This window comes from Cytobacillus sp. GQ23 (genome assembly GCF_059758675.1).
In genome coordinates, this window is record NZ_JCAXER010000032.1 from 1 (window position 1) to 56,464 (window position 56,464).

The window sequence follows — 56,464 nt, forward strand, 5'->3', positions numbered from 1 at the left end:
AGAAACCCCTTCACAGAAGAGGTTTCTGAATCTTTAAATTCTTTTACTCCGTGCTCCAGCACTTATTTTTTTCCAGCGTTTACGTTCTTCTGATTGTGCGCGTTTATCCTGCTTTCTATCCAGATAGGCGAGTTCCTTAAGAAGCTTCTTATAGCTGTTAAGACGTGCCCCTGATATGCCGCCTTCTTCTATTTGCCTGCGCACGGCACATCCCGGCTCATTTTCATGTGTACAGTCCCTGAATCTGCAATTTTCTGCCGCTTGTTCAATGTCTGTAAAGCTTTCTGAAAGTCCGCTTTCGCTTTCCCACAGCTGAAGCTCTCTCATTCCTGGAGTATCAATTAGAATAGCACCATCTGGAAGAAGGATGAGTTCCCTGTGAGTAGTTGTATGCTTTCCTTTGTCATCACTAATTCGGATATCCTGTACCTTTTGCTTTTCCTCGCCAAGAAGGTAATTTGTCAGTGTGGACTTCCCAACACCTGAAGAGCCTAGCAATGCGATTGTTCTTCCAGGCTCTAAAAACGGTTTAAGCAGGTCTATTCCCTTCTCTTCCATCACACTGACTGTGATCACAGGAACACCCATGGCAACGGTGGCCACTTCCGCAAGCTTTTCCTCCAGATTCTCACATAGGTCAGCTTTGGTAAGAACAATGACAGGAGCTGCCCCGCTTTCCCATGTTAAAAGCAAATAACGTTCTATTCTCCTTAAGTTTAGATCCTCATTAAGAGAATTAACCAGGAAAATAGTGTCTACATTTGCAGCTACAATTTGCTCTTCCGTATTCAACCCTGCTGTCTTTCTTGAAAACTTGCTTTTTCTAGGAAGGACAGCATGAATTGTCCCCCGCTGTTCATTTGCTCTTTCTTTGATGACAACCCAATCACCTACAGCAGGATAATCCTCCCTTGAAGAGGCATCGAAAGAAAATTTCCCTGATACTTCACAGAGGATTTCTCCGTTATCTGTCCATACACGATACATTCTTTTATGCTCTAATGCCACCCGGCCTATCTGATATTCTTTATTTTCATACGCTGAAAAAGCTTCTTTAAAAAAGGCATTAAACCCAAGTTTATTAATTTTCAATGTTTGTTCCTCCATGCTTTTTGAAATTTTTTTTACATACAAAAAACCATAGGCAATCAGCCCATGGTTTGATCATGCAAAGTTCAATAAGCAGAAAAAAAAACAAACTGGTCCGCTCGATTAAACGAATTCCATTTGGGCTGTGCCTGAATTATTTACAATGAGCGTATTAGCATAAAGTTCTCTTGTCATAGCACATCACCCGCTTTCGTTTATTTGTTTATATTATATGGAATATTGCACCAGAAGTAAAGCCCTATTATTCTCAATGTGTCATTCGACCGGAGATGAGCATAAGTTATTTAAGCTGTTTAGGAGGAAAAGTTATGCCTATTGGGAGAGACCATCATTGGTACTTACTAAAAGCGGCAAAGTATGACCCAATGGCACAGTATTTTAAATACATTGATCCAGTACAGCATATTGCTTATTACCAAAAATATTTACTTTGCCTTAATCAGGCTTTTCAAATGATGCGTACAAATAACCAGGTGCCTTCTGCTGCTCGTAACGGAAAGCAGGCTAAAATACGGCTATTCCACGGTTCGCCTGATGCTGGCCCGAAACAAAAAAGGAACCCCTCCAAAGCTGTGAAGGGTTCCCTTTTTCTCAATTCACGGGCACAAGAAGGGTAAAACGAATATCATCCTGCTTTAAATTGAACTCATCCACTTTTACTTTCACATCACTCTTCAGTTTCATTTCCTGCAGTGACACATAAATTCTTTCTTTCTTAGGCTGAATGGTAACACCTTCCGGAAGTTTGTAGCGGTCTTTTACCAGCTTCAGAACATGTGAAACAGGAAGATTCAGCTGCCCGACAGATATAGACTTTTGCTGGAGTACAACATCCCCATTCTCCAAAGCCTCAGGTTCAAATGACAGTTTCATCTGCAAATCCTGGCTGAAGAAAGGGATTGTGCCATATAAATCCACTTCATCATTTAGAAGGACCTTGTAATCTATTGCTCCTGTCAGTCCTTCTTTTTCAAGATAGTGGTTAATGACTCTATTCAAATCCTCTTTATTTGCTTTTATATTAAAAGGAACGTAATTATCACTATTCAGGGTAACTGCTGTGTAGTCTTCATCATCTGCCGGCATACTGATAATAATAAACAGCGCAGCCAAAACAAGTGCATTAATGGCCAGCAGACCAATAAATAGCTTTTTCCATTTTCTATCTTTCAATCAGCTTCTCTCCATTTCTTTCGGCTTTCCTTTTATATGGAATATCTTTCAGCACTTCCTCTGTAAGGATTTGATGGACCCGGCCAGCTATTAATTCATATCCTTTATCATTTGGATGAAAATAGTCAGTATATAAAAGGTTATCATCGGTATTTTCAAATATATCAGCTATTTCAACAAAATAAGTCCCTGGATAATTTTTCAGAATATCCTGGCTTGTGTCATTCCAATCTCCAAGGATGGAATTAATTTCCGTTATTTCTGAAAACCATTTTAAAAAGGGATTATATAATCCTATTAAAATTATTTTACTATCTGGGTTTACCTCTTTTATTGACTCTAAAACCTCAGTGAGATTTTGTTTATAGATTTTTTTTTCCTTGGCAAAGGCCCTCAGCTTCAGGTTTGAAAAATTATCACGGACCACTTTCATAACGTCATTGCCGCCAATGGTTATAATCACCGCGTCTGCATTCTTCACAACATCTTTTACTTCATCTGTCTCCAGCTTTTTCAATAATTGATCGGAACGATTGCCTTTAACACCGAAATTATAAAAAACAGCGTCTTGAACACTTTTGTCTTTTTCCAGTGACATTTCAAGATAAGGTACGTAACCTCCACGTTCAGTACTGTCTCCAACCCCCTGTGTTAAAGAGTCCCCTACTGCAGCAACAGTAAGGTTTCGGGGAAAGAAATCCACAGGTATTTCTTTTTTAACTGCCAGGCGGGATTCTTTTTCAGAATGAATTAAATCATTATGGTTAACAGAACTGCAGGAGGCGAGAAGCAGCATAATCAAAAAGATGAAGGTGAATTTTTTTATCATACTATCACCTGCCCATTTTTCTCATTCATATTATAACATGTAGCTTAAATATAAAAAGAATCAGCATTTTCCCTGCAGCAGCATGGAAAAAGAAAAATAGACCTCGTACAAGGTCTATTGCAATGCTTTAATATCATTAATAATTTCATCTAAAGGAATTTCATTAAGGCCAGTATAATATTTCATTACTTTTCCATTCTGGTCTACAAGATAAAAATCTGTTCCATGGATAACCTGATCACCTGTTTGCGGCTTTTTCACAATGGCTTTAAAGTACTCCATAGCATATTTTTCAATTTCTTCCTGTTCATACCCGGTTAGAAAATGCCAATTGCTGAAATCCGCATTGTATGTAGATGCAAATTCCTTTAAAACTTCAGGTGTGTCAACTTTTGGGTCCACACTGAATGAAACAAATTCAATATTTTTAATGCCTTCCTTCTCAGCTAAATCCTGAAGCTTTTTCATATTAGCTGTCATGGGCATACATACATCTTCGCAATTGGTAAAAATAAAGTCCGCTACCCAAACCTTGCCTTTAAGATCCTTCAAACCAAATTCTTTATTGTCCTGATTTGTATACGTGAAATCGGCCAGTTCCCAATTTAACGCATCTTTTATGCCGCTCTGCCCGCATGCGGAAAGGACAATAAGCATAATAGCAGAAACCATTATAGCAAAGACTCTTTTTCTCATAAATTCACCTGCTTTTATTAGTTACGATGCTAATTGTAGCAAATATTCATGAAAGAAGAAAGAAGTACATATGACAAACTTGTGAAAAGGAAACTCTCATTCTATTAAAGGGAATTCGTACAGATACAAAGTCCTAAGAAGGGGCTGTTTTATGATTTGTCATAATCTCATAAAATGTTCTGATGAAATTTGAATAATTAAATTGCACAGCTATTCGATGGATCGGGTATTTCATCTTGTCTTCGGAAAGGAAATTTCTAAAGTCTCCGATGCTCTGGCCAAAAGCCTCCCCTTTAGCAGTAATGATCTTCACGGGCACATCCTGATATTGTACGTCAGCCCCATCAAGCAAAGCCCACAATGTAACGAGATCGTGCAAGGGACTTCCGCTTATGCCGGGGTAGGCTTGCTTATAAAAATTGTAATAATAGTCAACCATAGGCTTAAGGATTAATCCTACTTTATTTTGCACTTTCTGATAATAGGCATCTAGAGTGTCGATAAGTGCAGGAGTAACAATTGCAGACATCGTTACATCCAAAGGAAAGACATGAATTTTCTTAGGTGCATTGGCAAACACTACATTAGCTGCATACGGGTCGCCATAAAAATTTGCCTCAGCCACTGGTGTCACATTGCCTGGAGCATTGAATGCCCCTCCCATAATATAGAAGTCACTAACTTTATTCATTAGTGAAGGATATAGGATAAATGCTGCTGCCAATGAGGAAAGTCTCCCAACATTTACTATTAAAATATCATTTTCAAACTTCTCGATCAGTTTCTTAAATTCATCAAAGTTTTCAAACATGTCATTGGAATTCTCCAGGGCTGGAATAATCGGCCCCAGCCCTTCTACCCCGTGGACATCCGGATAAAACACCGGAACATCCCCGGTTAAAGGCAATACGGCTCCGCTGAATATAGGAGGATCTTCTCCGGTTAATTCACTAAGGTAAGCTGCATTTCGGACGGCATCTTCCCTGGAAACATTCCCATAATCAGCAACAATCCCTACGATATTGATATCCTCTGAGAAAAAAGCAAATATAACTGCAACAAAATCGTCAATTCCAAAGTCACTAAAAAGCAATACATTTTTTCTCTTCAAACTTACACCCCCATAATTCATTTTATTCCGGGGATAATTGAGAATGGCAAATATTTTCAATTAGTCTAGAAGTTTTAATTTAATTATTGCCAGCTGCGGATGCCAAAAAATTAACTCCGCAAAAAAACGCATAGCTCGGTTAGCTATGCGTCCTTTTTTATTTATCTTCCAGATGATACATAAACCCAATTGCACCTGGTCCTGTATGTGTACTAATAATTGGAGTTGTGTCTTCTACTTCAATCTCTGCACTTATATCCAGCTCTTCGATCATTGTTCTCAGTTTAGAAGCCAGCTCAAGGCCTTCTGCATGCACCAGGCCTATCCCCTTAATGGTTTTCCCTTTTATATCCCCGGCAAATTGCCTGGCCAGATACTTGGCAACCTGAGTATGGCTTCTTACTTTAGCAACAGGTGTGTAAACCCCGCCTTCGAGCGATGCAATAGGTTTAATATTCAGCAAAGATCCAATCATGGCTTTGCCTTTGCCGATTCTCCCGCCTTTAACGAGATTTTCCAAAGTATCTACTACAACAAACAATTTAGTGTTAGCACGAACCGTTTCCAGGCGGTTGACAATTTCCTGAACAGCTTTTCCTTCCCTGGCCATTTTTGCTGCCTCTATTACCTGGAAAGCCAGTGCTTTGGAGATATACCTTGAATCTACTACTGTAACATTTGCATGTGACATAGCTGCCGCACTTTCAGCTGATTGGACAGTTCCGCTCATTCCTCCGGTCATATGGATGGAAAGAATTTCATAGCCCTGGTCGCCAAATTTGTCATACACCTCTGCGAAGACTCCCGCTGGAGGCTGTGAGCTTTTTGGCAGTTCGTCAGATTCTTTCATCTTTTTCATGAATTCAGCCGGAGTAATATTTACCCGATCCAAATATGTATCTCCTTCAATGTGAATGGATAGAGGAACAACTTCAATATCGAATTCTTCAATCAATTCTCCTGATAGATCCGCAGTTGAATCAGTAACAATTTTTATCTTAGCCATTATGCCTTCACTTCCCTGCATTTACAATTAGTTCATATTATACATTTTAGCAAAATACAAATAAAGCAATAAATATAAAGGTTTCTTGGTTCTCCTCAAGCAGACAAAAAAATACCGGCTTACTGCCGGCATCAATGTTGTTAAGCGTTATTTTTCAATTCAGGAGCCTTAAAAATCTCTTCATAGACCGGCCATTTCAGGACTCTTTTTAAATATTCCCTAAAGGAATGATTCTTTAAAGTCCTTTTATTGGCGTTAGTGGCCGCAATAAAGGTTTTCAAACGGACTTGGATCATAAAATAATAAGGGCTATCTTTTGCCAACACAGGAATTTCAGTAATTTTTACCTTCTGTCCAACATCATTTTTGAACTCTAGGCTTTTAAATAGCAAAATATCAATCCTCTTTTTCACCCGTTTGTTTATATTATACCCCAATTAAAGCTCGAAATGTGTCTGATTCTGCTATCTCATTAATTTTTTTATGATGCTATTTCGTTTGGTTCTCTTCTAAATGATTGTTATTTTTGTTTGAGTATTCTGCCCGTTGATTTCTGCTCCAGGCATTTGCTTTCCGAGGGGAGGAATGTAGCCTCCGCTACAATCAACTCGGTAAATATTAAGAAGAGGCCTCTCCTGAACTCTCCTGCTTTTTCAGCTTTCTTTTATAGACAATTTTTGATAAGTTGATGCTTATCTCATAAAGCAGCAGCAAAGGAATGGTTACAAGAATATCAGACATAAAGTCTGGTGGTGATATAATGACCGAAATTACAACAAGAACAAAATAAGCATACTTCCTGATTTTTGTAAGGACATACGGATTAAGGATCCCAAGCGAAGTCAGGAACATGATGACGACAGGGAGCTCAAATAAAACTCCAAAAGGCAAAGTCATATTCATGACAAAGCGAAAATATTTATCCGCAGTAAAATTGGCCTCAAACATTTCTCCCCCAAGCTCCACAAGAAAGCTTAATACGGTTGGAAAAATGACAAAATATCCAAAGCAAAGGCCTGTAATAAACAGAATAAACAATGCAGGGACATAAGAAAGAGAAATCTTCCGCTCAGCAGCTGTCAGGGCAGGCTTGACAAACAGCCAAATCTGTATTGCCAAAACAGGTATCGTCCCTGCAACAGCAATAACTGTAGCAAGCATAAAATAAACCCAGATAATATCACTTGGGCCCAGAACGATCAATTTAACGTCCAGGTCTCTTACCAGCCACTTATATATATCCTCCACAAACACGAAACCTGCAATAAAAAAAAGGATGAATGCTGATGCCGTAATGATGAGTCTTTTTCTTAATTCATCCAGATGTTCGACTAAATTTAATTCTTTTTCTTCCATACAAATCTCCTGGTCATTTTATAAAAAGCCGGGCTTTGGCCCAGCCAGTTTTTTATAGCCAAAACAAAAAGGTGCAAGAGTATATCCTTACACCTTATTTAACCGTTTTTTTCTTAGTATCCTGTTCAAGTTCATCCATCACGTCACTTGTCAGGTCTCTGGTAGATTTTTTAAATTCTCTTAGTGTTTCACCAAAAGCCCGGCCAATTTCCGGCAATTTTTTTGGACCAAATATGATTAACGCCAAAACAAGGATTAAAATTAATCCTGGAACACCGATATTTGAAAGCATATTCACATCTCCTTTAAATTACTTCCCTTTGGAATCTAATACGATTATAGTACTTTTTAAAGGAAATGTCACAGATATCATAAAAATTCATATTTCAGTCACATATCTTTAATATGGATCTGCCAGTCATCCTGGAATTATACAAGCAGATGAAAAAGGTTGCTGTCTTTGTTTATCTCTTTGTAAGAAAATCCCTTTTTATTCATTCTCACAATAAGGTCGCTGTAGTCCTCCCTATGCTTCAGCTCAATTCCTACTAGGGCCGGACCATTTTCTTTATTATTTTTTTTCGTATATTCAAAACGTGTAATATCGTCCGTCGGGCCAAGCACTTCGTCAAGGAACTCTCTTAATGCCCCAGCCCTTTGTGGAAAATTCACTATGAAATGGTAAAGCAGTCCTTCATAAAGCAGGGAACGTTCTTTAATTTCCTGCATGCGTCCTATATCATTATTGCCGCCGCTGATCACACAAACAACATTCTTTCCTTTAATTTGATCCCTGCACATATCCAATGCAGCAATCGGCAAGGCTCCGGCAGGCTCTGCCACAATCGCATGCTCGTTATATAGTTCAAGGATTGTCGTGCATACCTTCCCTTCAGGAACCATGAAAATATCATCAATAAGCTCATTGCAGATGTCAAAGGTTTTTTCACCTACACATTTTACTGCCGCCCCATCTACAAACTTATCAATTTCCCCAAGGGGTGCCACTGTTTGTACCCTGATGGCTTCGCTCATAGAGGGTGCTCCTTCAGGTTCAACTCCAATCATCTGCGTTCCCGGCGAGATGCTTTTTATGTAAGTGCTGAGTCCGGCCATCAATCCGCCTCCGCCAATGCTTGCAATAACAAAATCCACTTGTTCTTCACAATCGTTAAGCATCTCAACTGCTACTGTTCCCTGTCCTGCAATCACCATTTCATCATCAAATGGATGAATGAAAGCCCTTCCCTCTTCCGTTGCACACTTATGAGCTTCGTGATAGGAATCATCAAAAGTGTCACCTACAAGGATGATCTCCACTGAATCTCTCCCAAAAAGCTCTACCTGACTCACCTTCTGTCTCGGTGTAGTCGCCGGCATGAAGATCTTCCCCTGAACTCCAAGGTGTCTGCATGCATAGGCAACTCCCTGTGCATGATTCCCTGCACTTGCACAGACAACCCCATTTTCAAGCTCCGCTTCAGTTAATGATTTCACTTTATAGTAGGCGCCTCTTAATTTAAATGAGCGGACATGCTGAAGGTCTTCTCTTTTTAAATAAACATTGCACTCATACTTCTCTGACAGGCGTTCATTTTTCTGTAAAGGTGTATGGGCAACAATATCCTTTAGCTGCTGGTATGCAATCAAAATATCTTCCAACTGCACCCATTTTTTTGTCATTACTTTCTGTTCCATTTTGCCACCCTCTTCTTTACAAGTTATTAATTTGTACATTATACCATGACAAATCATGATTTCAATCCGGTTTTTATAAAATTTACATTTTTCCAATTATTTTATGGATAGAAACGGATCAATCTGACATATAATAAGCAAACGTTATTTTTATAACTCAAAGGGGTGCAAGAATGGAGTTTTCTTTATGCAGTCTGGATAGCGCTTTGCCTGTGGAGGTTACAGTGGATGAAGATAACGGAAGGTATATGATTCGGAAGAGCGATACGAGTGGAGAGTACTTCAACAGTGCAGATGAATTAATAGAGTGGGTGAAAGCTAACTTTACCGCAGAAGAGTTTTGTGATCCCGGAGAATATCACGGAATGATTCAGAAGCTCACAGATTATTTAGTGGATCCGAATTTTTAACTTACCAGCTAAAAAGGCCCTGACTAAACGGGGCCTTCTTCTTATGAAGCGATTTTTCTGTCCGAAAGACTGCTGCAGATTATTGCTCTTACTTCCTGTGCGAGGAACCTTGCATCCATCTCTTTAACGAGCTTGGCATTCACAGGCCTGCACACTCTGATTTCTATTTTAGCCGGCTTTATTACTCTGCCATTCTTTTCAAAGGCATCTGCTGTCCCTTTAATGGATATTGGCACAATTGGAACACCTGCATCCTGTGCAAGCCTGAATCCGCCTAATTTAAAAGGCGCTACCTGTCCTCCCCTGCTTCTCGTTCCTTCCGGAAAAATCAGGAGTGTATGCCCCTTTTTTAAAAGCATCGTAGCATTCTTTAAAGAATTGATGGCACTGGTGCGATTGCTGCGATCAATAAAGACACAGTTCATGACTTTCATCCATGAAGAAATGATGGGTGCTTTCCTCACTTCAACTTTCGATATAAAACCAAAAGGTTTATTAATAGTTGCCAGAAGGGCTGGAATATCAAAATCCCCTTCATGGTTGCAAACAATGACGACCGGCCCTTCCGGAATGAACTCCTGCCCTGTAATTTTCACTTGGGAGCCTGATATTTTCAATACTGTCCTAGACCACTTTTGTGGCACATTATGGATGATTCGGTCGCGTTCCTCAACAGGGTATGTTGAATTCAGGTTTCTCATCCGTGATAGTGCAGGAAGGCTATAAAGTAAATATCCTCCCGTATAAAGAAAAAAGGTTATTAATCGAAGCATACATACCTCCGGGTGTTGGGATGGTTTACATTATATAATATAATAATCATTTCCCTCTTACTATATGTCAGCAGTTTAATTGGTCAAAAAAGCAGCCCGCAAGTGCGGACTGCTTTAAAGGTTATTTTCTTTTATAGATAAGGAATTCAAAATCATACGGATTTTTCTCATCCCTTGTACCCTTCTCCCTTGAAAGGAGTTCCCATTCTGACATATCCAATTCAGGAAAGTAGGTATCCCCTTGAAACTGGTCATAAATCATAGTCAGATATAGACGATCAGCTGCAGGAAGAATGGCTTTAAAAATCTCTGCACCGCCAATGACAAAAATTTCATCTTCCTTCTCACCGCTGTACTTCAACAGTTCTTCAATTGTATTAACTACAGTGCATCCTTCGCAGGAGAAGGACGTATTCCGGGTTATAACAATATTTTCTCTTCCGGGCAGAGGTCTCCCGATTGAATCCCAAGTTTTGCGTCCCATGGCGATCGGATGCCCCATTGTAGTTCTCTTGAAAAATTTTAAATCCTCCGGCAAATGCCAGGGAAGTTTATTGTCCCTGCCGATCACACGATTCTCATCCATTGCCCACATTAAAGAAATCATACACTCACAACTCCTTTAATATGAGGGTGCGGATCATAGTCTTCAAGCTGGAAATCATCAAACTTAAAGCTGAAAATATCTTTCACCTCAGGATTAATCTTCATTTTTGGAAGCTTTCGGGGCTCACGGCTCAGCTGAAGGTTTACCTGTTCAAGATGATTCTGGTAAATATGAACATCACCGAAAGTATGGACAAATTCACCAGGCTCCAGATCGCATACCTTCGCAACCATCATAGTCAATAAAGCATAGGAAGCAATATTAAACGGCACGCCGAGAAAGACATCTGCAGATCTCTGATAGAGCTGGCAGGATAACTTTCCATCTGCAGCGTAAAACTGGAACATGCAGTGGCAAGGCGGTAAAGCCATCTTTTCAATTTCCCCGACATTCCACGCATTTACAATCAGACGGCGGGAATCAGGATTTGTCTTTATTTGTTCAATCAAGCTGGAAATCTGATCAACTGTGTTTCCATCAGCACCAGTCCAGGATCTCCACTGATGTCCATAAACAGGCCCGAGATTCCCTTCTTCGTCTGCCCACTCATTCCATATCCGAACACCATTTTCCTGAAGGTATTTTACATTGGTATCTCCATTTAAAAACCATAAGAGCTCATGGATAATAGATTTCAGATGCAATTTCTTAGTAGTAACAAGCGGGAAGCCCTCCTGCAAGTTAAAGCGCATCTGATACCCGAACGTACTTATTGTACCTGTGCCTGTACGGTCCTCTTTTTTAGTGCCATTTTCCAGAACATGCCTGCAAAGATCCAAATATTGTTTCATTTCAACCCAACCTTTTTTAAATACTCATTGCTATTGTACACAATTTCCGTTCATTTCACAGGTAAAATCAGTTTAAATCTTTTATAAAATCATAGGTTTTCGGAGCATTTTCTCTTAATAACTCCCTTGATTCCCCTTCTGCAAAGTACATGGCAAAAGCCTCAGCGAAATATTCTTCAGGGAAGGAAAGAAGATAATTCTGGCCCGGGAACAATTTTGCTTTTTCAGCTTTCCATACAGAAAGAAACTTCTGATTAAATCGAATGCCATTGTAAACATAACGATCCACAGAATGGGCAAGTTCATGAAGCTCCAGATTAACGGATCCATGACCTTTTCCTCTCTCACTGAAGCCTATTTTCACAAGGACTGTTTTTGACCCGCCAATCCCAGGGACATCATCCCAGGTGGTATTCCCCGTATAGCCGCGGGGGATTACCCCTTCGAGATGCTGGGCTGTAGGATTATCCGTAAGTTTTCCGACGAATAATTTCACCCTGATATCTTCATCCTCAATTTTGGAGAGCAGGGATGCGGGCAGATGATCCACCCTGGAAATCATTTCTGCAGCCTCTTTCTCATCAAAAGGTTCAAGAGGCACAATGAAGATCTCACCAAGCTGGCGCGGAGATTTCAAACTGAGAAACTCTTTAAGCTGGGAGGAGTGAGGGTAATCCTTTAATTTCATGCCGCCCATGGCAGCCTGAGAATTCCCAAGCAGCGCAAGGGAAACGATCATTATTGTTAATGTAAGTGCCATTTTGCGCATGTTAAAAGCCCCTTCTGCTAATCTATGTTGTATAATTTGCGGGCAATAGAGCTATTTGAAGTTTATAAGCTGCGGAACTGCCTGAATGGAGAAAAAATCTTTAACCGTTCTGATAATCTATTAAAATTATAACATATGAAGGGAGGTTTAGAAGGAAACAAATGATGGGAAAATTAAATGAAAATTCAAAAAGGACCCGAGTTGGTTCGGGTCCCTGCCAAGCTTAATCTTTATTAAGAATATGAACGTACAACGTCTGACAGGCCTGGTGAAGCTGTTCCAGTGCCTATTGCAGCGAACTTCCAATCGCTTCCATGTCGATAAATCTCTCCAACTATTAAGCTGGTACTGCCGCTGTAGTTGTCTGTCAGATTGTAATGAATCAGTTCCTGATTGTTGCCGGAGTTTACCACTCTGATGAATGCATTTTGGATCATACCGAAATGCTGTTTTCTTTTAACGCTGTCATAAATGTTTACAACAAATACCATTTTGTGAATGTGTGCAGGCACTCTGCTTAAATCAATCAGCACCTGCTCGTCGTCTCCATCTCCCGCACCTGTCAGATTGTCCCCAGTATGCTGGACACTTCCATCACTGCTTTTTAAGTTGCCGAAATAAATGACATCTTTATTGCTCTTAAGTTTCCCATTTTCACCAAGCATGATAACAGAAGCATCACAGTCGATATTTGCTCCGCCGCCCCCGCCGAATAAAGATCCAAGGAGACCGCCGCCCCCGCTTTTTTGTACTGGATCCCAGCCTAATCCTACCATAATTTTTGATAATCCCGGATTTCCTTTAGTTAAGTCGACACGCTGGCCTTTTTGAAGATTTATTGCCATATCAATTCCACCTCATTATTATAAATATTTTATTTAAAAATGATCAGCTGCCTAACCCTGCTGCTTCATTTTTTTAAAATTGTCCTGCAGATGTTCCAGTCTCCTGGTTCCTTCTTCACGCAGACGCTTGTTTTCTTCTTCTATTGATTTTGTCTCCTGCATACCTTTCATGATGATATTCCAGGATTCTTCAATCGTTTCAATCTTAATGCTTGGACCGCCTGCCAATCTTGCAATGTCGGCACTTTGGTTTGAAATATTCTGTGCATTGCGCACCAGCATTTCATTTGTCCGTCTGTCCAGCTCACTCATAGAATCAGCAACAAGCTTTTGTCTTTTGGCTGCCACTGCCTGAATCAGCCCGTTTTTAAAGATTGGGATTGTGGTTACAAATGCAGAATTGATCTTGCCGATCAGCTTAGTATTACCTCTCTGAAGCAGCCGGATTTGCGGTGCTGTCTGAAGAGCAACCATTTTAGCCATTTCAAGATCATACACTCTTTGCTCCAGTAAATCGATGGCATTTCTTAATGTATCAAGCTGCATTGAAGCCATTTGATCCCCCTGAGCTGCCCGCGCTTCCAGCTGGGGAAGCTGATTGGCTTTTAAATCATCGGCTTTCATTTGTCCTGCAACAGCATATTTTTCGAGTGTCAGATAGTACTGGTAGTTTTGCTCATACATTTGTTCAAGCATGGTTGTGGAATCGACCATTTCACTTTGGTATTTGGAGATTTCAACATACACTTTATCAATTTCCGCACCCATTGTCTGATATTTTCCGAAAAGCTTTTCAATCATTTTTTCTCCGCGCTTGAAAAGCTTGCCAAAAATGCCTTTTGGCCCCTGCTCAAAATCCTTCTTGTCAAATTTGTCCATAATTCTGCCGAGCTGCTTTAAAAGTTCACCTGAATCTTCAACCTTCGTAGTTCTCATGTTATTCAATATCTGGTCAGAGAAACGGGAAATCTGTACAGCAGGCTCTTTGCCGAATTCAAGTATTTGAATTTGGTCCTTCTCATCAATGGACCTGGCCAGGTTTTGCACCTCAGGCTCCTGCCTTAAAGCAAGCTTAATTTCTGATACCTTATTTTCAGATAATTTATCATCCTGCAGCTGGGCAGTTAAATTTATATCTGTTGATTTGGTCGGATTCATTTTCAATCACCCTTTAAATTTTTTAATAATCCTTGAAATAGAACCTTTTTTAGAAAGGATGGTTCCTTAAATTCCTGTTCAAAAACAACATCTTCGAGCCAATGAACATCATATAAATCTTCCTCAATAAAGTTTTCAATGTCATTATGGCCCGGCGGGTTATACAATACAATGTCTATGCCAAACTGATTAAGCAGCAATAGGAGTGCAGCATCTGTTCTTACCATCGTCCCGTTCAGCTCGTTGTTGTACAGAATGATCTTAGGGACTTCCTGAGAATAATCGAATTGCTGCATCAATTTCAGGATACTTGGAGGGATTTGCAGGCTTTGGCTGAAGAGATAAATTTTCAATTCTTCTTCTGATTCTCCCGGCAGCGGCTTTAAGCGCGGACGTGCACACATATTCCTAATGGCCTTTGCGATCCCATTTTGAAGGCCGCCAGGAAGCTGCTGATACCTCCAATAATGCCCTGAAATGATTTTTTCAGGGTCAAGCTTCCCTTCTCTATCCAGTGCATTGCGGTAATGGAACCGAAAATCATTATTGACACTGTTTGTAAAGGGAAATCTTCTTATCAGCAGACTTTCTTCATATTGGCTGATCGTTTGAATGCGATCCCAGTATTCCTTGCGGTTCCTGCTTACTCCCTGAATCTTTGAAAAAATGGATGGTATCATGACCCTGCCATCTTTCACCTCGAAGTTTGGGCGGATCATGGCTTTCTCTTTTATTAAAATAAAAAGTTCATCATAAGTGGTTTTTAAGGTCACAGAGGAAGGAATATACTCCCTGAGCTGCCATGGTTTATAAAGGCCTGAACCCTCATGGTTAAGAATGGTCTCTATTTCCCTGGATGCTCTATAGGCAACTGTAGCACTCCTTCTCCTTTTTTCCTGCGGGAAGGGTTCCGGCTTTTTCTTTTCAGGATAATGATGTACAAAAGAATCCTGAACTTCCGGGCCCATCTCTGCAAAAAGGTCTTCACCTGAAGGGGAAAAATAAAGAATATCGCATCCCATTTGATATAAGTAATTCAAAAAATAATAATGGCTCTTTTTCCCATTACCGTACCACAGAACTTTCGGCATACCCAATTTCGGGTCAATATCTTTAAGTTCTGTGTCTAAATGATTAGCAGACCACTTAATCACATCTACAAGCACTCTTCTTATATCCTGGTTTTTTAAACCGCCTGCTTCCTTTTCAGAAAAAAGGTTCAGCATACTGATCATCGCTTCCCTTATTTTCCTGTGCATAGAAGGAGAGGAAGATTTAAGCAGCAGCTGTTCGCCATCCAGAAAAGCAGCAAATCGGTTTATGGATAAATTCTGTTCCCGGTTAATATTCAGGACTTTTTGTATCGCCTGGAACTGCTGGTTATTAATGGTTTTATCCAGATGTTCTTCACTGAGGAGGAGAAGCCCGGAATTCTCAGTGTGAATTAGATCAAAAAGACGATTATAATATTCATCTTCATCGGGAGGAACTCCAAGAAACCTGGCAACAATTTGGCCAACATGCAGCGTTTGCTGTTCCTCTCTGTAACTTTCACGTTCATAATTAAGCTTTTTTAACTGAGAGCTCCAGTTCTCATATGTAACCTCTAAAATGTGAGTTTTAATTTGACTGTACGACAAGTTCAATTATTATCCCTTCCCTCTATGAGCGAAAGATGCATTCTTATCATTTCATTCAAAAATTGCGCTTCAGATCCCGGATAATGGCACGGGGCTATTATGTAAACTTATTACTATCATATCATAGGATTAGAACCTATTTCTAAAATGGTTTACTTTCTTTACGAATTAACAGGAAGAAAGTTTCATTTCAGCATTATTTTTTTCATAGCTGATCCGCCTCTAAAGGACTTTTTCACCTTTATCCCTGTCCCCGCATAAAGTGGAGTACTCTGTAAGAGGAAGGTGAAACAGTATGAGGCTGCTTTTTCGAAGAGTAAGATATCGTGGGATTGAGCATGATCTCGATATAATCAGGGATACTTTATGTTCAAGTTCCTTTGTTTTTATAGACATCTTTTTCTTGTCAATAATTCTTGCCGTCTTCTCTTTTGCCCATAACCAGTCTATTTCCATCAGCAGTTTAATCTTTTCAGGGAGCTATACCTTTTGCGTCTGTTTATTTATCGTTTTAAAAAAATGGCTGAGGGACCAGCCGGACTAAACTCTTTCTATGATACTTTTTAAAATATTATTTAAAATTTCTTCCCCTGCCGCGGTCCCTATATTTGCAGAAATCAAGTAAGGAGATGAGATGGGCTTCTCAGCAGCCAGTTCACCATGGGCTGGGACGTATGCATAATCGCAATACTTTAAAAAGTCATGGTCAAGCATGGAGTCTCCTGCTCCATATACCATACTTACACCTTCCCGTTCCTGTATAAACTTCACAGCCTCTCCCTTACAGATGGGATTTGGCATAAAATACAGCTTTCTGCCCTGATGAGATATTCTCCATCCAAAGGATTCCGCCAGATCAGCAATTGTTTTTTTGGCTGCATCTGTCAGTTTCTCTTCAAGAATATAATAAAAGAAAAGATTTTCCGCCATTTTTATTTTCCCATTCAGTTCCAGGCTTTTTGATTTGTCCATCATTTCCTCAAGCAAAGCACACTCTGCCTTCAGCCGCTTTCGAACTCTATCCGACCATTCTTTGAGAGCTTTTCCATGATAATGGATATTTGCGCCATTGGATGTAACAGTGTACGGAATGTTAACGTCATCCTGAAAAATAAAAATACGCTTATATTGTTCATACGTTCTCGTTGTAACAGGCACAAAGAGCATTTGAGCAGATACCGCTTTCAGTAATTGCCGAGCTTCGTCTGTCATAAAGGCAATTTCCCTGCCATCTTTACGCTCTGCACTTATTAGACCTTCTCCTGACTCCCTAAAATCAGCAAGTGCTTTATTTGAGTAAATGAGTGTCCTGTCTAAATCTGATGCAAACATCCTCATGAGTTTTCTCCTGCCTTTTTAATTAATCCGCAGCAGGTATAACTCATATCCGGATAGTGAATAATCTCGACATTCCTCTCCCTGGCCAGCATGACAATATGGCCAACATATGGACTTTCCGGATCTCTCATCAGAATTTTCCACGGAAGCCTTCTCAGAAGAACTCTGGTAGTTTCACCAACTCCCGGTTTTACAAAGTTAATATTTTCAATATTAAATTCTTCCTTTATTCTCTGAATCTCTTCCATCCCTTTAAAACTTGCTTTCCCTGGGTTTTCCATGATCCTTTTCGCAAGATCGAAAGCTTCCTGCTTAATTGCCGGGAACTCTTCTGCTATAGCTGAGAGATATAGGTTTGAAACATCTGCTTCCTCCAGCTCACTGTAATATTTGGCTCCATGGAAATCTTCCGGTCCAATTAGGGATTTATTTAATACTGTTCTGCTGACCAATCCTGAAACAGTTGAATTGAGGCAGGCACTTGGAATTAGAAAATCTTCCCTCGTTCCATATAAAGTGGTGCAATAACCAGGATCAGCGAGAACGGCCAGCGTATCATCGAGGGGAACACCATAAGCTTCATGGAATTTTCTGCAAGCCTTTGTTAATTCAATGGAAATAGCCCCTTTTCCTGTCCATCCATCCACAAACTGAATTTCGCAGCCGGGATGTGACTTTAAAATATGTTTTATCGCATTTTCGTCAATCCCCCGATCCCTGATAATAGAAATGCTGTAGTGCGGCAAATTTACACCATATACTTCAAAAAGATACCTCTTAATCAGGATTCCTACAGGTGTCCCTGCCCTTGCGAGGGAAACCAGCACAGTATTCCTGCCTTTTTGCTTCCAAATCTGCTCAGAGACCGCTCCTGCAGACAAAGCGGTTTTCCGTTTGTAACCATCAAGTGTTTGCCAAAACAGGGTAAGATATTGTTCAGGCGGCTGGTACTCAATAGGAAGTGTTTCACTGTAATGCTGGCCAGACTGAATGTTTTTTTCTCTTTGCTCAACCGAGCCTTCAAGTGAATATCCGCTTAAATCCTTCAGTAAAAATACAACATCATCTTTACTATATGAACCAAATTTATCAGCAATTCTATTCATTTCTTCCACCCCCGTTAAAGCAGACAACTTTAATGTTTTGTATATATTTACTTAATTGATTAATAAAAGGCATTAGCGAATCTTTCTCCGGTTCTCTTTCAAAAAACAGGAATGCTTCTTCATAATAATCCTCTGGAATGTTATAAACAAATTGTGCCATTTCAAGGTCTTCAGGATTTTGAAAGGATATCCCGTATTGCGCTCCATAGTCTTCATCATTTCTTACAAAAATAGGACTGCGTGTTGTTGAGTGAAATTTTATTCCTTCACCCATTAATGAGGCTAGCTTCATCGGGATATACATGAATTCCCCGGTTCCAAGACATAGCGTTTTCCTTCCATCCCGTCTTTGGGATAGGGATTGGCCGATCTCGGCTAATGACACTTCCAGTTCAGCCTGGCTTTTTGCATCCAGTCCGAAACGGCCAGAATCTTTTAAATAAGGAGCATTTCTGATTTCACCATTTAAAGTAACCGATGGTTCATTGACCCTGCTTAATAGTTCGGGGAATTCTTTGTTTATATGAATATTGGAAATCTGTCCAGTATGTCCTCTCGGTTCGTCCTCTGACTGGCCTATATGCACTTCTGGAGACCCCTTAACATCGATCTCCCCTTTTAGAAGAGACACATTGTTAATAATAATGTCCAGTTCTTTTTCCAAATCATCAAACTGCAGCTGATTTCTTTCGGAACGCCAGTCGAGAATGGAGACGACAGTATATACTCTTCTGGGAAAGCGTTCATGAATGGAGCGGATGATATTAATGGCTGTTTTTCCTGTAGTCATTTCATCATCAACAAGAATGATCTCTCTCTTATTATTCAAAAGATCTGCATCAGCATAGCATCTGTGTGATGTAGCATGAGAATGTTCTTCTTCAAATGTTATGACTGAATTCTGATTTGCCAGCTGTTCTCTTGTAGTATGAAAATAATCTGCACGTTTAAAAGATTGAAAGAAAGCATGTCCCAAAGCAGTCGCAGTTTCTGCGAATCCGATAATTACCGGGTTATCATCTTCTGTAATAAAAGGACTGCTGCTCATTATGCCTGAGCCGGTTTTATATGCGGATAAAAGATCTGCGGCCGTTCCGGTCTCCACCTTCTTAACCTTCTCCATATAACGGCTGGCAAGCAGTTCTCCTGTCAGAAGTCCTATCTTCGGGTCAATAGGTATGTGTTTCCCGAGTACCTTGCTGACAAATAAGAAAGATCTTTTCTTATTTATTCTTGCAGCCATGACAAATAAATCCTCAGGGAGCAGATTATAAGGATTCTCGGTTATATAAATATCAACAGTTAATGAGTTGAGTATCTGAATGGAATGTTTCGTTTTTGAGTAGGTCAATGTATGTGATCTCATCCTGCAGCACCCCGTATACTTCTGATTTTAATAATATTTTTTTAGCCCAATATAAATGGGGTTTAATTTCATTCATTTTGTTCTGGTAATCGCTTTTCATAACCCCTTTTTTCCCTCCGGCCTGACCCGCGATGCTCTGTGCATCCAGATACTCTTCAAGCGTAACAGTATTCAATGCCTGTACAGGCCTGATATGGGTTGGATGGATGATGGTTTTCCCAGTTAAACCATTTGAAATATCCATGGCGATTTCTCTAATGAAACCATCCATATGCCGGTCGATTAATTCCGTTCTCATTCTCAGGCCATCCTGTCCCAGACGCTCCCTGAATGGCGTTTGTCTGATCTGTGGCTTAAGAAGGCGCTCTTTTGAAGAAAAATATTCCCAGACCGGACCTGAGATGACATAAGGCCTGTCAGCACGAAGGAAAATATTAATAATATCTGATATACAATCTCTAATCACAGCAATATCGTAAACGGTCGTATCAGAATTTCTTCGTATCCCGTAGAGTCCGCTAAAATCCGTTGCCCCAATTCTCACATTTAAAATCAGCTCAAAATTTTGATCCAGTACTTTTTTTATGTGGATTAACTCTTCAAGCCTTGTTTCTTTATGAATAATTTCTACTGTCTCAAGAATCGGCATGGCATATAAACAATAACCAAGAGAATTGAGGTCTTTAATTGCCGCTAAAATTTTGCTTCCTTCAGCAGGTGAAAACTTAGGCAGGACAAAACCAGTCAGAAGATGCATCCCATTTGGAATTCTGCTCCTAAGTCTCATAAGCTGATCATAGCTTCTGATTCGCACGAAGATCAGAGGGAGATCTTCCTCTTCACAAAGGCCCTTCGCAAGGTCAAAGCTCAAATTTTCCAATTCCCGACAAAGCAGATCTTCTGCCATTTCCACTTCATCATCACCAATTGCATCTTCAAGGCATATGACCATCGATGAAAGTCCTGAATGCTTTTTAGACAGCAGATCCTGGTGTATATTTGGCCTTGTTGCCGGCATATATAATGTTGCTCCAAGTGCATATGCTAAAAGCTCCCTGTCGGATCTCTTGTTAAAAAAGCCAGGCTTTTTATAGAACATTTTATTTATTTTTTCATCCGGAAGATCGGAAAATAGTCTCATTTTCGCAGCTCCATTCCTTCATTAAATTACTACTTTCTTCCTTTTTCACCCAAAAAAAGATAAAAATAAAAGGGAGCGGACAAGTGTCTGTTCCCTTCTAAATCTATGCAATTACCTATTTAGTTTGATCCCTGATCGGCAGCTTCTTTCTTTGCGTTCCTCGCATGGACAATGAAAGTAATAGCAAACACGATAACCAATACGATAAAGAAGTAAATATGGTCAATGTGAATACCAGCAGCACTCGCAAGCATTTTAGCTGCAATAAGGAGGATCAGAATATATGAGCTTGTTTCCAGTTCCGGAACCCTGTCAATCAGCTTCAAAAATACTCCTGCAACACCACGCATCATGATAATACCAAGCATACCGCCTATTAACAGCACCCAGATTTCCTGGCTGACTCCGAGTGCAGCCAAAATACTGTCGATTGAAAATGCAATATCCATCAATTCAACTGCAATGACAGTTCCCCAGAAAGTACCGAAAAGGCGGATTAATAACCCCCGCTGGTTAATCCCTTCTATTGCCTCTTCATCACCGGCTTGCTCGGCATTCCGCTTGTCTATAAAATACTTGATAGCAAGCCAAGCCAGATAGGCAGCACCTAAGACCTTGATGTACCAGAATTCAATTAAAAATACACCGATGCCGATTGCAATAAATCTGAAGAAATAAGCACCTAAAAGACCGTAAAATAGAGCTTTCTTACGCTGTTTTAGAGGCAGATGTTTTACCATTACAGCTAGAACAAGCGCATTATCAGCAGATAATAAGCCTTCCAGAATGACAAGTGTACCTATCAGTGCCCAGCTTTCTGGCTTTGATAAAGCTTCCACCCACATTTCCCAGTTAAAAAACTGAGAATATGTATGTAAAATAGATTCTATTATTTCCATACTATATAATTCCCCCCGCTGATGATGAATGCTTTTTCATATAAAAGACCCGGCATTGCCGAGCCTTATTATGCAAATATACCTCTTATTTATCCAACCTGTAAACCAAAATCTTTTGCCAGTGCAGCCAATCCGCCCTGATATCCGCTTCCAATTGCACTGAATTTCCATTCTCCGTTATGTCTGTATAATTCTCCAACTACAAGTGCAGTTTCAATCGAGAAGTCCTCCCCAAGGTCATAACGGATCAATTCTTCGCCAGTGTCTTCATTCAGAATTCTTGCATAAGCATTTGAAACCTGTCCAAAGTTCTGGTTGCGGGCTTCCCCGTCATGGATGGTGATTGTAAATGTAATGCGCTGAATATTAGCAGGCACACTCGACAGATCAATTTTCACCTGCTCATCATCGCCATCCCCTTCACCTGTACGGTTATCTCCAGTATGTACAACAGCCCCATTGGCACCTGTTGTATTGTTGTAGAAAACAAAGTCGCTTTCAGAAGTTACTTTTCCAGTATCTCCAAGCAAGAATACGGAAGAATCCAAATCAAAGTCATTTCCGCCATCATATTTGTTTGTATCCCATCCAAGCCCCACCACTACCTTACTCATTCCAGGATTTGTTTTTGTTAAGTCAACTTTTTGTCCTTTTGATAAGCTTACTGCCATTTCAACTCTAACCTCCATTATGTAGAATACATGTATTTACGGTATAAATCATAAAAAGATTCGTAAACCACAAAAATATTTTTTCATATTCGCAAGTTTATTTCAATCTTTTAACTCATCCATTTTGGCGGGGTGTTTTTATTCCAATAAATCGACCCTAACTCATGATGAGCCTGAAAACTGTCATGGTGTGTGTGATAATGAAAATTAAACCAGTATCCCTGCTGAGGAGGATGGTCCCTTCTCACATGGAAGCGAATGACATCTTCGTTTGTCCTGCTGTTAGTTATGTGGAAGATTTTTTCCGATAACCCGCCTCCCGGAGTCTCAGTAACCTTTAGTTCTGCAAGGCTCTCTTCCGGGAATTGCACTGCCACCTCCTGGATGGCTTTCTCAATTTCAGGAAGGATGACCTGGTTAAACTCATCTTCAATAACAGGGCCTATCTTTGCTCCAAATTTCTCATACGATTGTGTCTCAGCTTCGGCAAGCATTTGCCTGATAAAGTCATTTTTATCAAAACTGCTATCTTCCTCTTCAGCAAGTTCTGTGCCCTTTTCTGAGTTTTCCACATCTGAAGCTCTGGAGGCTTTTAACTGATTCGTATTTTCATAAAGAAATGCCTGAGAAGGAGTGACGAAGCCAAACGTTAAAATGGTAACAAGTACAACAAAGGATTTTCTCAGCCAATTCGGCATCTTTTTCACCTTCCTTTCTCCTAAGCAAGGATTTTTTTAAATATGCCGCTGCCTTCAATATTAAGGGCAGCTTGCCTTAAAACGTCTTCGGGCTGTACAAGAGCAATTCGAACGTATCCCTCACCCCCTGGTCCAAATGCACTTCCAGGAGTTACGACTACACCGGCCCGGTTCATTAAGTCAATAGCAAAATCCTTGGAGCAGCTGTACCCGGAAGGGACCTCGGCCCACAAGAACATTGACCCCTCAGGTCTGCTGATATCCCAGCCGATAGTTTCAAGATCTTTTATTAATACATCTCTTCTTTTTCTATATGTCTCTCTCAATTCCTGCAAAAAACCGGACTGATCATTCAATGCTTTCACCGCAGCTGCCTGTACCGGCAGAAATACCCCATAATCCAAATTGGATTTGAAGTTGGCCAGCAGCGCAATAAGCTGCTGATTACCTGCGGCATATGCCACCCTGCAGCCAGCCATATTAAAGCTTTTTGAAAGTGAATTCATTTCAATCCCTACATCAGCAGCACCTTCAACAGCCAAAAAACTTAAAGGCTTCTTTTCATAATAAAGTTCTGAATATGCAAAATCATGCAATACAGCAAAACGGTATTTCTTTGCAAGCCGGACCGCTTGAAGAAAAAGTTCCTCTGTCGCCATTGCCGGAACAGGGTTGCCAGGGAAATTCAAAATCATTAATTTCGTGTTTGCAAGGATTTCTTCAGGGATCTCATTAAAATCCGGGAGGAAGCTGTTCTCCTTTTTTAAAGGCATTCCGTACATTTGCGCACCTGCCATTGCTGCACCTGCTGAATATGCAGTGTATCCGGGATCAGGAACAAGGATATAATCACCCGGATCACATAGAACCATCGGCAAATGAACCAGCCCATCCTGAGATCCCATTAAAAGCTGCGCCTCTGAAACAGGATCGAGATCCACTTCAAAATTTCGTTTATAATAGCCGCTGACTGCGGTATTAAATTCATTTGTACCTGCTAAAGAGTACCCGTATAGCTGTGGTTCACGGGTTCCTCTTGACAATTCCTCCATAACAAAAGCAGGAGGGGGCAAATCAGGACTGCCAATACTCAAATCAATTACCGAAAGACCGTCTGAAAGTTTTGAATTTTTAAGCTGGGCCAATTCGGTAAACACGCTCTCTGTGAAAGAAGCCATTCTTTTTGAAATAGGAAATTCCATTGTATCCTTCCTCGCTATGTATCTCGACTCTATTTTTCTATTATACTTCTTTTTGAACTAAATTTAAATTGATTTCATGATTTGGCAAGAAGAACAATAGAAATGTAGTAATACATTAATTGCGGATTAATTTGCAGCAAAGCGGGGAATAATAAAACAAACCATGTTCTTCAAGTCCGGAAGAATGAATAAGGGGGAATTTATCATGGATTGGTCGGTATTTTTTGTCATTGCCAGTCTTTTGCTGATGGCTTATTTTGTTTATCTGGCTATTGCAGATTAAATAAGAAGGTGCCTGGTATTAACTGGCACCTTTTCTTATTTTTCAATTATGCCAAAATGAAATTTCGATGACTTTCTTTCAATTACTTTGAAGCCATATTGAGCAAACCTCGAACTTCTAAAGTGATCTTTCAGGACCACCCTTTGCCTCGCTGCTCTTTTTGCATGAAAAATAACTTCCTCTGTCAGATCCTCGTAAACTGCAAAGTTCCTTAAAGCTTTAATTCCCTCTGACTCAAGAATTTCTTCTTCAAACATTGGATCAAAATAGACAACATCATAACTCTCCGGCGGCAGTTTTTTTAAATAAGGCAGGGCCATTGTTGCTTCAACATTTATTCTTCCCATAGCCTGATTCATAATCTCAAGTCCGGAGTTCCACTGCCTGAGCCCGTTCTCCACAAGGAAAGAAAGGTGTTTATTTCCTTCAAGTCCTGTAACTTTACCTTTACTCCCCGCAGCATAACTGGCTGTAATGCTGTCAGAGGCGAGCCCCAGGGTACAATCAAGAATACTGCTGCCTTCTTTAATGCAGGCAGCTTCAAGGAAAGGATCACTCCCTCCTTTTAGGAGGCGCTTAACTCTGAACATTGCTGAACTGGGATGAAAGAAGAAAGGCTGGGTTTCGCCGATCGGATAAAGTTCCAGGCGCTCTTTTCCAACTACCATGCAATCTTCAGGCACCTGTTTCTGAATGTCTTTTACTGACCTTTTATTCCTGTCGATGTATTCAGATCCCAAGAGTTCTGCAATGTTTCTTGCTTTTTCCTTCATAGCTTCATTGGTGCGTCCGGAAGTAGTAATTATCATATATGTTCACCTGATTTTCCTAAACTCTCTATAAAAAAAGGGTGCCATAAGACACCCCCTTTGTTTTATTCTCAGCAGTTCGCCTCAAAAGCCGCAAGAAGATTCTCCATGATTGCTTCCATGGAATGATCTTCAATATCATAACGGTGGATGAAGTGTACAACTTCCTTCCCTTTTAAAAGAGCCATAGAAGGCGATGATGGCTCATATCCTTCAAAGTACTCGCGCATTTTGGCTGTTGCTTCTTTGTCCTGTCCTGCAAAAACCGTCACTAGATGCTCAGGCTTCTTTTCACTTCTTAAAACTGCCTGTGTTGCTGCGGGGCGGGCAAGACCAGCTGCACAGCCGCAAACGGAATTCACGACAACAAGAGCTGTTCCTTCAAGATTTTCCATGAATTGCTCTACATCTTCTGATTCCGTTAGCTCTTTAAAGCCTGCCTGGACAAGCTCCTCACGCATCGGTTTAACCATTTGTTTCATATATTCTTCATATGCCATTGACATAATAATAGACTCCTCCTTAACATGCACTTTGTAAAGTAAGCATACTATATCACACGATCTTTATGCAATTTTTCTATGCCGGATATTATTTGATACTGCTAATACAACATTTTCAACAAGAAAGCCGGCCCAAAAAGGACCGGCTTTCTTAATATAATTAAATTTTCATAACGCCGCCTGTGCTGGCATTTGTGACTAGCTTTGAATAACGGGCAAGATACCCTTTTTTGACCTTTGGCTCGAAGCCTTTCCAATTAGCTTTGCGCTTTTCGAATTCTTCATCTGAAATTTCCAGATTGATGGTACGATTATTTAAATCCAATTCAATGATGTCTCCATTTTCCACAAATGCAATGGGTCCGCCTTCAGCAGCCTCCGGTGAGATGTGCCCAATGCTTATGCCGCGGGAAGCACCCGAGAAACGTCCATCTGTAATAAGCCCAACTTTTGCACCCAGGCCACGGCCGACAATCTGTGAAGTCGGTGCAAGCATCTCCGGCATTCCAGGGCCTCCTTTAGGACCCTCATAACGAATAACAACAACATGCCCTTCCTTCACTTTCCCAGTAATGATTCCGGACAGTGCATCTTCCTGCGAATCAAAGCAGATAGCTGGTCCTCGATGGTATCCGCCTACTGACTCATCTACTGCCCCCACTTTTATAATTGACCCTTCAGGAGCAAGATTTCCAAACAAAACTGCAAGGCCGCCGCGCTCAGAATGCGGATTCTCCAAAGTTCGGATTACCTTTTTATCCAGAATCTCACTGCCAGCTACATTTTCTCTTAGCGGCTTTCCGGTAACTGTCAGACACTCTCCATTCAGCGCGTCCGGCTTTTTAAGCAATTCATTGATGATTGCACTGACTCCGCCAGCATTATGAACATCTTCAATATGATAATCTGACGCTGGAGCGATTTTGGCTAAATGCGGTACCCGATTGGCGATCTCATTGATACGTTCAATCGGATAGTCAATTTCTGCTTCGTGAGCAAGCGCCAATGTGTGAAGAACTGTATTAGTTGACCCGCCCATTGCCATATCCAGGGCAAATGCATTGTCAATGGCGTCAATGGTTACAATATCACGCGGTTTGATGTCTTTTTCAATTAATTCCATCAGCTGCTTGGCTGAACGTTTAACGAATTCCTTTCTTTCTTCTGATACGGCCAGAATCGTGCCATTGCCAGGAAGTGCAAGTCCCAGCCCTTCTGCCAGGCAGTTCATGGAATTTGCAGTGAACATCCCGGAACAGGAACCGCAGGTCGGACATGCTACCTGCTCAATTTCCAAGAGCTTTTGTTCATTTATTTGGCCCGATTCGAAGGCACCTACCCCCTCAAACACCGAACTTAAGGATAATGGCTTACCGCTTGAATCAACGCCTGCTTTCATTGGACCTCCGCTGACAAAAAGGGTTGGAATATTGACCCTCAATGCTCCCATCATCATTCCAGGTGTGATTTTATCGCAGTTCGGGATACAGACCATTCCATCAAACCAATGGGCAGAAACAACTGTTTCAAGTGAGTCTGCAATGATCTCACGGCTTGGCAGAGAATAGCGCATGCCGATATGGCCCATTGCAATGCCATCATCCACACCAATGGTATTAAATTCAAATGGAACTCCGCCTGCTTCACGGATTGCTTCTTTTACAATTTTACCGAATTCCTGCAAATGCACATGCCCAGGAACGATATCAATATAGGAATTGCACACAGCAATAAATGGTTTTCCGAAATCTTCTTCCTTAACACCTGCAGCACGAAGCAGGCTTCGATGCGGCGCCCGGTCTGTCCCTTTTTTGATCATATCACTTCTCATCTGTGAGCCAGTCATAGTATGTACCTCCCGTTTTACCCTAGATTCATAATCTCTTATTCTATGGAAAAAATTAACTAACCTTCTGCCCCCTAAATATTTTCTTTCCAATATAGACCCTTTTTCGGATAATTTCAATAATTATTGCAAATTTAATAAATTTTTTCGCTTTAAATAAATAAAACTGTAATGCGTGTGAGTATTATAGGCATTAAATCCAATCAAAAAACCGCTCAGATCTAATATCTCCTGAGCGGTTTTTACATAAATTATTTCTCATCTTTATTCCGTGATTCAGTCATTTGTTTCCAAACTGAACCCTTTGCTTCTTCTCCATGCTCAATTCTCTCAATAGCCAGCTTGATCTGCAGACTGACTTCGAATTCCGGGTCGTCTTCTGCCGCCTTTAGAGCAGGGAGCGCACTTTCATCTCCCACTTCGTAAAGGAACATCGCTGCACGCCAGCGTACAAGCTTGCTGTCATCCTGCAATGCTTCCTTCATGGCGTCCATGGCTTCTGCAAAACCCAGGTCTGATAAACAGTCCCCTGCTGTGCGTCTTACAGTGACCGTTTTATCCTTCAACGCTTTGTAGAGGAGGGGAAGAACACTCTTATCCTCAATCATGCCAAGATAAACCGTTGCAAGTCTTCTGATTGACGCCTTCTCATCTTTAAGCGCTTTTTCCAGAACAGGCAGGTCCTCAAGGTCAGGGTCATCCATCTGCTCGAGTTTTTGATAGCGCTCCCGCCAATCCGGGGAGTTCAAATCTTCGACTGTGAGTTTAAGACGGGAACGCACATGCTTATCCTCAGTTTTATCCGGATTTTTAGCCATTTTCACAAGGGTCTGGAGTCTTTCCCCCGGATAGGCAGCCATTAATTCCTCTACAATATCATGGCCAACCTGATCGAAGTCTCCATAGCGGACTCCGAATTCCTTCCACTTGCGGACCATGACAACATTATCAGCAGGATCCTGCGCCTCTGAAACAGCTTTGATAAAGTTTTCAGGGAGTCCGAAGCGCTTTTCTTCCGTGCCGTCAGTCAATTTTACCTGCATGGGAATTCCTTTATACATTTGGACTAACACTTGGACTTCCCCAAAATGTTCATCGATTCTATTGTCTTCTGTGCCTTTATCTTCCACATCCTCGCCAAAAGCAGATCTTACTTGAGGCAGAAGCTCTTTCCAGTCGTATTTCGCATTTCTTTCAACAGCCAGGAAATCGGCAACATGGTAAACCCCTTTGACTCCTTCAATTCCCAGGATATCCAGAATAATCTTCGGAGCTCCTTCTTTTTTATCCTTTTTATAGTTATTGGCTTTCCCCATCGGAAGCTCTTCATCAAGAATAACCTTCATTGTATTTGGACTTGGTGTTGGTTCGATTGCTTTTATTCTCAAATGTATCACCCTTTTTTATATATTCACGTTGGTAACTGGTTTTATTTTACCATAAGGAGAATTTCGAGGCATTTTAGCTGTTTTAATATAGGTTCTTACTTCAAAGATTGTTGCTTTTCGCCAATTCACCGCTGCAGGATGCGTGCGCTTATCCTCGACGCTTTGCGTCTGCGGCGTCTCACACTTAAGTTCCCATAGCGAAGATCAGCTCAGCAAATTAAACTAAGTTATAAAAAAGCAGCAAACTTTACGAAAATAGCCTGCATATAAAATTAACCCGGAGATTCCCCCCGGGCATGTCACTATTCATTTTCAGCTGCTTCTGATAGATAGCTCCATCTCTCTATCAGATACTCCAGTTCTTCATTCAGTTTCGTTTCTTCGTCTACTAATGCCTGGCCTTTTTCAAAGTCACTGCCAATATTGGCCATCTCTGAGGCAATCTCTTCGAGACGGGCTTCAGCAGCCTCAATTTTTCCCTCTATTTCTTCCCATTCCTTTTTCTCTTTGTAGCTCATTCTCTTTTTCTTCGGTTTTGCTTCCCTCGTTTTTTTAGGGGCATAGTCAATTTCCTGAACCGGTTTGGCACTTTCGCTTTCTAGAAATTCACTGTAGTTTCCGTAGTAGAATTCGATCTCGCCCTCTCCTTTTAACACAAGCAGCTGCTCAGCCACTTTATCCAGGAAGTAGCGGTCATGGGAAACAGTAATGACTACGCCTGGAAAATCATCAAGGTAATCCTCGAGAACTGTCAGTGTTTGAGTATCAAGGTTATTGGTCGGCTCGTCAAGAAGAAGAACATTAGGCTCAGACATTAAAATCTTGAGTAAATAAAGTCTCCGTTTTTCCCCGCCGGAAAGCTTGCGGATAGGCGTGCCATGAGTATACGGCGGAAAAAGGAAACGCTCCAGCATTTGAGCCGCTGAAATAGTTTTTCCATCTGAAGTTTCAACTACTTCAGCTGTTTCTTTGAGGTATTCGATCATGCGATTACTCTCATCCATATCTTCGCTTTCCTGGGTATAGTAAGCAATTTTTACTGTCTGCCCTATAATACGCTCACCTGAGTCCAGCGGAATTCTGCCTGCCAGTATGTTAAGAAGAGTGGATTTTCCTGTTCCATTTCTTCCAATAATCCCTATTCTGTCCCCCGGTTTCACGAGAAGATCAAAATGATCCAGAATAGTTTGTGAGCCATACTTTTTTGTAGCAGCTTCAAGTTCAAATACTTGTTTACCAAGACGGCTGCCGCTTAAGGACATATCCAATTTTTCTGAGGATTTAACAGAAGAGAGCTGGCTGTCAAGAGTTTCAAACCGCTGGATTCTTGCTTTTTGTTTAGTGGTGCGGGCTTTTGCACCTCTCCTGATCCACTCAAGTTCCCTTCTGAAGAGATTTTTCTGCTTTTCGATAGTGGCTGTTTCATTTTCCTCTCTAATCGCCTTTGCTTCAAGGAATGCAGCATAATTCCCTTTATAGCTATAGAGATTTCCGCCCTCAAGCTCAAACATTTTATTTGTCACCTTATCCAGAAAATAACGGTCATGTGTCACCAGAAGCAGTGCGCCCCTATATCTGCCAAGATATTCTTCCAGCCATTTAACTGATTCAAAATCAAGATGATTCGTCGGCTCGTCAAGAATCAGCAAGTCTGGTGACTGGATCAAAGTCTGTGCCAGCGCAACCCGCTTTTTCTGTCCTCCCGAAAGCTCTCCGATTTTTCTGCTGAAGTCCTCAATTCCCAGTTTTGTGAGAATCGTTTTGGCGTCGGTATTTACTTCCCAGGCGTTAAGTGTATCCATTCTTTTTTGCAGTTCAAAAAGACGGTCTTGGATGGCTGGGTCTTCAGGGTGCCGGTTAAGCTCCAGCAGTGCTTGTTCATATTCCCGCTGCAGCACAAGAATTGGCGCATCTCCTGCAAAAACCTGCTCAAGAACGGTTAAATCATAATTCAGCTCAGGCTGCTGTGCTGAATAGGAAATAGTGTAGTCTTTCGGTTTGACTATTTCGCCGGAGTCCGGCAGGTCAACCCCCGCGATTACTTTCAGCAGGGAGGATTTTCCCGTTCCGTTTACACCGATCAGACCCGCCCTTTCCTTTTCAGCGATTGTAAAGGATATATTGTTAAAAAGTTCTTTCTCCCCGTAGGTTTTTGTCACATTTTCCACAGAAATCATCTTCATGCTTGACCATTCCATTCTTTAAAAAATTGATGCAGAAACTGTTCGATAAATTCATGCCGCTCTTCGGCCATTTCCATAGCAGCGTCAGTATTCAGCAGATCTCTCAGCTTTAAAAGCTTTTCGTAAAAATGATTGATGGAGGATGACCTTCCATTCCGGTATTCCTCTTCAGACATTTCCTTTCTGATAACAAGGGAAGGATCATAAATCAGCTGCCCTTTTTTGCCTCCGTAGGCAAATGCTCTTGCAATTCCCACTGCACCTATCGCATCCAATCTGTCCGCATCCTGGACTATCTGGGCTTCTGCACTTAAGACCCTTATGTTATGGCCGCCCTTAAAAGATACTGAATCAATAATTGCCTTAATGCTGCTGGATGCTTCCTCGGAGATCTCGAGTTGCTCAAGAAAGTCAGATAGCTTCCTTTCCCCTGCTTCTCCGGAGGTGTTCAGCTTGGCATCCGGTATATCATGGAGCAAGGCTGCCATTTCGATTAAAAAAGAATCTCCTTTTTGTTCCTTTTTCGCTATGTAAAGGGCATTTCTGCGCACCCTTTCAATATGATGCCAGTCATGCCCGGTTGTATCATCACCGAGAGTATTCCGGACAAATTCCTCTGTTTTATGTATAATTCCCCGATTCATTATTCCACCTGCTTTCAAATCCACATTCCATTTTAACATTAGTCATAAAAAGAAACGATGGCAAGGAATTCCCTATCAACGCTGTTCGTTGATTTCCGCTCAAATTGCTGGCTTTTATTGTAGGCTGGGCCATCTTCTGACCCTAAAGGGCGCCTTTCGGTAGGTGTCTGTCGAAACCTGGGCCAGCTTCGGACACATAAGGAGCAAATCGGTTGGTCTGTGTCAGAACCCGAGCCATCATTTGACACAAATAGGTCCTATCCGGTGTTCTGTGTCGGAACCTATGCCATCTTCTGACTCAAATGGAGCTATTCCAGTATTCTTTGTCAGAACTTTGGCCAACTACGGACACAAATAGGCCCTTACCAGTGTTCTGTGTCAGAACTCGGGCCATCTTCTGACTCAAATGGAGCAAACCCAGTGGTCTGTGTCGGAACCGGGCCATCTACGAACACAAAAGGGAACATACCGGTATTCTAAGCCGGAATCTAACGAAAACCGTCATGTTAAAAGATAAAAAAGTGCAGAAAACCAGTATTTTTGATTTCCTGCACCTGAGCTTATATTATATTATTTTAGGCCATTCAGCCAGCTGATGCCTAGTGTATGCTCTCCAGCATGGACTCCAATGGTGGCTCCTAAGGAATAGCATCCAAATTTGATGCCCGCAAATTCTCCCTGAAGTTCCTTCTTCCATATCTCCGCTTCTTCCGGATGCAAACCGTACAAGATGAATACTTCCTTCAGCGGGTTTCTCTCATGTGCGCTCCTCAGCAGCTTCACTATTTTATCTTTTGCCTTTCTCTCGCTCCTGGCCTTCTCTCTTACGCTTAATTCTCCATCGTGAACTGAAATAATCGGCTTTACATTAAGCATACTTCCCAAAAAGAATTGAACCCCGGACATCCTGCCGCTCCTATGAAGCTGTTCAAGACTGCCAATGAGGACATAGGTTTCTCCCGTATCGCGGAGCATCTTAAGCTCGCTGATAATGTCTTTAGTATCAAGTCCTGCCATTGCCAGTTCCATTCCTTTTAGGATCAATCTTGTTAAAGGATATGATAATATCTTGGAATCCAGGCTGTATACCGGTATATCAACCATCTGGGCGGCCTGTTCACTTGAAGAAACCGTCCCGCTGAGCTTTGCCGATACAAGCACAGCGATGATACAATCATAATCCTTCTGCAGATTTTCATATAAGTCCCTGAAAGCACCGATGGATGGCTGGGAAGTTTTAGCCGGGGTTTCCAGGTTTTTTAACGTTGCATATAGTTCTTCAGGTGTTAGATCAACACCGTCTGTATATTCTCTTCCATCCATAATGATCGTCATTGGAATCTGGTACAGATCAGGATGGTTTCTTAACTCATCATTCAAAAAAGCCGTGCTGTCTGTTACCCATGCAATTTTGACCATTTAAGCCCCCCCTTTTAAGATATTTATACGTGTATGTATGTAAATAAGACTATTAAAGGGCTGGAAGTGAAAGATATCTCTTCCAGCCGCTCTCTCTATGGCAGAAAAGGCTTGATTTTAGGAAAAACCTTTACAGCGGTATTATAGAAAACATCTGCATGATGCTCTTCAGGTATGAGTTCTTTTATAAATTTAATATAAGGACCCACAGGCGCCAGCGGCCAATCCGTTCCAAAAAGCAATTTATCGTAAGAATCCGCAAATACTAAAGCATGCCTCAGATGGTCCAAAAATCTGCCTTCACTGCGCTTCTTCAATTCTTCTTTTGTCCCAACAATAATGCCTGAAAGATCGGCATAGACATTCCGGTTCTTGTATATGATCTCAGCCCCGGTCAGAGTCCACGGATCTCCAAAATGGGCCATCATAAAATTGATATTCCGGTGTTTAACAGCTACCTCGTCAATAGCCAGGGGATGAGAATACTTAAGCAATCCCCTTTCGGAATAGGTATCACCTGTATGAAATACAACTGGAGCCCCATATTTTTCAGCGAGTGCATACACGGGTTCATATACCTCATCATAGGCGTAGAAAGGATAATATCCCAGGTAAATCTTAATGCCTGCAACAGCAGGCTTCTGGAGTTCATCCTCAAGCCTTTTCAGAGCATCTTCTCCGAGATCATATGGATTGATTCCGGCGCAATAAACGATATTGGCAGGCACCTTGTCTTCCAGGTCAATCCCCATGGGTGTTCTGGCTTCATAATCCGGAAACCCCATATTATCTGTTTCAGTAAGTCCCATCGCGATGCTCAGAACTACATTGGCATTTTGGAACTCCTTCTGGTGCCCGTTATATGAATAATCAACAAATGAGATTTCATCTGCTGTCTGATGGAATGATTTAATATCTGAAAAGTGAATATGTGCATCTATGACTTTCATAATCTCTCCTTTAGCGGAATTCCAGATAATGCAGGTTATTAAGGATTTTGCCCTTAAAGCTTCTTTCATCAAAGACAATAAAGCCCGGTTTGGTTAATGGCACTGCATTCCTTTCCAAAATAACTTCGAAAGCTTCTTTATTCATATATGCCCCCAGGAATTCAGCATCTATACTTTTCATTAAATACATTTTTTCGGGAGAGCGGGAGCTGCTAACACAGGATCCTTCAATATTAACAAAGGATTGCTCCTCAACTCCAGCCTGGTAGGCTGATTCAGCATTTTTTCCAGTTAATTCAAGAGTAAGATCCTTTAAGGGGGCACCTGATATAAATATATCTGTTATCCATTTTTCATTTAACAGATACTTCCCTCCTGCATCGGTTACCTTTACCCAATAAGCAAGGATTGGCACGCCCGGCAATAACGCGAAATATTGTGTATAATCGAGTCCTTTCCAGATGGTATGCTCGGCAATTTTAGTATGAATGGCCAATACAGACCAATCGTTTTCATACGAATCTTTTACATTGATAAATTCTGCAGAAGATTTCTCCTTCAATAGCGAAAACCCACTCATTTGGGAAGGAAGAGTTTTCATGCCTCCGGCCCACGGGTTCCACCATCCCTTGGCAACCAGTTCAGGAAAAGAAGAATCAAGCCATTCATTTTCTTTATACGCTAATGAGAATAATCCAGGATAAAAATCAGGTGCTGCTTTTAAGCTAATAATGCCGTTATCCATTTTATATACCGTCTTGCCGCTTTGCTCTTCAGTTGATATACTGACTTTCCCCCTGGGCATCAGCAGAAAATCTTTTACATCCATCTTACCGCTGTCAAGTGAAATCTCGGCTTTCACAAGAGATAAGGGTTTCATGCCATCAATAGGAAAATTCGCTTTAAATACCTTTAGTTCCTGTTCCTGGCTGAAATTTGCGGATAGTTTTTTATTTTCATTTAAATAAACATCTATCGTGCCGTTGAGATAACTCGATCGATGAGTTTTAAGAGTAAACTCTGCTTTCTGTTCCTTTGCCACCGGATTTCCCCTATTGATAATGAGCGCTTTTTCAAGCTTTACTATTTTATCAGGTTCAGCGGCCGCTCCTGAGAATTGCTGCATTTCTTCCCAAGTCCGGAAGGCTCCAATGGATAAATAGCCAGGGGCCAATACCACTTTCTGCCCCGGTTCAAAACAGCCAGTCTCCTGCTGATAATAAAATTGCCACCCATCCGGACTTGAATGAGCACTATTTGGCCAGCAGAATCCAATCGGCTCGCCATTATGTTTGTCGAAAAACCAATTTCCGGTTATGCTTTCAGCTGGTATTTCCATAAACCCCAATTCTTTAACATTAGAAAACTCTATCACTTCATTCTCCAGCGGAAAATATGGATGCTGCATTTCATGATATAACGGCTGGCTTATAAACAGGTTTTCAAACTTTTTATTCCCTTCATTTATCAGTTCAGACCAAATTTTCACAAGGCCTTCACCATAAAGTGAGGTATACAAGTTTACAAGAATCCCTGGAAAAGCTTCAGACTTGAAAACCAATTTAAAAGTAATAGCCGTATCATCTATGAACCAATCTGCTGCCAGAGGCTTTGCCTTTGAAAATTCAGTTGAAAAGGGCTTGCCAAGCTTAGGGACAAAAAACGCAAAAGGCTGGTTTACACTTTCGTTCCTGCCGGCTGTGATTTTATAATCCATTTTCCGAATATTCACCTGGCAAATCCCATTGCAGATATGCCAGTATTCTTTTGACTCTCCTCCAAATTTCCGGCCGAAGTTTTTAAGGGGGATGCCAACCGTGCTGCATGTGAAAGAATGATCTTGCCCATCCTCCCTTATTGCTGAAACCGATATTTCAGGCTGATAAAAGCCATGTTTCTTTACAATAAAAGGCACCTTCAGCAGCTTACGCTCTTTTTTGTGGAGCTGTATCTCATACTCCTGCTTCTCCAATTCAACCAAATCGCTTTCAGGAAAAGAAAGGTGAAATACTGCATCCTCATCCAGGCTGTTTTCTACTTCCATTTCGAATTCTGCTTCCTGATTCAAACCCCTGAGATTTCCTTTAGAAGCTCCTGTTATTTTGGCAGGCTGCTTTGGAAGAAGTCCAAGACGTAATTCGCCTCCTTCATCATTTACCCAAACCTTCACATCCAATGAAGGATGAGTTTTCCAGACACTGGGCTCTTCCCCTTCATGCACAATGAATTGTCCGCTAATAACAGCGTCGCTTTCGACTGTCAAATCGTGCTCGAACATTGATTCGACTCTTCCATGATTTTTCCCTTGAGCCTTAAACGAAACAGGATTTCCGGTTTTATTCACAAGTTTGAGCTGAAAGTTATGAACCTCATTTTCAATTACTTCATGATGGCTCATGCATAGTTCTATAAGATATTCATTCGTTTCGATTAAACTTATTCCTCTGCCGGTCCTTTCTAATCTGACTCTTGCAGACACTTCCCCGCTTTGCCATTTATACTCATAAAATGTAAATCCATTTTCTTTGATTCCATCTGGCTTCACATCGATGTCTCTCAGGCTGCTGTCATACCAATCAAGCTTCTCCAGTACAGGCTTTAAAAGCGGAGTCTGGTGAACTGCGGGAATAAAATTCATTAAATGGGTTGTGTCATCCCTGTCTTCCCAGAAGAAGCCGCATTTCTTATACAGCGGGACAGCTTTCACATTTCCCGGCCATGTATAGAGATCAAGGCGCGGCCAGCCCAATTCAATTGTCTTTTGCAGAGCTTTAAGTACCAGCATTTTTCCAATTTTCCGCCCATGGTAATCCGGCCTTACATTTAAAAGAGGGATATACAGGGATCCCGTATCCTCTTTGTATTCTGACAGCCCGCAATAGCCTACTACTTCTTCACCATCAAGGGCCAAGTATAAAGTAATATTGCCATTATTCGCTTCCTTCGTTTTTACTTGCTCTTCAGTCATTACACTGGTATCTCCGCCCCAGCTGTCTCTGCTCAAGTTCCACATTTTTGCGATTCCTGCAGCAAATCCCTCATGGTACTCTGCAATGATTAATTTGTCTGTACCTTGAATCATCCCTTTGTCCTCCTGACTAGGTTACGCATTGTCTACCCTTCTCCAATCCCTTTTGCGCAAAGATTTCCTTAATCATTTGCCTCTCCTCCTTTTTTAGTATTCGGAATGTTTTTCCATTCCTTCTTAATCGTATTATCAGAGAGGTTAATTGTAAATATAATTTTGAATCTTCCGTAAAAAATATCACAAAAAAAACGCCTTGCTTTTAATAGCAAGGCGAGCAGGTTCTACAAGTAAATTTTTCTCAAAGCACCCATAGAAGCTGTCATATAAGTAATCATTTCATTCAGGTCATCAATCTGCTCTTCCTGGACCAGGCGGTTAAAAGAAATGATGGTTTCGATTTCGGCCAGCTCCTGCCTATTTTCGGGTCTGTATTTCACAGTCTGTTCGATATTCCGTCCACTGCCCCATATTCCTCGCAGAACTTCCCGGATTTCCTGAAATTTTTTATGATCCTTCAGATGTTTAATTATAAAATTCACTAATATACGGCATCCTGCCTGCATTTCGGATTTACGTTGAGGCAGTAGCTCAGCTGCAAGATTATCAAGTCCCGCTTCCATTATAAAGGTACAGTAAATCTCCGCCATGCCGTCAGCATGATCTGTAAAAGTAATGTCATATCTGCGGCACATTTTCGCTGAGTTCATAATATCATTCCGGTCAACTATTCTAATTTCTCCGCCAAGGTCCCGGTCATAAAATCCGCCTTCCATTACAACCTTCATATTTTCAAAGGCCGTTGGGTCAAACATGGTAACCCTCCTTAAAACAGGCCTACTGCATTTCCATCTTCGTCTACATCCATATTCATGGCTGAAGGGGCTTTAGGCAAACCAGGCATTGTCATTACATCACCTGTGAGTGCTACAATAAATCCTGCACCAATGGATGGCTTCAGCTCACGTATTGTAATGGTAAAATCTGATGGTCTTCCCAGCTTTGAAGGATCATCAGATAAAGAATATTGTGTTTTAGCCATACAAACCGGCAGGACACCCCAGCCAAAACTTTCAAAGTCTTTTAGCTGTTTTTTGGCTTTGGTTGAGTATTCAACATTATCTGCGCCATATACCTTCTGGGCCACAGTTAGAATTTTATCTTCAAGCGGCAGCGATAAATCATACAGATGATTAAACTTCACTGCGTTTTGATCCAAAATGTCAAAAAGTTTCTCTGCGAGCTCAATTCCGCCCTGTCCGCCTTTTTCCCAAACTTCTGTCAGGGCTACCGGCATGCCTTCCTTACTGCAAAGGTCTGTGAGGGTCGCAATTTCATTCTCGCTATCGGTAATAAAACGGTTAATGGCCACTACATACGGAAGCCCGAAGCTTTCAACTGTTTCAACGTGCTTCTTTAAATTAGCAAAGCCCCTGGTGAGTGCTTCGGTATCTTCTTTGCCTAATTCATCCTTTGACAAGCCGCCATGCATTTTTAAAGCTCGGATTGTAGCTACGATTACCACTGCTTCAGGGTCAATGCCTTCGTTCCTGGCTTTAATATTCAGGAACTTTTCAGCGCCAAGATCCGCACCAAAGCCTGCTTCTGTCACTACATAATCAGCGAGCTTGGAAGCTGCAGAAGTTGCAATCACACTGTTGCAGCCATGCGCAATATTGGCAAACGGGCCGCCATGAACCAATGCCGGTGTATGCTCAATAGTCTGTACCAAATTAGGTTTAACTGCTTCTTTAAGCAGCAGAGTAAGAGCACCTTCCACCCCTAGATCGCTCACTGTTACAGGCTGCTTATCATAATTGTAGGCTATAACCATTTTACCCAGTCTTTCCTTCAGGTTCTGCAGATCTGATGCAAGACATAAAACGGCCATAATTTCTGAAGCCACAGTAATATCAAAGCCATCCTCTCTTGGAACACCTTGCAAAGGACCACCCAAGCCAATCACTATTTTCCTTAATGCACGGTCGTTCAAATCCAGAGCACGCTTCCAGACAATTCTTCTTTGGTCGATATTTAACAAATTCCCCTGCTGAAGGTGATTATCAATCAAGGCCGCCAATGCATTATTGGCTGTTGTAATTGCGTGAAGATCACCTGTAAAATGCAGATTGATGTCTTCCATCGGGAGAACCTGTGCGTAACCCCCGCCTGTTGCACCGCCTTTAATTCCCATAGTTGGCCCCAGGGAAGGTTCCCTCATTGCAACCATAGCCTTCTTGCCAAGTCTGTTAAACGCATCTGCCAGTCCGACGGTTACCGTGGACTTTCCTTCCCCTGCAGGTGTTGGATTAATGGAAGTGACAAGAATTATTTTACCGCTGTCATTCGTACTTAATTTTTTTAAGGCTGCTGCGGATATTTTTGCTTTATACTTGCCGAATAGCTCCAGATCATCCTCAATGAGTCCCAGTTTTTCTGCAATTTCCTTAATGGGCTTCATGGCTGACGCCTGAGCAATTTCTATGTCTGATTTCACGATCGGTTTCACATTCACTGATATCCCCCCAGAATCCGTTATGTATAGGTTCCTACAGCTTTATTGTACCATCTCTGAAACAAAATATTGTCATTTACTTTTGATATTTTTGCATTTTCACACAGTAAAGCATTGATACAATTTTGAATCGTCTTTATAATGAGTTTAATTGAATTTTTGTACAGGGAGATGATCACTTGCCGATAAAAATTCCTAAGCTGCTTCCTGCCAGGGAGATCTTAGAGGAAGAGAATATATTTATCATGGATGAGGACCGTGCCAAACAGCAGGATATACGCCCATTAAATATCCTTATCCTGAATTTGATGCCTGAGAAAGAAAAAACAGAAGCCCATCTTTTAAGACTACTTGGAAATACGCCTTTACAGGTAAACATCTCATTTTTAAAAACTGCCACTCATCAATCAAAAAATACCAGTCCCATGCATCTCGAACAATTCTATACTGCGTTTGAGCAGGTTCGAAATAGAAAATTTGACGGGATGATTATAACCGGCGCTCCTGTAGAGCTTCTTAATTTTAATGAGGTTGACTATTGGGAGGAGCTGACTGCAATCATGGAGTGGACAAAAACAAATGTTACCTCCACCCTGCATATATGCTGGGGAGCACAGGCAGCATTATTCTATCACTTTGGGATCGGAAAATATGAGCTGCCTGAGAAATGTTCCGGTGTTTTTCTTCATGAAGTACATGACAGAAGGGAAAAACTGCTGAGGGGCTTTGACGATATCTTTTTTGCTCCGCATTCCAGAAATACAGATGTTTATGAGGAGCAGCTGCTGAAACATCGGGAAGTAAAGCTTCTGTCCTCTTCTGAGGAGGCTGGTCCTTTCATCATGAGCGCGAACGGCGGCAGACAAATTATGGTAACTGGCCATCTGGAATATGAAGCCTGCACACTCGCAGAAGAATATACAAGAGACAAAAGCAGAGGGCTGCAGGTTCCTATACCCAAACACTATTTTCCGAATGATAATCCTGACAGGAAACCTCATAATAAATGGCGCTCACATGCCCATTTAATGTTTTCTAATTGGCTGAACTACTATGTGTATCAGGAGACTCCTTACGAGTGGGATTGATAATCCAGCAAGCGGAATAACTTAATATGCAGTTAAAAACATGAAAAAGCCGGTTTTTTAATAAACCGGCTTTTCTTAGCAAAGCGCTTATGCTATTCCTTATGATTGCTGAGCATAATACACTTCTTCAAATGGCTGGACCACTACAAAGCCGCTGCCTGAAAACTTCATTTGTATCGACTCTCCACTCCCTCTTCCAAGGAACGTTTTAAAAGAGATATCTGTAACAAATTCCGGCTGCAGTGACCCTGACCAAGCAACTGTCGCATTCGGATCAGTATATACGGGGTTATCAGGAGTAACCAAAAGTGTCAGCGGCTCATAGTGGGAAGTAATAGCTACCATTCCCGTCCCTTCTAAATGGACATTGAACAAGCCTCCTGCCAGCATGCCTGCCATTCTCTTCATTAATTTAATATCCCAGCTGATGGAAGGCTCGAAAGCAAGGAGATCATTTCCATTTACAAAAATGGAATCCCCAGCCAGATTCAGAATTGAGATCTTTTTGCCCTGGTCTGCAAGGTATAGCTTTCCGTTGCCTGTTGCTTTCATTAAAGCGGTTCCCTCTCCGGTGAGTGCCTTTTTGAACATCTTTCCTAAGCCATGCTCGAGAATACCTTCGCGCTCAAACTTTATCTGGCCGCGGTAGGAGACCATTCCGCCCGCCTTAGCCCAAACCTGGCTGGTTAGATTAATTTCGAGCATCCTTGGTGTCTCCAGTTCAAAAAGCCCTTCACCTTTATCCTGCTGTTTCGTCTGGTTTACAAACTCTTCAATTGAATATCTGCTCATTCTTTTGTCATCCTTTCCTTTTTCTGCTTTCAAGCATAAAGATCCACATAAAAGATAATGATTGCTTTAACTCATCAGTCAGCGAGCCTTTTGAAAGCTGCTCTGATGCTTTTTTATATACGCCCAGTTCATCAATCTTTGACCATCCATTTTCATGTGCAAGCTGTTCAAATTCCCACGGCATCATGGTATTGCAAATAACTTCATCCTTATAAAGCCTGCGGTAGCTGTTAGCCCGCGGTGCGGCCGTGGGGCCAAGAATCCCTATACAAGCCCTTCCGCCCGGCTTAACAATTCGCCGAATTTCCTGTAAAACATCAAGCGGGCTCTCGGTCCATTCCAGTGAATTAATCGCAAGAACCGCATCAATTGCATTTTCCTCGAGCGAAAGCTCTGAAATGTCTTCCTTCCTGAAAACCGCATCCGTTTCAGCGTTTAATTTTTCAGCTTTATGTATCATCTCTTCTGAGACGTCAATCCCGGTAACCTTATAGCCAGCCAAAGCAAGCTTGTAGGAGCCGTAACCATCTCCGCACCCAAGATCACAAACAGCAGATTCTTTTTTGACATGTTTTTCGAAGAAGGAGATGATATCCTTTCGGCTTCCTTCCTCCCACATTGCCCTGCTCTTTGCATTCCATGATTCTGAATTTTTATCCCACAGCTTCTCTGCTTCTGCAGACCAATTGAAAGTACTCATTCTATCCCTCCGTCTAAGCATACGATTGTTTATAAAAAAAGTTCCCAATATTTTTAATTCGCTAAGATTCTCAAAAATACCTCTGATTATATAATGATAAAAACGTCAACAATATTGGTAGAAAATGAATAAGGAGCGTTTTGTATGAACGGCGAGCAGCTGACAGCAGTCTACCGTAACAATAGTGGTGAAATCATTTCATTCCAAACATCCGGAGGACGAATCATTTCTTATCGCAAAGCACTGATGGAGGCAGAACAAGGTATTATTGAAGGTATCCATATTTATGAAAGCGAAGATGGCTCTATACAGCTAAATCCTTCCGAAGCATCATCTTTTGATGATTTTCCAAGCCTCTATTAATTATTAGCCCTATATGAAAAAACCTGACTCAAAGCAGTCAGGTTTTTACTGTTCTTCTTCATTTTTACGCTGGATTTCCCTCAGCACTCCGATGCGGCTATCATCCTCCTCAAAAAATTGAACCAAGTCGCCCACCCGGTCGATGGCATCCCAGCTCAGATGATGTTCAATGCCTTCCACATCTTCATAAATATTTTCTTCTTTGACTCCAATAATACGCAGGAGCTGTTCTAAAAGTTCATGCCGGTATACAAGCCTCTTGCCGATTTTTTTCCCTTTTGGTGTTAATACAAGCCCTCTGTATTTTTCATATACAAGATACTCATCCTTATCAAGCTTCTGGACCATTTTTGTCACAGAAGATGGATGTACTGAGAGAGCCTCTGCAATATCAGAAACCCTTGCATAACCTTTGTCTTCAATTAACATATATATTTGTTCAATGTAATCTTCCATACTTGGTGTTGGCATTACGCAACCTCCTGCCACTTAGAAAAGCGCAGAGCGCCTGCCGATGGGCGCTCGGAGCTAGACAATCTATTTTAGAAAAGCGCAGAGCGCATGTTCATTTAATATCTCCATAAATAAATATAGGACTTAGACGATTTTACTACAGTTGGAAAATGGAGACAAGGAATTATGCTAAATCCGGTAAATTCAGGTTTTTTGCGGGAAAAGAAATTTGACTCTGTTTTCTTTTTGATCCCAGGATAATTTAGCTGAAAATGTTTTATCTTTTCCTTTGCTCGTAAATCCTTCAACTAATTCTGTTTCTCCGTCCTTTAATAGCTGTTTGAGCAGTTTTTGAGTCATTGTCTTACCCATAATGCTTTTGGAGATAGTGAAAGTGCATTTGGTCTTATTATAATTGGAACAGCCATAAAAGCTTCCCTTATCCACAACTTTACCATCACATAGCATGCATTTTCCCAGATTCGCTGACCTTTTTTGCTTGAATTTGCCGGGAGTGAATCCCTCTTTATCTTCTTCTGAGAATATCCACTTTCCTGCATGTTCAATAGAGGCAGAGATTAAATGCCCTACCATTTTATTGGTCTGCTCCATGAATTGTTTCGGGGATGCCTGACCATCTGAAATGTCCTTTAGCCGCTGTTCCCATTTTGCCGTCATTTCAGGAGAAGCAAGTATTTGTGTTCCTATTGCTTCTATAAGGATTTTTGCTTTTGAGTTTGCATATACAAGATTTTTCTTTATATCGATGTATTTGCGCTCCTTCAGCATTGTAATGATTCCCGCTCTTGTGGCTTCTGTTCCCAGGCCTTCTGTCTTCATCAGAACCTTCTCAAGTTCCTTATCCTCAATATGCTTCCCCGCCGATTTCATTAGTGTAATCAGCTGGCCTTCAGTATACCTTTTAGGCGGCTGGGTTTTGCTTTCTTTTACATCAGCCTTCAACACTGTTCCCTGATCGCCAGCCTGCAGTAAAGGCAGTGCCGGATCCTTTTCCTTCTCCTGCTGAGGAATCACTTTTCGCCAGCCTTCCTCAAGCTGGACTTTCCCCTTGGATAGAAACAATGCTCTTCCATCCACAAGAGTCTTAATCGTTGTATATTCTGATACAGCTTTTCCATAATGAGCAGCGATTAAGCTCCTCACGACCAGATCATAGAGAATTTTTTCTTCCGAAGATAATCTTCCCAGGTCCGGCACCTGTTCCGTCGGAATGATGGCATAGTGATCAGTTACCTTCTTGTCATTCACATACCGTTTATTCTGCAAAATCGAGCTTATAGGCAAAGGGAAAAATTCCTTATACTCCTCTTTTGCTTCCATTTTTCTGAGGATTTCCGGAAACATTTCAGCTTCTCCTGCGGTTACATGACGGGAGTCTGAACGAGGATATGAAACGATTCCTTTTTGATAAAGCTTTTGCAGAACATCCAGTGTTTTTTTAGGAGGGAATTTGAACCTGCGGTTGGCTTCTGCCTGCAATGCCGAAAGATTATACAGCATAGGCGGAAGGAATTCTTTTTTTTCAGCCTGCACATCTTCTACCTTTGCATCTTTATCTCTGCAAAATGCCGCAATCTTTTCGGCAAGCTCTTTAGTCTTAATTCTGGCCTCTCCATCTTTTTCCCACTTACCGGTATATTTTTTCCCGTTTACTTTAAATTGTGCGTTTACCTCCCAAAAAGGTTCGGAAACAAAGTTCTGAATTTCATTTTCTCTTTTTACGATTAAAGCAAGTGTGGGTGTCTGAACCCTTCCTACTGAAAAAACATCCGAGAAACCTTTCTGCTGCAGAAGAAGACTGTATAAACGCGAAGCATTCATCCCAACGACCCAGTCGGCACATGCTCTCGTATAGGCTTCATAGTATAAATTTCTTGTGTCGCTTTCATCCAGCAGGGCGAGAAAACCTTCCTTTATGGCTTTTGGAGTCAAAGAAGAGATCCATAGCCTTTTCATAGGAACTCTAGATCCGGTAAGCCTTAGTATGTTCCGGATAATAAGCTCTCCTTCTCTCCCTGCATCCCCTGCATGGATAATTTCTGTTAAATCGGGATTAGAAGCAAGCTGTTTGATTATATTAAATTGCTTTGCTTTATCCTTTGTCACTTCATATTGAAATTGCTCTGGAATGATTGGCAATGTGTCCAAAGACCATTTTTTCCAATCCTTTTTATATTTTTCAGGGGCAGACAGCTGGCATAGGTGGCCTATAGCCCAGGTAACATGAGCCCCCTGGGGGAATATATCATTTGGAAAGATTTCAATATATCCCTGGTGTTTCTTCATTTTAAAAATAGAAGCCAGCGTCATACCCTGATCGGGTTTTTCCGCGATAATCAGTTTCATACTTTAGCTCCCTTTGTGTTGTAAGAACAAAATATAGATATCTATTTTAATATTAACCTAAAAATTTAGCAAAGGGAGTTAAAATACCATTATAGATATGAAATTTTAAAAAACACTTGTGTTCCAATATGCAAACAAAAGAAGAACCCTCTGACAGGATTCTCCTCTGCTTTTTATCTTTTCAGAATAAAACTTGTTTGTGCCGGTACTTCAATTGTTTTTGACTGATATATCTTTAAGGTTCCTAACCCAGCCTGCTTTCCGTCTGCAAGCAAATGCCAAGGGCTATTGGCTGGAAGTGATATCTTGACTGGTTCTGTATTTGCATTATGGATTACTACAATCTCTTTGGCTCTATCTTTTAGGCCTTTAGCATCCAGTCTGTATGCAACTGTATTATCTGGAGCATCAATAAATTCAAGCTTTGACTGAATATCCTCTGCTGTAGTCATTCTGAAGGATTTATAGTGCTTTCTCAGCTTTATCAAACCTTTGAAGTAGTCTACTTCCCTGCTGAATTCAGTTCGGCGGTCCCAGTCTAACTGATTGACACTATCAGGGGATTTATAGCTGTTGTGATCCCCATATTTTGTCCGCATGAATTCCTGGCCGGCATGAACAAAGCTGACACCCTGGGATGTCAAAATGATGGAAGAAGCCAGCTTATGCATTTTCTTTTTGGATTCTTCTGATGCATCCGGATTGGTCAGTTCAAGCTTATCCCAAAGAGTATGGTTGTCATGGGCCTCAGCATATGTCACCACCTGTTCAGGATCCTTGTATGTGGCCATTGTGGCCGGATACTCCAATCCTGCTGCAATTCCTTGCTGAACAAAGCTTTCCAAGCCTTGCTTGCCATTTACAAAACCTTTATCCCGTTCATCAAACACACTGCCTTTTAAACCATCCCGGATGCCATCATTGAAATGGCCTATACCAGGCATATCTTCGGCATTTTTCTGATTGGCTTTTCTTTCTGCAGCCAGTGGTGTGTTTAAATCCCAGCCTTCTCCAATCATAATGATAGAAGGATCAATTTTATTCAATGCCTTTCTTACTTTATTCATAGTTTGAGTGTCATGAATCCCCATCAAGTCAAAGCGGAATCCGTCAAGATTATATTCTTCAGCCCAATAGGCAACAGAGTCGATAATAAATTTCTGAACCATTTTCCTTTCTGAAGCTGTATCATTGCCTACCCCTGTGCCATTGGCAAGTGTTCCATCTTCGTTATAGCGGAAAAAGTAGCCTGGTACAAGCTTGTGGAAACTGGATTCATTTACTGCAAAAACATGATTATATACAACATCCATTACAACCCTCAGCTGCTCATTATGGTATTCCTGAATCATTGTCTTCAATTCTGTAATTCTTGCAGATGGATTATATGGATCAGTAGAATACGAACCTTCCGGCACATTATAGTTTTTAGGATCATAGCCCCAGTTATACTGTGGCTGGTCCAGTTTTGTTTCATCAACTGTCCGGTAGTCATAAACCGGAAGAAACTGAACATGTGTGACTCCAAGATCTTTTATATGATTTAAACCTGTTTTTTCTCCTGTAGAATTTGTGGTGCCTTTCTCAGCAGCCCCAAGATACTTCCCCTTATGCTTTATGCCGCTGTCCTCGTGAATGGAAAGGTCCCGGACATGAACTTCATAGATAATAGAGTCCTCTGGATTCTTTAACTTTGGCTTCTGTTTATTCCACTTTTTAGGATCGGTTGAATCCATGTCCATTACTACGCCCCTGTCGCCATTTACCGTTACAGCCCGCACATAAGGATCGGTGGCTTCTGTCCATTCTTCTCCAATTTTGACTCTATAATTGTAAATCAGCCCATTTTGATCTCCTTTAAGAATTGTTGACCAGGTGCCTTTTTCACCTCTTTCAAGAGAAATTTCTTCGGCGGTCTGATCATTCCAGCTGTCATAAAGCACTATCGATGCTTCACTTGCTGTAGGGGCCCAAACCCTAAAGGCGGTGTGTTTTTTAGTATACTGATTCCCCAGCTTTCCATCATAATAGAAAGCATCATCAAATTCCTCCGATCTGACAATATTCCCGATCTTCACCACTGCCTCTCCAAATGAAACTGCAGAGATTTTATATGATTGCCTGAAATCCAATTTATCTTCCGTTATTACTCTTACTTTATTTGTAAAATCCTTTTCCTCATCCCCGTCAAAAGGGACCACTTCTTTAATTTTGGCATTGTCAATTTTAATTATGGATTCCCAAGCTCTCCATTCGAATGGAAAATTAGTTTCAAGTGTAATTTGATTAAAGGTATCCATAGAAGCATTCACAATTTTAGGATCTTTTTCAATATAAGCTGGATTGTAATAAATTCTTTCTGTTCCCTGAACAATCCATACTTCTGCATTCCCCATATCATCAAACTTTGTAATAAAGCGATCACCAAACTCCTTAACGGCCCAATCATCTCCTTGCATGCTCTTCCTGACTATAAATCCAGCCTTTGTCATACCTTCCGGGTTTTCAAGTTCAAATTCAGCAACTTTCCCAAAATCATCTTCTGCTGTAAAATCAATTCTTTTTCCACCCTTGCCTTCAGGCCACGTCCATAAATTCCAGCCTTCATAATTTCCGTCATATCTAAAATAGTGGAGTTTTACCTTCACACGTTCGAATGCCGGAAAGTCCCTGTACTCACCATCAGGCGGTGATGTATATGTATGTTCATCGCCTGCTTTCACCCATACTTCATCATAGCCGCTCTTTATATTGATGAATCGGTCCCCTCCATCTTTCTCCCAGCTGTCAGTGCGGACTATAAAACCAACTTCATCATGGATACCTTCAAGCACAACTTCTGCAATAAGTCCAAACTCATCATCACCAGTAAATTCAAAAACCTGTCCCTCGCCATCTTTAGGCCAAACCCACAAATTCCAATCCTTTGTTCCGCCATCTTCAGGCTGATAATGGATGGTGACTGTTGTAGTCTGACCTGCTCCATGTGTCTTTTTCTCAGCTGATGCAATCGTTTGCATTAATGGTGATAAAAAATTAGATGCAGCAAATATTATAGCTGCGGCCAGAAAAATCAACTGTTTAAACGCTTTCAACATTATTCCTCCTTTATGAGTTATTAGAAGATTCTATCAACTATATATTAATCTATAGAGGAAATCGTTTGCATAAGGCGGAAGCCCCTGAGATCTTTTACCTATTAAACCTGTTCATAAAAAAAATCGGCTTTTGCCGATCAGTCTTTTAAATAGCGTTTTAATGTAAGGTTCTTTTGAATGTACCATTTATCTTCTGCAACAATGTTTGAGACGGTCAATATCAGAGATGGTATTTTCTCGACATTAAAAACAATAATGCCTAATTGGTCATTCATGATGATAAAAGACTCTCCATGCGTGTAATGCGGGAGATCCTTGCCAAGCTGCAGGATGGAACTGATGATGGCCTGCTTCTCTTCTGCTTCAATCTGGATGTTGGGTGAAAACCTCAAGATCCAATCCTGATCCTCAATCGAAAACCGGTACATTCCCCTCACCCTTTGAAAACAAGATAATTAATAATTCATATGAGAAAAACGATAATTTATGTTATCAGATCTCAGTAAAAACCAAGTATTTCCCTTCCCAATAAATAAAAGTAGAAATATTTAAAATATTTTATTGTTTTTTGTAAAAATGGTGTTCAATTCCTTGACTGAAAGTGCCCATTCGTGTATATTATAATCATCATTTAACAGAATATATTTCCGTTATTAGATAAAAATATCTGTTATGTTTTGTTAGGTGGTAATATTCATCTAAGGCACATGATGTGTCTTGACAGGCTTAGGAGGAAATGTAAACATGCAAAACGGTAAAGTAAAATGGTTCAACAATGAAAAAGGTTTCGGTTTCATCGAAGTTGAAGGCGGAGACGATGTTTTCGTACACTTCACAGCTATCCAAGGCGATGGTTTCAAATCTTTAGAAGAAGGCCAAGAAGTTTCTTTTGAAATCGTTGAAGGAAACCGCGGACCTCAAGCTGCAAACGTTGTAAAACTATAATTCAAATATAACGATAATAAGGCTGGCATCTGCCAGCCTTTTATTTTGTCCAGCATTTATCGCAGTCTAACGGGCAGTAAGACCCCCACATCAAGACTCAGATGATTCAATGGAAGATAAGCGGAAATCAAAGCCCGTAAAGGCTCGAAAGAAGGAAAAGGACTTAAAAACGCCACATCCCGCGGCAACGTCTTTGTGCCCCGCTTCCTGTGGGCCTCATCTAACAATCAGCAGAGAGAAAAACACTCCCCACTTATTGAAGTTTCAATTTATGAAAGCTTGCACCCAATTGATTTAATTTTCTCACCGACTGTACACTCTGTAATGCAAAATCGATGAGCATACCTTCGCCCTTTTTCATCTTTATGATGTTTATGAAGGAAGCAGTCTTTGCAATAACTTGTCATCAGCTCCTCCACTTCATTGATAATTTCCTTTCTGCTCAAAACGGTTCACGCCTTCCTTAATTCCATTTATATGATCTGCATTTTGCTGTTAATAACCTTCCCTTGCAGCGCCTGGCTTGCCAGCTTATCCGCTTCTTTATTTTCATTGCGCGGAATGGGTTTATATCTTGGCAGTATGCTCAGCTTTTTTATCTTTTCTTCTATTCGGTCGAGCCAGCGATTTAAATTCTCTTCATAACACGGCCATTCACCTTCAAGCTGTTTTAATACCACCTGGGAATCACCCTTAAATTCACAAGTCATATGATGAACGCCCATTTCTTCAAGCAGGTTTAGGGTATAATATATAGCTGCATATTCTGCCTCATTATTATTATCCATCTCATCAAAGAGCTCATTTGCCCTGACACGATACTTCTTTTTGCCCTGTTTAAAATAAATGACCGCACCGAGTCCGGCCTGGCTGGTATCTTTATTAAAGCCGCCATCAAAAAATACGGTAATATCATGAGGGTCCTCTTCCACTTCCATGAGGAGCTTTTTCATTTCTTTTGTGCTCCAGGAAGTTCCTGCTTCATCATAATAAAAGATCTCTTTGCCCTTTCCCGACTTTTCGATATCTTCTCCAGCCTGCAATGCAGATTCACCATCGATCCAGTCTGAAGTAAATAAAATATCCCCGGTTCCTTTAAGTTTATATTTCCATTCTAATTTATATTTCATTTAGGTCAGCCTTTCTGTACTTTATTAGCTGGTCATCATTATTAGAACTGTTTGCAATAGTTGAATTTATTATACTTTCCTTTGTTATTACTAAATGAGTATATTTCAAGGTATAATGGTCAATGACATTTTTATATCATGCGGTTCGAAAACTCCCGCATTAACAAAACTAGGAGGAATTTGATGTTCAATGAATGGTTTGGATTGCTTTTTGCAATTATTAATTTCACCTTAGTATTGGCGATGTACCGCCTGTTTGGAAAGACTGGTCTATTCGTGTGGATCGGGTTCTCCACTGTCATGGCCAATCTTCAAGTGGTAAAAACCATTGAAATGTTCGGCCTGACCGCCACTTTAGGCAACGCTATGTATGGTACAGCTTTTCTGGTTACAGATATCTTAAATGAAAAGTACGGAAGAGATGAAGCAAAAAAAGCTGTATGGCTTGGTTTCTTTACTCTTCTATCCATGACTCTTATCATGCAGATGGTATTATTATTCAAACCGCATGAAACTGATTTTGCTCAAGGAGCCCTCAGCACTCTTTTTTCGGTTCTGCCGCGGATTGCTGCAGGAAGTCTCGCTGCCTATTTAGTCAGCCAATTTACAGATGTTTATATTTTTACCTATTTAAGAAAGAAATTTCCAAAAGACGGTCAATTTTGGATCAGGAATAATGGCAGCACTATGATCAGCCAGCTCTTGGATACACTTGTATTTACAAGTATCGCTTTTCTCGGCGTGTTTCCCATTGAAGATTGGGTTCAAATTTTCTTCACAACTTACTTGCTGAAATTTATAGTAGCCATACTTGATACCCCGTTTGGCTATATTGCTAAACGTTTTCCAGTAAGAGATTAGGATGCCATACAGGTATCCTTTTTCTGCAGTATCAGCTATTTTTGTGATAAACTACATTTAGTTTACCCTATTATAGTGTTAAAAACAGGAGGCAACATAATTGATTGAAGTATATATCGATGGAGCAAGTGCGGGAAATCCGGGTCCCAGCGGTGCTGGCATATTTATTAAAAATAATGGCCAGGTTGAACGCTTTTCCATTGCTTTGGGCTATATGGAAAATCACGAAGCAGAATACCGTGCATTTATTCATGCACTAAAAATATGCATTGATAAGGGCTATAAAAACGTATCGTTCCGAACGGATTCACAGCTTGTTAACCGTGCTGTTGAAAAAGAATATGTAAAAAATAAAAAGTTTGCCCCACTGCTTGAAGAAGCTTTGAAGCTTACTGGGAAGTTCGATTTATTTTTTATGAAGTGGGTGCCGAGCACAGAAAACAAGGCAGCGGATGAATTGGCCAGAGCTGCCATTCACAAAAACAAAGTGAAGGGCCAGGATGATAATGAATAGATCAGTACTATTTGCGGATGTAAGCCTTTTGCTGGTGGCCTTTGTGTGGGGAACCACCTTTGTGCTTGTACAAAACGCTATTGCTTTTCTTGAGCCATTCTCATTTAATGGTGCCCGCTTCTTTCTGGCCGCTTTAATTCTGGGCGGATGGCTGGTTATTTTCGAAAGAAAACAAGTAAAGCAATTAGATAAAAGTCTTTTATTATCAGGAGTTATTATGGGCTTGTTCCTATTTATAGGCTATGCCTTCCAGACAATCGGACTGCTTTACACAACATCTTCAAAAGCCGGCTTCATTACGGGGTTAAGTGTAGTAATGGTTCCTGTCTTTTCTTTAATGCTTCTAAAAATCAAGCCGGGATTCAATGCTATTATCGGTGTTTCAATTGCGACCGCAGGATTGTATTTGCTTACCATGACCGATAAAGCCTCACTGAATATCGGTGATGCCTATGTATTAATCTGTGCTGTCGGTTTTGCCCTCCATATTATCTTTACAGGTAAATACAGCAGCAAATATCCTGCCCTGCTATTAACGGTTATTCAAGTAAGTACCGTGGCCCTATTATCAGTCATATTTGCTTTCATCACAGAAAACTGGCAGCAGGCATTGGAAACAGAGGTTTTATTCAAGGTCAATGTAGTTACTGCCCTTATTGTAACTTCACTTTTTGCAACTGCTATTGCATTTTTTGCACAGACCGCATTTCAAAAATACACAACACCGACAAGAGTTGCTCTGATTTTCGCCATGGAGCCTGTTTTTGCAGCGGCTGCAGGATTTTTGTGGGCGAATGAAAGACTTTCTTATAGTGCCCTTGCCGGCTGTCTGCTTATTTTTGCCGGCATGATTTTTGCAGAGATACCCTCTAAGAAAACGTTTTTACCTTTCAGAAAAAAGGAAGCTTCGTAATCTAAAAAAGGCGTGATCTACTAACAGACACGCCTTTTTATATGATTGCTTTTTCTTTTACAAATTTTATTGCTTCCCGCCTGCTGGTAATATTCTTTGAAACCATGGTTTCCAGTAAAGAAACGTAGAAGCTTCCGTCAAATGATTTCTGTGCTTTTAATGTCAGCTCTATTGCTGCATTGGCCAGCTCGTCAGAAGCATTAGTATAATGTTTGCCAAAGTAAATGAAGCCAATTGCGTCATCCCTGAATCGGAAACCTTTACTTTGCAAAAAATGCAAATATTCTTCAACTGTCTTCATTGTACTTACCCTCTTCCCCTGCTCCTCCTGTATTCTCTTAAATCTTAACTGATTTTTCGACAATTATCTACCTTTTTTCGGCATGAAGCAGGGGCTTAGTAAGCTCTAATAAGCAGCTATTTCTTCTTAGTAAGAAGGTATCCGAGAGTTCCGGTTAATACACCGAGGAGTGCTCCCCCTAAAACTTCAGCAGGCTGATGGCCAAGCATTTCCTTCAGTTTTTTTGGACCTTCCTCCTCAAATTTTACTGTTTCATCCTTATGAATTTTATCAACCAGTTCACCAAGGCTGTTTACCTTCAAGGTAAGCTCTCCTGTCTGGCGCCTGATTCCCTGGGCATCATACATAACGATCAGGCCGTAAACCAGTGATAATGCAAAATCAACGGTCGGTACCCCACGCTTTAAAGCAATAAACGTGGTTAAAGACGATACGCCTGCCGAATGGGAACTTGGCATGCCTCCAGTCTGGAAAAATAAATCAGGACGGAATTCTCCCTTTTTCACATAGTGGATCGGAATTTTCAGGCCCTGTGCAAGCCCTATGCTTAAAAGAGCGATATAAACTCCCTTATTCATTACATCTCACCTCTACTTTAGTGTTAAGTATGCAGACTTTTATTATTCCTCCAACAAGCCTAATTAGGCTTTGATTCATGGTGTATTTATAGCCAAAACTGATGAAAAATTCACGGCATCAGTTTCTCTAAATTGTACCCTGCATGAATATGATTAAAACCCGGAGACATTAACAATAATAAGCTTATCAATAGAAGTATTGCTGTCTGGGGGAGGTGAAACAGATGAGTAAAAACGGACATACAAACAGAGGAAAAAAGGCACCTGGCGTAAACCCTCAAGGATACGGGCAGGATGCTGAATTTGCAGAAGAGCCTAAAAGCAAGCTGGAGAATGCAGCAAAAAAGAAGAATACGAAATAATATTAAAATGGCCGCCATTGGCGGCTTTTTAAGTTTGTTTGTCAAAGCAGGCCTGGCGGAGATGAACACAGGATGAATTTTTGGCGCGGTTCTCTTCCTTTTGCCGAGGGCTTATATGCGGGTTTATCCTGGTAATGCGAGTCATTATCTATGGGCTCAGTTTTCGTTATGTCTGAGATGATATTCAAAGGCTCTTTTCTAAAAGATTGTTGTTTTTGTTTATGAAGTCAGCCCATTGATTTCCGCTCCAGGCGCGGGGAGGAATGTGAGGCTCCGCTCCAATCAACTCAGCAGATTAAACTGGCTTTTTGAGAAAGCAACAAACTTTACGAAAACAGCCTATTCAAAATAAAAACCCCAGGCAGAAGCCTGGAGATTGTATTATGCATATTCCTTTTTAACATCCAGAAATCTGTGAAGGCCGCGGAACTCAACTTCAGTGAATTTCTCAATAACTTTTTCCCGATTCATTTTAAATTGGGCCAGATCGAGAGGACATTCAACAGGTACATCGCATTTTATTTCGGCGAGCTGTCTGCTCAAGTGGAGCATTTCAAGATCCTGTTCAATCTTGGCACGCTGTCCTTTTGTGAGCTGTTCCAGATTTTCTAATACGCCCTCAATATGCTCAAATTGCTGCAGCAGCTTAAGCGCTGTTTTTTCACCAATTCCTTTTACTCCCGGGTAATTATCACTTGTATCCCCCATGAAGGCTTTCAGGTCTATCATCTGTTTAGGTGTGATTCCTTTTTCTTCATAAAAAGTTTCCGTCGTATGCACAAGGTAATTTCCGTAGCCTTTTTGCAGTAAAATGACCGAAATATTATCATCCAGAAGCTGCAGCATATCCTGATCTCCTGTAAGGATCAGCACATCTGCTTCCTGGCTTGCTTTTTTCGCAATGGTGCCGATGCAATCATCAGCTTCAAACCCTTCAAGACCAATATTAGGTACATCGAAGGCGTCCACTACTTCTTTAACAAGATCGAATTGAGGCACCAGTTCAATTGGAGCTTCGGGACGGTTGGCTTTATAAGCACCAAACATTTCCGTGCGGAAGGTTTTGCTGCCCATATCCCAGCATACTGCCACATGTGACGGATTAAAGGAAGAAACAGCGGTTAAAAAGTGTTTAACAAAACCGTAAACTCCATTTGTAGGAATTCCTTTTGAATTTATCATAAATTGACCTGATATTGCTGTCGCAAAATAGGCTCTGAACAGCAGCGCCATTCCATCAACCAGCAGCAGTGAAGGTTTATTTTCGTTCATGTCTCCGCCTCCCAATTATAATCATAACAACTATTATAACATGGGAAACTCTCCATTTCTCTTGAAAAGTTTAACAGAATCAGTCTGTTTCCCTGATCAATTCCACTCCATGCTCTTCAAGCTCATAGTAAGCCGCTATTCTTGCTTTGCGGATATTATCATTTAGCTGAAAGGAATATTCAATCCCATCGTTAAAAGTAAAAATTAATTCATCATCAGACATAACACCCATCTTATTTATAACCGTCTGCCTTGCCTGCTGAATTTCGGACCACTCATAATGCTTCTCCTGCAAACTGAATAATGTATTAAAATGCACACCATTTTTATCAATATAGTGATAATAATCAAAACTTAAAATCGCTGTAAGAAGTGAAAATAAAAATCCTGCTCCCGCAAAAACCTTTCCAAACCAGCCGAATTTTTCTGCGCTCTTCAGCCAGACTCCCAATATGATAAAAACACCTACTGCCGCTAATCCAACACTAAATGTCAAATAAGCTGATTTTGGCGCTTCAAACACCCAAGTTCCTTCAGGTCTATAAAACTGAGCCTGAAATGGAGAAAGTAAAAATATTGGAATAAAGATTGCAGATAATATCAGGATGATTCCCATTGTAACCAATATTTGTGTTATATCGGTTTTTTGTTTTTTGGTAATGGTGTAGCCCGAAGTATTCATATTTCCCCTCCACATCAAAAATCGATCGAACATTTTAAATTATATAATAATTTATACAGTAAAAAAATCCCTTTTTTTAAAGGGATT

Annotated in this window: 57 protein-coding genes; 9 read left to right on the top strand and 48 right to left on the bottom strand. The window is 40.9% G+C overall.

The genetic code is table 11. The features are described from left to right. Positions 1-33: 33 nt before the first annotated feature. Positions 34-1,092, bottom strand: a complete 1,059-nt coding sequence (gene rsgA, locus AC6CHU_RS21775) for a ribosome small subunit-dependent GTPase A (protein ID WP_159864012.1) — start codon at positions 1,090-1,092, stop codon at positions 34-36. Positions 1,093-1,418: 326 nt separating this feature from the next. Between rsgA and AC6CHU_RS21780 the strand changes: the two genes are divergently transcribed. Beyond that, positions 1,419-1,727: a hypothetical protein gene (locus tag AC6CHU_RS21780; RefSeq protein WP_159864015.1), complete on the top strand. Its 309-nt coding sequence runs from the start codon at positions 1,419-1,421 to the stop codon at positions 1,725-1,727. Here AC6CHU_RS21780 and AC6CHU_RS21785 read toward each other — a convergent pair. The 9 genes from AC6CHU_RS21785 to ilvA form a co-directional block, all read right to left on the bottom strand. Further along, a complete protein-coding gene (locus tag AC6CHU_RS21785; RefSeq protein WP_159864018.1) occupies positions 1,702-2,283 on the bottom strand; it encodes a YpmS family protein in 582 nt (193 codons plus the stop codon). The genes AC6CHU_RS21780 and AC6CHU_RS21785 overlap by 26 nt on opposite strands. Next, entirely contained in the window at positions 2,273-3,112 is an 840-nt protein-coding gene (locus AC6CHU_RS21790) for an SGNH/GDSL hydrolase family protein (RefSeq protein ID WP_498122781.1), read from the bottom strand. The genes AC6CHU_RS21785 and AC6CHU_RS21790 overlap by 11 nt, the downstream gene beginning before the upstream one ends. Positions 3,113-3,226: 114 nt before the next feature. Next, the gene (locus AC6CHU_RS21795; protein WP_498122782.1) at positions 3,227-3,808 is read right to left on the bottom strand and encodes an SCO family protein; all 582 of its coding nucleotides are present in this window, start codon (positions 3,806-3,808) and stop codon (positions 3,227-3,229) included. Between the two features lie 133 nt (positions 3,809-3,941). Further along, a complete protein-coding gene (locus AC6CHU_RS21800) occupies positions 3,942-4,919 on the bottom strand; it encodes a nucleoside hydrolase (protein WP_498122784.1) in 978 nt (325 codons plus the stop codon). 157 nt (positions 4,920-5,076) lie between these two features. Continuing rightward, positions 5,077-5,925, bottom strand: coding sequence for a DegV family protein (locus AC6CHU_RS21805; RefSeq protein WP_159864030.1), 849 nt, complete (start codon positions 5,923-5,925; stop codon positions 5,077-5,079). A 140-nt stretch (positions 5,926-6,065) separates the two neighbouring features. Further along, complete coding sequence (locus AC6CHU_RS21810; RefSeq protein WP_159864033.1) at positions 6,066-6,317, bottom strand: DUF2535 family protein; 252 nt, start codon at positions 6,315-6,317, stop codon at positions 6,066-6,068. 226 nt (positions 6,318-6,543) lie between these two features. Beyond that, positions 6,544-7,281 carry a twin-arginine translocase subunit TatC gene (gene tatC, locus AC6CHU_RS21815; protein WP_159864036.1) on the bottom strand — a complete coding sequence of 246 codons (738 nt, stop codon included), beginning with the start codon at positions 7,279-7,281 and terminating at the stop codon, positions 6,544-6,546. Positions 7,282-7,375: 94 nt separating this feature from the next. After that, entirely contained in the window at positions 7,376-7,573 is a 198-nt protein-coding gene (locus tag AC6CHU_RS21820) for a twin-arginine translocase TatA/TatE family subunit (RefSeq protein ID WP_035331398.1), read from the bottom strand. Positions 7,574-7,710: 137 nt separating this feature from the next. Continuing rightward, a complete protein-coding gene (ilvA, locus tag AC6CHU_RS21825) occupies positions 7,711-8,979 on the bottom strand; it encodes a threonine ammonia-lyase IlvA (RefSeq protein WP_159864039.1) in 1,269 nt (422 codons plus the stop codon). 173 nt (positions 8,980-9,152) lie between these two features. Between ilvA and AC6CHU_RS21830 the strand changes: the two genes are divergently transcribed. After that, positions 9,153-9,389, top strand: a complete 237-nt coding sequence (locus tag AC6CHU_RS21830) for a hypothetical protein (RefSeq protein WP_159864042.1) — start codon at positions 9,153-9,155, stop codon at positions 9,387-9,389. A 41-nt stretch (positions 9,390-9,430) separates the two neighbouring features. Here AC6CHU_RS21830 and AC6CHU_RS21835 read toward each other — a convergent pair whose 3' ends face one another. The 26 genes from AC6CHU_RS21835 to AC6CHU_RS21960 form a co-directional block, all read right to left on the bottom strand. After that, positions 9,431-10,090, bottom strand: coding sequence for a lysophospholipid acyltransferase family protein (locus tag AC6CHU_RS21835; protein WP_498122786.1), 660 nt, complete (start codon positions 10,088-10,090; stop codon positions 9,431-9,433). A 193-nt stretch (positions 10,091-10,283) separates the two neighbouring features. Continuing rightward, complete coding sequence (locus AC6CHU_RS21840) at positions 10,284-10,769, bottom strand: dihydrofolate reductase (protein ID WP_159864048.1); 486 nt, start codon at positions 10,767-10,769, stop codon at positions 10,284-10,286. Further along, on the bottom strand, positions 10,766-11,560 hold the full coding sequence (locus tag AC6CHU_RS21845; RefSeq protein ID WP_498122787.1) for a thymidylate synthase: 795 nt from the start codon (positions 11,558-11,560) through the stop codon (positions 10,766-10,768). The genes AC6CHU_RS21840 and AC6CHU_RS21845 overlap by 4 nt, the downstream gene beginning before the upstream one ends. A gap of 67 nt (positions 11,561-11,627) precedes the next feature. Beyond that, entirely contained in the window at positions 11,628-12,329 is a 702-nt protein-coding gene (locus AC6CHU_RS21850; RefSeq protein WP_159864053.1) for an anthrax toxin lethal factor-related metalloendopeptidase, read from the bottom strand. A 233-nt stretch (positions 12,330-12,562) separates the two neighbouring features. Beyond that, complete coding sequence (locus tag AC6CHU_RS21855) at positions 12,563-13,174, bottom strand: TerD family protein (RefSeq protein ID WP_159864056.1); 612 nt, start codon at positions 13,172-13,174, stop codon at positions 12,563-12,565. Positions 13,175-13,225: 51 nt separating this feature from the next. After that, positions 13,226-14,332 carry a toxic anion resistance protein gene (locus AC6CHU_RS21860; RefSeq protein WP_498122789.1) on the bottom strand — a complete coding sequence of 369 codons (1,107 nt, stop codon included), beginning with the start codon at positions 14,330-14,332 and terminating at the stop codon, positions 13,226-13,228. 2 nt (positions 14,333-14,334) lie between these two features. Continuing rightward, on the bottom strand, positions 14,335-15,972 hold the full coding sequence (locus AC6CHU_RS21865; RefSeq protein WP_159864420.1) for a YceG family protein: 1,638 nt from the start codon (positions 15,970-15,972) through the stop codon (positions 14,335-14,337). A gap of 540 nt (positions 15,973-16,512) precedes the next feature. Then, entirely contained in the window at positions 16,513-17,310 is a 798-nt protein-coding gene (locus tag AC6CHU_RS21870) for an HAD family hydrolase (protein WP_498122790.1), read from the bottom strand. Further along, entirely contained in the window at positions 17,307-18,416 is a 1,110-nt protein-coding gene (locus tag AC6CHU_RS21875; RefSeq protein ID WP_498122792.1) for a cysteine protease StiP family protein, read from the bottom strand. The genes AC6CHU_RS21870 and AC6CHU_RS21875 overlap by 4 nt, the downstream gene beginning before the upstream one ends. Further along, complete coding sequence (locus tag AC6CHU_RS21880; RefSeq protein ID WP_251283598.1) at positions 18,409-19,782, bottom strand: phosphoribosyltransferase family protein; 1,374 nt, start codon at positions 19,780-19,782, stop codon at positions 18,409-18,411. The genes AC6CHU_RS21875 and AC6CHU_RS21880 overlap by 8 nt, the downstream gene beginning before the upstream one ends. Continuing rightward, the gene (locus AC6CHU_RS21885; RefSeq protein ID WP_251283599.1) at positions 19,712-20,923 is read right to left on the bottom strand and encodes an HpcH/HpaI aldolase/citrate lyase family protein; all 1,212 of its coding nucleotides are present in this window, start codon (positions 20,921-20,923) and stop codon (positions 19,712-19,714) included. The genes AC6CHU_RS21880 and AC6CHU_RS21885 overlap by 71 nt, the downstream gene beginning before the upstream one ends. Before the next feature lie 119 nt (positions 20,924-21,042). Beyond that, on the bottom strand, positions 21,043-21,822 hold the full coding sequence (locus AC6CHU_RS21890) for a TerC family protein (protein WP_159864067.1): 780 nt from the start codon (positions 21,820-21,822) through the stop codon (positions 21,043-21,045). Positions 21,823-21,911: 89 nt separating this feature from the next. Beyond that, positions 21,912-22,493, bottom strand: a complete 582-nt coding sequence (locus AC6CHU_RS21895) for a TerD family protein (protein WP_251283600.1) — start codon at positions 22,491-22,493, stop codon at positions 21,912-21,914. Between the two features lie 110 nt (positions 22,494-22,603). Continuing rightward, positions 22,604-23,191, bottom strand: a complete 588-nt coding sequence (locus tag AC6CHU_RS21900) for a YpjP family protein (protein ID WP_498122797.1) — start codon at positions 23,189-23,191, stop codon at positions 22,604-22,606. Positions 23,192-23,211: 20 nt separating this feature from the next. Beyond that, positions 23,212-24,393, bottom strand: coding sequence for an LL-diaminopimelate aminotransferase (locus AC6CHU_RS21905; RefSeq protein WP_498122793.1), 1,182 nt, complete (start codon positions 24,391-24,393; stop codon positions 23,212-23,214). A 318-nt stretch (positions 24,394-24,711) separates the two neighbouring features. Continuing rightward, positions 24,712-25,485, bottom strand: coding sequence for a class I SAM-dependent methyltransferase (locus AC6CHU_RS21910; RefSeq protein WP_159864074.1), 774 nt, complete (start codon positions 25,483-25,485; stop codon positions 24,712-24,714). Between the two features lie 71 nt (positions 25,486-25,556). Then, positions 25,557-25,991, bottom strand: a complete 435-nt coding sequence (locus AC6CHU_RS21915; protein WP_159864076.1) for a BrxA/BrxB family bacilliredoxin — start codon at positions 25,989-25,991, stop codon at positions 25,557-25,559. A gap of 157 nt (positions 25,992-26,148) precedes the next feature. Further along, positions 26,149-27,819, bottom strand: a complete 1,671-nt coding sequence (gene ilvD, locus AC6CHU_RS21920; RefSeq protein WP_159864429.1) for a dihydroxy-acid dehydratase — start codon at positions 27,817-27,819, stop codon at positions 26,149-26,151. 266 nt (positions 27,820-28,085) lie between these two features. Then, positions 28,086-29,222: a conserved virulence factor C family protein gene (locus tag AC6CHU_RS21925; RefSeq protein ID WP_251283602.1), complete on the bottom strand. Its 1,137-nt coding sequence runs from the start codon at positions 29,220-29,222 to the stop codon at positions 28,086-28,088. A 302-nt stretch (positions 29,223-29,524) separates the two neighbouring features. Beyond that, on the bottom strand, positions 29,525-31,405 hold the full coding sequence (locus AC6CHU_RS21930) for an ABC-F family ATP-binding cassette domain-containing protein (RefSeq protein WP_498122794.1): 1,881 nt from the start codon (positions 31,403-31,405) through the stop codon (positions 29,525-29,527). Beyond that, complete coding sequence (locus tag AC6CHU_RS21935; RefSeq protein ID WP_251283604.1) at positions 31,402-32,049, bottom strand: HD domain-containing protein; 648 nt, start codon at positions 32,047-32,049, stop codon at positions 31,402-31,404. Before AC6CHU_RS21935 ends, AC6CHU_RS21930 begins: the two co-directional genes overlap by 4 nt. A 570-nt stretch (positions 32,050-32,619) precedes the next feature. Then, complete coding sequence (locus AC6CHU_RS21940) at positions 32,620-33,468, bottom strand: DegV family protein (RefSeq protein ID WP_159864084.1); 849 nt, start codon at positions 33,466-33,468, stop codon at positions 32,620-32,622. 95 nt (positions 33,469-33,563) lie between these two features. After that, on the bottom strand, positions 33,564-34,418 hold the full coding sequence (locus AC6CHU_RS21945) for an amidohydrolase family protein (protein WP_159864087.1): 855 nt from the start codon (positions 34,416-34,418) through the stop codon (positions 33,564-33,566). A gap of 10 nt (positions 34,419-34,428) precedes the next feature. Continuing rightward, entirely contained in the window at positions 34,429-37,500 is a 3,072-nt protein-coding gene (locus AC6CHU_RS21950) for a GNAT family N-acetyltransferase (RefSeq protein WP_498122795.1), read from the bottom strand. 227 nt (positions 37,501-37,727) lie between these two features. Next, positions 37,728-38,258 (bottom strand): hypothetical protein, encoded by a 531-nt coding sequence (locus AC6CHU_RS21955; protein WP_159864092.1) that lies wholly within the window; start codon positions 38,256-38,258, stop codon positions 37,728-37,730. Between the two features lie 11 nt (positions 38,259-38,269). After that, positions 38,270-39,958 (bottom strand): formate--tetrahydrofolate ligase, encoded by a 1,689-nt coding sequence (locus tag AC6CHU_RS21960; protein WP_159864095.1) that lies wholly within the window; start codon positions 39,956-39,958, stop codon positions 38,270-38,272. A 179-nt stretch (positions 39,959-40,137) separates the two neighbouring features. Here AC6CHU_RS21960 and metA point away from each other — a divergent pair, with 179 nt between their 5' ends. Then, positions 40,138-41,046, top strand: coding sequence for a homoserine O-acetyltransferase MetA (gene metA / locus AC6CHU_RS21965; protein ID WP_498122796.1), 909 nt, complete (start codon positions 40,138-40,140; stop codon positions 41,044-41,046). A 99-nt stretch (positions 41,047-41,145) separates the two neighbouring features. On the opposite strand, the gene AC6CHU_RS21970 is transcribed toward metA, so the two are convergent. Together AC6CHU_RS21970 and AC6CHU_RS21975 are read right to left on the bottom strand one after the other, a co-directional pair. Beyond that, positions 41,146-41,838: an AIM24 family protein gene (locus AC6CHU_RS21970; RefSeq protein ID WP_159864101.1), complete on the bottom strand. Its 693-nt coding sequence runs from the start codon at positions 41,836-41,838 to the stop codon at positions 41,146-41,148. 7 nt (positions 41,839-41,845) lie between these two features. Beyond that, entirely contained in the window at positions 41,846-42,538 is a 693-nt protein-coding gene (locus AC6CHU_RS21975; RefSeq protein ID WP_159864104.1) for a class I SAM-dependent methyltransferase, read from the bottom strand. A 144-nt stretch (positions 42,539-42,682) separates the two neighbouring features. On the opposite strand from AC6CHU_RS21975, the gene AC6CHU_RS21980 reads away from it, so the two are divergent. Continuing rightward, positions 42,683-42,901 carry a DUF3892 domain-containing protein gene (locus AC6CHU_RS21980; protein ID WP_159864107.1) on the top strand — a complete coding sequence of 73 codons (219 nt, stop codon included), beginning with the start codon at positions 42,683-42,685 and terminating at the stop codon, positions 42,899-42,901. Between the two features lie 45 nt (positions 42,902-42,946). On the opposite strand, the gene mntR is transcribed toward AC6CHU_RS21980, so the two are convergent. The 4 genes from mntR to AC6CHU_RS22000 all read right to left on the bottom strand — a co-directional run bounded on the left by mntR (position 42,947) and on the right by AC6CHU_RS22000 (position 49,247). Next, a complete protein-coding gene (gene mntR, locus AC6CHU_RS21985; protein ID WP_159864110.1) occupies positions 42,947-43,372 on the bottom strand; it encodes a transcriptional regulator MntR in 426 nt (141 codons plus the stop codon). 186 nt (positions 43,373-43,558) lie between these two features. After that, positions 43,559-45,721, bottom strand: a complete 2,163-nt coding sequence (locus AC6CHU_RS21990) for a DNA topoisomerase III (RefSeq protein WP_159864113.1) — start codon at positions 45,719-45,721, stop codon at positions 43,559-43,561. A gap of 173 nt (positions 45,722-45,894) precedes the next feature. Then, positions 45,895-48,819, bottom strand: coding sequence for a type I pullulanase (gene pulA, locus AC6CHU_RS21995; protein ID WP_251283608.1), 2,925 nt, complete (start codon positions 48,817-48,819; stop codon positions 45,895-45,897). 137 nt (positions 48,820-48,956) lie between these two features. Then, the gene (locus AC6CHU_RS22000) at positions 48,957-49,247 is read right to left on the bottom strand and encodes a hypothetical protein (protein WP_159864116.1); all 291 of its coding nucleotides are present in this window, start codon (positions 49,245-49,247) and stop codon (positions 48,957-48,959) included. Between the two features lie 316 nt (positions 49,248-49,563). Between AC6CHU_RS22000 and cspD the strand changes: the two genes are divergently transcribed. After that, on the top strand, positions 49,564-49,764 hold the full coding sequence (cspD, locus tag AC6CHU_RS22005; protein ID WP_009791749.1) for a cold-shock protein CspD: 201 nt from the start codon (positions 49,564-49,566) through the stop codon (positions 49,762-49,764). A 269-nt stretch (positions 49,765-50,033) separates the two neighbouring features. Here cspD and AC6CHU_RS22010 read toward each other — a convergent pair whose 3' ends face one another. Together AC6CHU_RS22010 and AC6CHU_RS22015 are read right to left on the bottom strand one after the other, a co-directional pair. Further along, positions 50,034-50,210 (bottom strand): zinc-finger domain-containing protein, encoded by a 177-nt coding sequence (locus AC6CHU_RS22010; RefSeq protein WP_159864119.1) that lies wholly within the window; start codon positions 50,208-50,210, stop codon positions 50,034-50,036. Between the two features lie 27 nt (positions 50,211-50,237). Then, positions 50,238-50,894, bottom strand: coding sequence for a ribonuclease H family protein (locus tag AC6CHU_RS22015; RefSeq protein ID WP_159864122.1), 657 nt, complete (start codon positions 50,892-50,894; stop codon positions 50,238-50,240). A 183-nt stretch (positions 50,895-51,077) separates the two neighbouring features. On the opposite strand from AC6CHU_RS22015, the gene AC6CHU_RS22020 reads away from it, so the two are divergent. From AC6CHU_RS22020 to AC6CHU_RS22030, 3 genes are all read left to right on the top strand, one after another. Next, entirely contained in the window at positions 51,078-51,755 is a 678-nt protein-coding gene (locus AC6CHU_RS22020; protein WP_159864125.1) for a queuosine precursor transporter, read from the top strand. 100 nt (positions 51,756-51,855) lie between these two features. Next, positions 51,856-52,269 carry a reverse transcriptase-like protein gene (locus tag AC6CHU_RS22025; protein WP_159864128.1) on the top strand — a complete coding sequence of 138 codons (414 nt, stop codon included), beginning with the start codon at positions 51,856-51,858 and terminating at the stop codon, positions 52,267-52,269. Then, complete coding sequence (locus AC6CHU_RS22030; RefSeq protein WP_159864131.1) at positions 52,262-53,182, top strand: DMT family transporter; 921 nt, start codon at positions 52,262-52,264, stop codon at positions 53,180-53,182. The genes AC6CHU_RS22025 and AC6CHU_RS22030 overlap by 8 nt, the downstream gene beginning before the upstream one ends. Before the next feature lie 37 nt (positions 53,183-53,219). On the opposite strand, the gene AC6CHU_RS22035 is transcribed toward AC6CHU_RS22030, so the two are convergent. After that, the gene (locus tag AC6CHU_RS22035; RefSeq protein WP_159864133.1) at positions 53,220-53,483 is read right to left on the bottom strand and encodes a DUF6123 family protein; all 264 of its coding nucleotides are present in this window, start codon (positions 53,481-53,483) and stop codon (positions 53,220-53,222) included. 116 nt (positions 53,484-53,599) lie between these two features. Continuing rightward, positions 53,600-54,061: a divergent PAP2 family protein gene (locus AC6CHU_RS22040; RefSeq protein WP_159864136.1), complete on the bottom strand. Its 462-nt coding sequence runs from the start codon at positions 54,059-54,061 to the stop codon at positions 53,600-53,602. A 224-nt stretch (positions 54,062-54,285) separates the two neighbouring features. On the opposite strand from AC6CHU_RS22040, the gene sspL reads away from it, so the two are divergent. Continuing rightward, on the top strand, positions 54,286-54,423 hold the full coding sequence (sspL, locus tag AC6CHU_RS22045) for a small, acid-soluble spore protein L (protein WP_026581140.1): 138 nt from the start codon (positions 54,286-54,288) through the stop codon (positions 54,421-54,423). 381 nt (positions 54,424-54,804) lie between these two features. Here sspL and AC6CHU_RS22050 read toward each other — a convergent pair whose 3' ends face one another. Together AC6CHU_RS22050 and AC6CHU_RS22055 are read right to left on the bottom strand one after the other, a co-directional pair. Next, entirely contained in the window at positions 54,805-55,695 is an 891-nt protein-coding gene (locus tag AC6CHU_RS22050) for a 5'-3' exonuclease (protein WP_159864139.1), read from the bottom strand. 79 nt (positions 55,696-55,774) lie between these two features. Then, on the bottom strand, positions 55,775-56,377 hold the full coding sequence (locus AC6CHU_RS22055) for a hypothetical protein (RefSeq protein WP_159864142.1): 603 nt from the start codon (positions 56,375-56,377) through the stop codon (positions 55,775-55,777). Positions 56,378-56,464 lie beyond the last annotated feature (87 nt).

What these genes read in the sequence shown, in the direction of transcription:
- mntR (WP_159864110.1), bottom strand. Translation starts at nt 43,372, where the DNA reads ATGCCAACACCAAGTATGGAAGATTACATTGAACAAATATATATGTTA.
- AC6CHU_RS22035 (WP_159864133.1), bottom strand. Translation starts at nt 53,483, where the DNA reads ATGAAGACAGTTGAAGAATATTTGCATTTTTTGCAAAGTAAAGGTTTC.
- AC6CHU_RS21900 (WP_498122797.1), bottom strand. Translation starts at nt 23,191, where the DNA reads ATGCCGAATTGGCTGAGAAAATCCTTTGTTGTACTTGTTACCATTTTA.
- AC6CHU_RS21930 (WP_498122794.1), bottom strand. Translation starts at nt 31,405, where the DNA reads ATGAAGATGATTTCTGTGGAAAATGTGACAAAAACCTACGGGGAGAAA.
- AC6CHU_RS21940 (WP_159864084.1), bottom strand. Translation starts at nt 33,468, where the DNA reads ATGGTCAAAATTGCATGGGTAACAGACAGCACGGCTTTTTTGAATGAT.
- AC6CHU_RS21820 (WP_035331398.1), bottom strand. Translation starts at nt 7,573, where the DNA reads ATGCTTTCAAATATCGGTGTTCCAGGATTAATTTTAATCCTTGTTTTG.
- cspD (WP_009791749.1), top strand. Translation starts at nt 49,564, where the DNA reads ATGCAAAACGGTAAAGTAAAATGGTTCAACAATGAAAAAGGTTTCGGT.
- AC6CHU_RS22015 (WP_159864122.1), bottom strand. Translation starts at nt 50,894, where the DNA reads ATGAAATATAAATTAGAATGGAAATATAAACTTAAAGGAACCGGGGAT.
- AC6CHU_RS22020 (WP_159864125.1), top strand. Translation starts at nt 51,078, where the DNA reads ATGTTCAATGAATGGTTTGGATTGCTTTTTGCAATTATTAATTTCACC.
- AC6CHU_RS22030 (WP_159864131.1), top strand. Translation starts at nt 52,262, where the DNA reads ATGAATAGATCAGTACTATTTGCGGATGTAAGCCTTTTGCTGGTGGCC.
- AC6CHU_RS21895 (WP_251283600.1), bottom strand. Translation starts at nt 22,493, where the DNA reads ATGGCAGTAAGCTTATCAAAAGGACAAAAAGTTGACTTAACAAAAACA.
- AC6CHU_RS21970 (WP_159864101.1), bottom strand. Translation starts at nt 41,838, where the DNA reads ATGAGCAGATATTCAATTGAAGAGTTTGTAAACCAGACGAAACAGCAG.
- AC6CHU_RS21950 (WP_498122795.1), bottom strand. Translation starts at nt 37,500, where the DNA reads ATGATTCAAGGTACAGACAAATTAATCATTGCAGAGTACCATGAGGGA.
- AC6CHU_RS21805 (WP_159864030.1), bottom strand. Translation starts at nt 5,925, where the DNA reads ATGGCTAAGATAAAAATTGTTACTGATTCAACTGCGGATCTATCAGGA.
- ilvA (WP_159864039.1), bottom strand. Translation starts at nt 8,979, where the DNA reads ATGGAACAGAAAGTAATGACAAAAAAATGGGTGCAGTTGGAAGATATT.
- AC6CHU_RS21780 (WP_159864015.1), top strand. Translation starts at nt 1,419, where the DNA reads ATGCCTATTGGGAGAGACCATCATTGGTACTTACTAAAAGCGGCAAAG.
- sspL (WP_026581140.1), top strand. Translation starts at nt 54,286, where the DNA reads ATGAGTAAAAACGGACATACAAACAGAGGAAAAAAGGCACCTGGCGTA.
- AC6CHU_RS21845 (WP_498122787.1), bottom strand. Translation starts at nt 11,560, where the DNA reads ATGAAACAATATTTGGATCTTTGCAGGCATGTTCTGGAAAATGGCACT.
- AC6CHU_RS21875 (WP_498122792.1), bottom strand. Translation starts at nt 18,416, where the DNA reads ATGAATAGAATTGCTGATAAATTTGGTTCATATAGTAAAGATGATGTT.
- AC6CHU_RS21840 (WP_159864048.1), bottom strand. Translation starts at nt 10,769, where the DNA reads ATGATTTCTTTAATGTGGGCAATGGATGAGAATCGTGTGATCGGCAGG.
- AC6CHU_RS21830 (WP_159864042.1), top strand. Translation starts at nt 9,153, where the DNA reads ATGGAGTTTTCTTTATGCAGTCTGGATAGCGCTTTGCCTGTGGAGGTT.
- AC6CHU_RS21910 (WP_159864074.1), bottom strand. Translation starts at nt 25,485, where the DNA reads ATGATAATTACTACTTCCGGACGCACCAATGAAGCTATGAAGGAAAAA.
- AC6CHU_RS21945 (WP_159864087.1), bottom strand. Translation starts at nt 34,418, where the DNA reads ATGAAAGTCATAGATGCACATATTCACTTTTCAGATATTAAATCATTC.
- AC6CHU_RS21835 (WP_498122786.1), bottom strand. Translation starts at nt 10,090, where the DNA reads ATGAGAAACCTGAATTCAACATACCCTGTTGAGGAACGCGACCGAATC.
- AC6CHU_RS21860 (WP_498122789.1), bottom strand. Translation starts at nt 14,332, where the DNA reads ATGAATCCGACCAAATCAACAGATATAAATTTAACTGCCCAGCTGCAG.
- AC6CHU_RS21905 (WP_498122793.1), bottom strand. Translation starts at nt 24,393, where the DNA reads ATGGAATTTCCTATTTCAAAAAGAATGGCTTCTTTCACAGAGAGCGTG.
- AC6CHU_RS21975 (WP_159864104.1), bottom strand. Translation starts at nt 42,538, where the DNA reads ATGAGTACTTTCAATTGGTCTGCAGAAGCAGAGAAGCTGTGGGATAAA.
- AC6CHU_RS21795 (WP_498122782.1), bottom strand. Translation starts at nt 3,808, where the DNA reads ATGAGAAAAAGAGTCTTTGCTATAATGGTTTCTGCTATTATGCTTATT.
- AC6CHU_RS21855 (WP_159864056.1), bottom strand. Translation starts at nt 13,174, where the DNA reads ATGGCAATAAATCTTCAAAAAGGCCAGCGTGTCGACTTAACTAAAGGA.
- AC6CHU_RS21870 (WP_498122790.1), bottom strand. Translation starts at nt 17,310, where the DNA reads ATGAGGATGTTTGCATCAGATTTAGACAGGACACTCATTTACTCAAAT.
- AC6CHU_RS21915 (WP_159864076.1), bottom strand. Translation starts at nt 25,991, where the DNA reads ATGTCAATGGCATATGAAGAATATATGAAACAAATGGTTAAACCGATG.
- AC6CHU_RS21880 (WP_251283598.1), bottom strand. Translation starts at nt 19,782, where the DNA reads ATGAGATCACATACATTGACCTACTCAAAAACGAAACATTCCATTCAG.
- AC6CHU_RS22000 (WP_159864116.1), bottom strand. Translation starts at nt 49,247, where the DNA reads ATGTACCGGTTTTCGATTGAGGATCAGGATTGGATCTTGAGGTTTTCA.
- AC6CHU_RS22040 (WP_159864136.1), bottom strand. Translation starts at nt 54,061, where the DNA reads ATGAATAAGGGAGTTTATATCGCTCTTTTAAGCATAGGGCTTGCACAG.
- AC6CHU_RS21980 (WP_159864107.1), top strand. Translation starts at nt 42,683, where the DNA reads ATGAACGGCGAGCAGCTGACAGCAGTCTACCGTAACAATAGTGGTGAA.
- AC6CHU_RS21935 (WP_251283604.1), bottom strand. Translation starts at nt 32,049, where the DNA reads ATGAATCGGGGAATTATACATAAAACAGAGGAATTTGTCCGGAATACT.
- AC6CHU_RS21890 (WP_159864067.1), bottom strand. Translation starts at nt 21,822, where the DNA reads ATGGAAATAATAGAATCTATTTTACATACATATTCTCAGTTTTTTAAC.
- AC6CHU_RS22055 (WP_159864142.1), bottom strand. Translation starts at nt 56,377, where the DNA reads ATGAATACTTCGGGCTACACCATTACCAAAAAACAAAAAACCGATATA.
- AC6CHU_RS21850 (WP_159864053.1), bottom strand. Translation starts at nt 12,329, where the DNA reads ATGCGCAAAATGGCACTTACATTAACAATAATGATCGTTTCCCTTGCG.
- ilvD (WP_159864429.1), bottom strand. Translation starts at nt 27,819, where the DNA reads ATGAGAAGTGATATGATCAAAAAAGGGACAGACCGGGCGCCGCATCGA.
- AC6CHU_RS21955 (WP_159864092.1), bottom strand. Translation starts at nt 38,258, where the DNA reads ATGTTTGACCCAACGGCCTTTGAAAATATGAAGGTTGTAATGGAAGGC.
- AC6CHU_RS22050 (WP_159864139.1), bottom strand. Translation starts at nt 55,695, where the DNA reads ATGAACGAAAATAAACCTTCACTGCTGCTGGTTGATGGAATGGCGCTG.
- pulA (WP_251283608.1), bottom strand. Translation starts at nt 48,819, where the DNA reads ATGTTGAAAGCGTTTAAACAGTTGATTTTTCTGGCCGCAGCTATAATA.
- AC6CHU_RS21885 (WP_251283599.1), bottom strand. Translation starts at nt 20,923, where the DNA reads ATGAGACTATTTTCCGATCTTCCGGATGAAAAAATAAATAAAATGTTC.
- AC6CHU_RS21790 (WP_498122781.1), bottom strand. Translation starts at nt 3,112, where the DNA reads ATGATAAAAAAATTCACCTTCATCTTTTTGATTATGCTGCTTCTCGCC.
- AC6CHU_RS21990 (WP_159864113.1), bottom strand. Translation starts at nt 45,721, where the DNA reads ATGAAACTGATTATCGCGGAAAAACCCGATCAGGGTATGACGCTGGCT.
- tatC (WP_159864036.1), bottom strand. Translation starts at nt 7,281, where the DNA reads ATGGAAGAAAAAGAATTAAATTTAGTCGAACATCTGGATGAATTAAGA.